The sequence below is a fragment of the Streptomyces sp. IBSNAI002 genome (genome assembly GCF_052244475.1).
Lineage (GTDB): Bacteria > Actinomycetota > Actinomycetes > Streptomycetales > Streptomycetaceae > Streptomyces.
Genome location: NZ_JBQPXG010000005.1, coordinates 1 through 56,346 on the forward strand (window position 1 = coordinate 1; position 56,346 = coordinate 56,346).

Sequence of the window (56,346 nt, forward strand, 5' to 3'; positions counted from 1 at the left end):
CGTCTGCTCCGTCCACGGCGGATTCGACGACGCGGACCAGGAGCCGGACGGCCCCGCCGACGAAGCGCTCCGCGAGACCGCCGGGAGTGCGCGATGACCTTCCTCAAGGACAGCTGCAACCCCGGCCGGACCGACTGGGAACCGCCGCCTTCCTCGTGGTGGCCGGTGTGGCAGCCCCAGCTGTTGCCTCCCCCGGCGGCGTGGGTCCAGCGGCTGTGACGCCTGCCCATGGCGGTGGCGACGGGAAAGCCCTCCACGTCCGCTGCGATCCCGATCGCCTCGTCGAAGCGATCGACCAGGCCAACACGAGGGCTGTCACCCGCATCGTTCTTGCGAAGGGCTGTACCTACTCCATCGGCTCCGAACGCCAAGGCAACGCCTTGCCTGCAATGCTGCAGCGGATCACCATCGACGGGAACGGCGCCACCATCAAACGGGCGAGCACGGCCGGAAACTTCCGGATCATGGAGGTTGAGACCGGCGGAGCCCTCACTCTGCACCACCTGACTCTTACAGGCGGCCACGCCGCGCCCGGCTCAGGAGGCGGTGCAGTCCTGGTTCAGAAGGGTGGAAACCTGACTCTGGACAAGGTCACCCTCAAGGGCAACTCCGGCGGCGATGGATCGTCAGCGAACGGCGGCGCGATTGCGAACTCGGGAGTGACGCACATTGCACGCAGCCTGCTCGCGGACAACACTGCCTACGACGGCGGCGCCGTCTACAGCGATGCCTCCGGCGCGCTGACCGTAGTCGAATCCCGTCTCCTCCGGAACGTCGCCACCAACACGGGCGGCGCGTTGCACCTGCAGGGCCGATCCGTGGTCGAGGGCAGCGCCCTCAACAACAATCGGGCCAATGGCACCTCCGGTGGCGCGATCTACAACTTCGGCGGTGCGAACCTCGACGTGATCGGTTCCGTCGTAGATGGCAACCAAGCTGCAGACGACGGCGGCGGCATCATGAACAAGGGCGCCAGCATCCTGACGCTACGCCGCACCACTGTCAGCAACAACACCGCCCACGTGTTCGGCGGCGGGCTTTACATCGAGGGGAACGCGCTGCTGGAGGACTCGAAGGTGCAGAACAACACCGCCACGATCGCGGACGGTGGCGGCATTTACATCAACGTCGCCCAGGAGGTGGCTCTGCGTCGCTCACACGTCGACGGCAACCAAGCTCTGGCCGCGTCCCGCCGGGCCGGGGGCATTTTCATTGCGGATGGCTCCGTGGCGCTGACCGACACTGAGGTCAGGCGAAACACCTCACAGGCCGAGCCTGGCGGAATTTACAACCAAGGTCAGGTACGTACCTTCGGTGACCTCGTCGTCTCCGCGAACGCTCCCGCCAACTGCCGGGGAAGTCAGAACCCGGTCCCCGGCTGCGTGGACTGACGCCTCACGGCACCAGAATCTGCAGGCCGGGGACTGTCGATCGTTCGGGGGCACTGTCACGTCGTCGGTGGCGGTGGCGGTGGCGGTGGCGGTGGCGGTGGCGGTGGCGGTGGCGGTGGGATGATCTTCGGGTTGTCGGTCTGGGAGGGGTCTGATCGTGTCGTCGAGCACGCCGTCGTATGCGAATCACCGTTACCCGGCCGAGGTCATCTCTCACTGTGTGTGGCTGTACTTCCGCTTCCCGCTCTTTTTCCGTGAGGTCGAAATGCCAGACCATTGGTCTCGTCGACGGAGTACGTTCGGGCGTCCGGGGTGCGGCCCTGGCCACCAGGGCCGCGACGGGGGCCGCACCCCGACAGAGCGGACCGCGCGGCGGCCTGAGTCAAGTCCCTCGTGCGGGTGGACCCGGGGCCGGCGGCGAACCAGCCCGGTCCCAGCACCGTCGCAGAGCTCGTGAAATCGATCGGCGAGCAGCACATCGCGGAGCCCGGCCTGGTGGTCCTGGACATCACCGGCGGGGATGAAGACACCGTCCGGGCCGTCATGGCCGCGCTGGAAGAGCGCTGGGCCACATCAGGCGTCGGCTCGGTGCGCCGGGATTCCGGCGAGCCCGCTGTCCGGGCCCGGGTCTACGCCAACGTCCTACGCCCGGGACGGGAAGCCCCATAGCCACAGGCCCTGGGCAAGCCCTCTTCGAGGAGGGCTTGCCCAGGGTCGCCTTGGGCTTGCCCAGGTGCTCAGGCTTGCCCGGCCGCCGGCACCCACAGGGGGTGCGCACGGCCGGTGCCGTGGCAGTGGGAGCACCGGCCGCCGCCGGGCGTGCTGTGCGCGTCGATGGTGGTGACGGCGTCGCGCAGGAGGTGGGTGAGGCCGTCCACGTGGTCGGTATGGAGGGCGCGCTGGTGGCGCTTGCCGAGCAGGATCTCCAGCGCGGTGCCCGGCGCGGCGGCGCCCAGTTCGTAGGTGATGCCGCGGGTGACCGTGGTGATCAGATCGTGGACGTGGCCCATCGTCTCCCCGCCGGACAGCTCCACTCGCGCGGTGAAGGCGATGTCGCCGGGCCGGGTGAGGGAGAGCAGCGCGCCAGGGCGCTCGAAGGGGGCGAGGCGCCCGACGGGTTCGCAGTGGTCTGGCGCAGAGCGGCGAGGGCGTGCCACATGTCCCCCGCATCGCTGGGCGCGGGCTCAGGGTTGTTCTACTGGTTTCGCCGCATGGGTCAGGTGTACGACCGGCGAGGTGGCGTCGGCCGGCTCCGTGCATCAGCGTTCCGGAGGGTGACGCCACGAATTCGGAAGCCGTCCCACCACGTGATCCGGCCGCTGGGCAAGGCCCCAGTGCCGAGGGCTTGCCCAGCAGAACCCGTGACCGATCGGCCAGCCTCTTCTAAGTAGTACAGCAGTGCGCCGGTCCACTGAGGGGAGTGTTCCTGACGCCCCACGCTCCGCCGTACAGGTGGATCTGGAAGTGGCCGTATTGACCTCTCTGGTGGGATCGAAGCCCGGCGAACGCAGCCGGGCACATCCCCTCAGGAGGGCAGTTCGTGTCTCACGGCCAGCACCACCAAGCCCGGCTGATCTGTGCGCCGGCAGCAGCCACCCTCGGCACCGAAAGTCATCTCTCCGGGGACCGGCATCTGTCATCGCGTGGGCCCGGACAGGTCTTCATGATGGGCGACAACCCCAGGCTGCCCGTGATGCCTGCAGAGCCGACTCTGGCCGACTTCTTCCAACTCAGGCTCATGCTCGATCCATTCACTACCCGGCACATGCTGCAAAGCGCCCGCCGCGCCCGCCTGCAGGGCATGGACGACAAGGTCGTGCTGGCCTGCCTGCTCCACGACATCTCCGTAGCCGGCCTGCTGCGCAGCCAGCACGGACACTGGGGCGCGCAACTCGTTGAGCCGTACGTGGATCCGGAGGTGGCCTGGGCGATCCGCCAGCACGAGATCCTGCGCTACTTCCCCGACGAAAGCGTCGGCTACGGCTATCCCGAGGCGTACGACGACTTCTTCGGCATCGAGTACCAGCCCCCCGCCCATACCCAGGCCGCCTTCCTCGCCGCCCGCAAGCACCGCTGGTACATGTCCGCGCGGATCGTCACCATCAACGACGTCTACACCTTCGACCCCGCCGAGGACGTCGACTTCCAAGAGTTCGAAGACATCGTCGGCCGCCACTTCCGCCAGCCCGCTGACGGCCTCGGGTTCGACGACTCCCCCGTCGCACACATGTGGCGCACCATGATCTGGCCCAACAACTTCCTTTAACCCGGCCGCATCCCACAGGTGTACCCGAGCCCGCCAGCATCGCGGTGGCGGGGTCTGTACGGTCAGCGCAGGCGCAGGCGCAGGCTGTTGGCGTACGCCTGACCGAACTTGAGACACCACCGCCGGATCGTCTCGTGGGAGACGGTCACGCCCCGCTCGAGCATCATCTCCTCGACCTCACGGAAGGAGAGCGGGAAGCGGAAGTACAGCCACACACCGTGGGAAATAATCTCTACGGGATAGCGGTGGTTCTTGTACGACGGCGACGCAGACGACACGGACCCCACCCCTCCCAGGGCTGATTCATGTCGTGTTGATCATGCTGCGGTGCAGGTCAGGGGTACTCCGAAGAGGGTCGATGGGGTGGGTGAAGGGTGTGTAGGAGACCTCTCGGAGTCGGGCGGCGATGTTGTGGTGGCCGGCATCGCGGAGGGTGTTGATCGCGAGGTTCCGGAGTGTGGCCATGTTCTCGGGTCCGTGGCCGGTGCGGATCTTGGAGGCGTCCTCAGCGAAGGTGGTGTCCCGGACGTGGTGGATGGCCTCGATTCCCCATAGCGTTCTGGCGATTCGGCCGATGAGCTGGGGTGATGCCTCGAGCGATGTCATGTCGGTGATGGCGTGGACCGTTTGGCGGGTGACACGGCCGGTCTTCAGGTCGGTGCGGTGCCGCAGGATCTTCACCGCCTGGACGACGTGGGGGAAGTCCAGGCCGAGGCCGGTGACGGTGAGGGTGCGTATCGAGCGGGCCTCGCGTCGGCCGTGCCCGCGCTCGCGGTCGTAGCGGCGAGCGGTCACTTCCTTCCACGGCAGGGCCTTGATGGCCGCGTGGAGGTTCGGCTGGTTGCCCTTGACGACCATCAGATAGTGCGCCTTCTTCACCTCGACCAGCTATTTCGCGTGTTCGCGCTGGGTGTGGAGGGCGCTGGCCGTGACCACCGTGGCGGTCAGGTCGAACGGGGCGAGCAGGGCGGTGAAGCCGGTGATCTCGTTGGTTTTGTCCGGCACTCTCAGCTGGCTGACGGTGCGGCCGGCGGCCGTGACCGCGGACAGCAGGGGGCGGCCGCGGCGGTATCGGTGCGTGAACCGCGGGCACTCTTGCCATCGACCGAGACGGACTCCGTGCCGGTAGGGCTGTGTCCGAGGAGGTCGGCAAGGCCGCCGGGACACACCAGAACCAGCACCCGGCGCACAGTCGAAGGGGAGACCGGACGGCGCACGCCGAGGGGGCTGCGCGGACGAAACCCCAGGCGGGCGAGGGTGTCCTGGGGAGCGCGACGGGCCCACTGCCCGATCGCGGCGTAGGAGCGGGCGCCGGCCAGGACCGCGCACGCGGCGGTCATTAACACCGATACGAGGGTATGGCGGCGGCCGCGCCGATCACGCGGATCGGGCAGGGCACTCAGCCGAACGTTCATGTCGGGAAGTTCACGCTGCCGACGCGAGGGCGACTTGATCAGACAGACGCCGGCAGACTGGCGGCACATCGAGGCTCCGATGATCAGGCGACGTGAAGGTCACCTTGATCATCGGAGCCTCGGGGCACGCCCCAATGCCGTACTGAAGGTTCGTCACACCCCTGTGACCAGCACGTTCTCCAGGCCATCAGGACTATGAATCAGCCCTGGGGCCTCACCGGCCCTGCCCGGCGCTGTCCACGACATCCGCGCAGCCTGCGACCACGACATCATCGACGCCCTCGCACAGGCCGGCATGCGGTGCTGGGCCGACAAGGGCTACCGAGGAGCCGGCGACCCGGTCCGCATCCCGTGCCGGGGACGATGGGAGACCCTCTCCGCAGGCCAGCATGCGGTGAACCGGTCCCACGCGAAGATCCGGGCCCTCGTCGAGCCGGCCGTCGCCACCCTCAAAGCCTGGCGGCTCCTCCGCAAACTGCGATGCTCGACCACCCGCATCACCAGCATCGTCCAGGCCGCTCTCACCCTCCATCTGGCCAACTCAGAACGATGATGGAAAAGGCTCCCTGGCTCAAATCAAGCGGTGGGATGTAATTCCAGTGGTTCCGCAAAGGTTCGGATTGGAGAGTTCGGCGGCGGTGAGCTTCCGTTCGGTCCAGATGATGCTCGCCTGAGTTTCGAGCGCGCGCTTAGCCGTGTAGGGGATGTGCAGTATCATCCCATGTATGTCCACGGTAGCCGTTCCATGGACCGTCTCGATCTTCGGGCCGTAGTACATCATGCCCAGGGATTTCGGGGACACCTGCTGCGCTGTATTGACTCTGAATGTTGTGGAGTTTGTCCAGGCCAGCCCCCAGCTCTGCATGTAAGACGCCTCAAAAGTCCCCTTGAACACCAGGAAGTTGACATCTGAGCCGAATGTGAAGGTCAGCTCACCCCCAGTCGATACGGTGGATTCTTCGGTCTTTTCCCACTCGACGGACATTTGCTGAGGTATGTCGGTGCAGTTTGCGTTGCTCACTGCGATGCTTCTGTTCGGTGTGTCCACTGTCGAACTCTCGACATTGTTGGTGCATCGCGTCGCCGTCTTGTTGTCACAGGCCAGCAGGGCCTCCTTATCCGTTGGGCGGTACTTCCACCTTACCGAGCTGATGGAATCACGGAACGGGTTCCCGCCGATGAAGCCGTCCAATTCCTTCGCGCTCATTTTGTTCGTCCACGGCAGCAAGCCACCCTTGGAAGAGGGAAATTTCGGCTCTGTGTAGTGTTGTGCTACGCACTGTCCGAACGTGACAAAGGAGTTTATCCTGTTGTCCCAGTTGCTGTCGGCACCTCTCGAGACAGACCTCAAATCGGCGAGCTCGAATCCCTGGGAAATGCTGCAGGGTCCTGTGGAGGAGGCGAAGCTGACCGAACCGCCGTCGTAGTTGACTCCGTCGTAGGCGGTCTCAATGATGATCTTTGTCGGAGCGGTGGCCTGGAGGCCTGAGCCAGCAGTCGAGTGCGGTCTGTTGTCGGCGTTCCCGCTCTCCGGCGTCGCCGCCACAGCAGATTTGCTCAGGCTCTCCATTTTCGCGCGGAACGAGTCGCTGGACAGAGCGGTGCGGGCATCGGCGGGCGCATCACTGACGGCTCCGCCCGTCACCGTGGCTACCAGCTCACGGTACGTCCCAAAGCAGCTGGCCTTTCCCGTGTCTATATCCACCACGCAGTTGCGCTTGGTGCCCATCTGCTGGGATGCCTCCGCTGGCAACGTCAGACATGCCGTGCCAGCCAAGGCCACTGCCGCCACAAACCAGGTCCTGGCTGCTAACCGAACTTGCGGTTCCAAGTCGTTCTCCTCGCTGGGACGTTCTTCGGAATGCACATCCCAGTTGCGTCGCTGCGCTCCTTGTGCCTGAGCCAGCGACATCTTCCGGGTTGATGAGGCAACCCTCTCACCCCCTGGCCCAGAAAGAAGTTGACAGGGTGTGAGGCAATCCCCATTAAATCGCGTCATGATGTCTCCCCTGGTTGTGGGAGCCAGAAGTACTAGCCTCAATCTCTGGTGACGGTCCGTCGGCTTCTTCGGCGGGCCGTTTCGGTTGTTCAAGTCGGTGGCGGGCACGTTGATGGCCCGGCTGTCGCGTCGGGTGGGCGCCGGGTGCCACGGCTCCGGTTGGGGTGATGCGGCTCGCAGGGACAGAACGGGCACTGAGCCTTTGCCATCATCGTTCTGGGTACTGTCATGTGATCGAGGGCGTGATCGTTTGATGGCGCGTCAGGGCGTGGTGACGTGCCAGCGGTCTGCTGTTCAGGCCGTCATGGGCAGGTCTGCGCACCGGTGATCTGGTTCCAGATGGTGAAGCGGACCCTCATTTCGAAGCGGTACCGGCCGGCCGTCATCAGGTGCCGGTGGGGCCGGAAGTGCGGTGAGATCCCGGTGAACGCCGACAGGAACCGCTGGGCTCCGCCGACGCTGCGGAAGCCTTTCATCGCGCGTTCGCGCTGCCTGGTGGGCTGGTGGGAGTTCTCCGCCCGGTTGTTCAATCCCTTGTGGGAGCGGTGCTCGACCGAAGGCATCACCTCACGGTGTGCAGCCCCGTAGGACCGGAGCTTGTCCGTGACGACCACCCGGAGCACCTGACAGGTCGCGGTCAGGAGCCGGCGGAAGAAGCGCCTGGCTGCAGCCTTGTCGAGCCGGTTCTGGACCAGGATGTCGAGGACGTTGCCGTCGGCGTCGACGGCACGCCACAAGTACTTCTGCACCCCGCGGATCTTGATGAAGACCTCGTCCAGGTGCCATTTGTCGCCTGGCTGCGGGAGCCGTCGGCGCAGGCTGTTTGCATAGGCCTGACCGAACTTCAGACACCACCGACGGATCGTCTTGTGGGAGACGATCACGCCCCGCTCGAGCACGTTGAGCCCGGGGCGGCACTTACGAGGGATCGGGTTCTCAATCAGCCACTCAGCCCCACCACCTCGTACACCCCGGCCCCGGCCGCGCTGCCCGACCTCCTCGTCTCGGTGCCGCAGTACCGGGAAATGTGGGCGGCCGTGTGGGCCCACCACGCGTCCGGGGACCTGCCCGCCGCGGTCGCCGCCGCCTACAAGCTGGAGACTTCCCTCGTGGGCTGGTTCGGGGCGGGAGACGCCTCGCTCACCGTGCTCACAGCCCGCGCCTGGCTCACCCTCTGCCAGCGCACCGACTGGCAGGGGACCACGGAGCTCCTCATCACGACCGCGCTGCGCTGCCAGGCTGCCCGGCACCGCCCCGAGGCCGACACCGTACGTGCGGCCCGCAACGCACATGCCTGCTGGCGCCTGCTCCGGGGAGAGGACCTGGAGGCAGCCGCCGGTCTGACTCCCTGGCGGCCATGCTCGCGATCCTCGGTGAGGACGAGCGCCGCGATGACGTCCTGGAGCGGACCGAAGCCGTGCACGCGACCGGCTGAGCGAGGTGCTGCCGGACATGTGGAGGAGGGGTACCCTGTCGAGCCGCACCCTCCGACTGGAACTGCCAGAAACAGCTCCGCCCGCGCGGGCAGAGGGGCGACTCCAGGGCCTGGAATTGCCGCTCCCCGTATCTTGGTTCTCGCTAACGTGGCGTGATGACAACGCCCCCTTCAATGGGTCTCCTGAGGCTCGCTTTCGACGGCTTCCATCAAGCCCGAGCCCGGCTGGGCGAGTACCTGTCCGCCCACGACACCGGCGCGCATGCGGTCGCAATCCCCGCCGCTGAGACCATCTACTGGGCGTGCGTTCTCGACGAGCAGCTGACCTCCAACGGCGGCTACAAGACCGTACGCGGGAGGGCCATAGGGGACGTGATGCGCGGGGCGCGGTGGGTACGCAACCGCGCGACCCACGCGCTGCCCCTCACGGTCGAGCGAACCGGCGGCCTCAGCCTCCCGCTTCAGGTGCCAATCACCATCGAGCCCGTAGTCGTGCGCTGGCTTCGAGCCGACCGGCTGCCTCCCGAGCCTCCGGAATATGTCGACGCCGCCGGGCGGACGGCCTACGACAAGACCTTCGCCGACCGGCCCGTGAACGACCCCGTCGAAGACCTCGCGCAGTGGTTCGCGAACGAGCACGGCCGGCGCGGCTCACGCCTGCGCGGAATGTAGTGGCGGGCCTTGCCCAACCGATTGTGTTGGGCTCCCTGCCCCCGCGACGGCTCCCCCGTTTCTGTTGGCCGGAGTCCGGCAATCGGAGCCGAAGATCCAGGGCAGCGGCATAGCATCCGGTGCGCGGGACGACGTCCTGGAATCCGCCATGCCGCTGCTCCCGCACCGAGGGGGAAGCTGTGCAGTTCATCGTTCAGCCCCACGGCCAACCCGTGTACACAGGTCGCCACTTGCTCCGTGAAGGTCACCTTCGGGCACGTCGTGTTCTCGCAGTACAGACGGCGTACGGACAGGTCGATGAGCAGAGGCCGGCCCGCGAGCGTGACGTCGAAGCTCGACACCGAGATGCGGGACAAGCCATCCATGGGCCGAGCCTATGCGCGACGAGCGTGGCCGAGCGGGGTGGGGCTCCGAAGAACGGCGGGTCAGCCCGTACTCACCACCACAGGACGATGTACCCGGCGCCGCCTCTGCTGCCGGCGTCGCCTCCCTGGTCTCCGCCGCTCCCGCCGTCGCCGCCGGTGGCCCGGCCCGGTGGTAGGGCGATGATGCCTTGCGGGGCGGGTGCGCCGCCTTGTCCGCCGGGGCCTCCCGAAATCTCGGTGCCCGACTGGCCGTCTCCGCCGGTGGGGCCGGTGCGGGTCACCCCGTCGCCTTGGCACATCGCCCCACCGCCGGTGCCCCCGTCACCCGCGGTGGGGGGAGTTCCTGGTGCGCCCGGCTGCCCGCCCTCAGCGTCCACGAGGGCGGTGGCATCGGGCGCAGTCAGCGTGGTGTCCCCGCCCTCGTCACCGCCATCGCCCGACTCTCCGGCAGCGCCGGCTCCGCCGCCGCTGCCGCCGCCCCCCACGCCGACCGTGTAGATGCTGCCCGGGCTGACCGGCACGACGCACCAGGCCAGACCGCCGGCGCCGCCTCCGCCCGCGCCGGCCCCGGGCCTGATGTCGCCCATGGTGACAGCGCCCGCCCCGCCGCCGCCCCCGCCACCGGCCCCCCATGCCTGGACATGGACGGAGGTGACGCCCGCGGGCGGGACGAACGTACCGTCAGCGAGGAACGCACGCAGTCCGTGGGGCCCGGCGGGCCCCGGCGGGCCGGCGGGCCCCATCGGACCGATGGGCCCGGGAGGCCCGGGAGGCCCGGGAGGCCCGGCTGGGCCGGTCGGCCCCTTCTTGCACGGTTGGTGGGCAGACGTCCCGGCCGGTCCGAAGGCACCTTCCCGGTCAGGCCGGTTCTTGCCCTTCTCACATGTGTCACCGACAGACGCACCCACCGCGGTCACGCCCGCCGGGGCCGCCACGACGCGCGCCGTGGCAAGCGCCGGGTCGGCCAGCCATGAAAGGACGAGCACCGTGGACGCCATCGCGCCTCCGGCAACCCACCTCCCCCGCCTAGACGGCGGGCCCTGCACGGGGCCGCACCCGGACTCGACACTCATCTGGGGACTTCCTTCTCTGGGGTTCTACGGCACTCCAGTCAGAGCGAGCTTGACCCAGGACGGGGGGCACGCGACGGCACCGCCCCTGGACGCGCTCGTGATATCAACGCATTGGCGCATCGGACGAGCCGGCGGCCGTTGGCGTTGCCGGCCGGTACGAACCCACCCGCCCTCACTTTCGACCGCGGGCGATTCTTGCCCGGCCAGACCGCTGGTCAGCAGCTTGAACCGCGGATACGCGGCCCTCTCAATCGAGGTCGCCCGAGTACGTCTTCGATTCGCGCGGCGGTCGTTGTCGGTCAGGCGGGAGGTGACGCGCTCGACCTGGCCGCGCGGCGCGCCGTTGCTGGTGATGGTCCGGGTGAGCGGGGACCGGTCTTGAGCCGGCTTTGACGGGGGCGTCGAGGGCGTCGAGGGCGTCGAGGGCGTCGATCGCCCGGTACTGCCGGCTGTTCAGGTCCGTGGTGGTGATGGGTGATTTCGGCGAATGCGAGGGGCTATTCCTCCTCGTCGGCGTTGAAGTGTTGGACGCGCAGGATCAGCACGACGTCGTCGCGGTAGTCCTCCTGGTACCAGACGATGACGGGCCCCTCGGCGTGGGTCTTCACGCCGGACGCGGATTCGCGGATGTCGTAGGGGTGGCCGATGCGCCGTACCCCGACCGCGTCCGCGATCCGCTGGGCGACCGTCTCGGCCTCGGACCGCTGCGGCCCGCTCAGTGCGCCGGCGACGTGCTCGGCGTCCGGGAGGTACTCCCAAGTCCAGTCGCTCACGCGGCGGCGGCTTCCGCCTCGGCAAGGATGCGGCCGAGTTCGGCGGAAGCCGCCCGGCGTTCCGCACGGTCCTCGGAGTCGGCGGTGATGCGCTCGCACTCCCGGAAGCGGGTGGCGAGCTCGGGCCACCGCTCGACGGCCACCCACACCCACCAGTGCTCGGTGAAGGCGCGGGCGGGCATGAGGCTGTACTCGTCGCGGGTCTGGGCGGTGGCCGAGGTCCAGTGCTCGTCGAAGCGGGCGAGCGCCGTCTGGTCGAGCCGTGCGACGGCGGCGCGGAGCGCTGCGGGCGTCTTGGCCGGCATGTCGATCAGAGGGCCGGTGGGGTTGTGGGGTGCGGTGCTCATGCGGCCGCGCTCCCCTCGGCGGGCTGCTCGGTGAGGGTGGCGCGGTAGGCGGCGGCCAGGTTGGAGATGTGCTGCGGGGTGACGTCCAGGACGCGGGCGACGGCGGAGTTCCCGCCGCGTCCGTGGGTGACGGCGATGCGCCCCGCGGCTTCCGCGAGGGCTTCCCGGGCTTCGGTGATGGCGGTCTGCAGGCGGGCCAGCTCGCACTGTTCGGCGGCGGTGAGCTCGGCCTGCCGGGCTCGGGTGCGGGGTGTGTCGCTCATGGGGGGAGTGTGCACCCTAAAACGACTTAATTGCAATCTCTATTGCAATTAGGGGATCAGTTGCAAGATCATTTCTTGCAATACGTTCGACGTTCCGGGTGCGGGTCGCCGAGTTCACCTCGTCGGCTACCGTCGCGCAACTCGGCGGGCTCGCTCCTTGCCGGTGCGTCGCCGTCCTTGGGGTCTGCGATTGAATAGGAGCAAGATCCCCCCATCGTTCCCTCACATCGCTGGCACCGGTGGTTCCCGCCCTGCCCGGGGCCCGCCACCGCTCCGGCCCGTCCGGCTCCTCCGCCCGCGCGGCCATCACCGCCTTCCTCTCCTCCCTCCCCGGCGAGTCCACCCGCTCCCCGCGCCGCACCTACCTCCAGGAGTACACCGCCCACCTCGCCACCACCCACGACTGCCGCGAAGCAGACCTCACCCTCGCCGACCTCCTCGACCCCGCCCCCGCCTGCGCCTGGCTCGACGCCGCCGCCCGCGGCGAAACCCGCAGGCGCAACAGCCTGCGCGGACCCGCCGCCCCCGCCTCCGCCAACTCCATGGCCGCCCGCACCAGCACCCTCAACACCTTCTCCGCACACACCGGCCACCCCCTCACCCTCACCGTCCCCAAACCCGAATTCGCCCCCCCTCAGCCCCACCGAAGCCCACGCACCCTCGAAGCCGCCCACCGCCGCCTGGTCACCCTCGCCCTCGGCACCCCCCTCCTCCTCGAACAGTTCTGCCCCGCAGACACCAACGACGCCTGAACACACACGAGGGCGAGGGAGCCCAGCCCCCTCCTCGAGAACGACCGGGTCCTCGATCCGATCCTCGTCGCGGCGAAGCTACGGCGAGCGGCCGACTGCCGGCCCTGCAAACGCAGACGGCGCCTACTCGCTCTTGACGCCGGCCAGGACGTCGAGCCGGCTTGCGCGGCGGGCGGGCGTCGCTGCGGCGCCGAGGCCGACCAGGGCGGCCGCGGCGAGGAACAGTGCCAGCTTTCCCCACGGGATGACGAGTTCCATGGCGGCGGCCTGGGTGATCGCCCAGCCGAGGAACACTCCCATGCCGACGCCGAGTACCGATCCGAGGACGGATATGACCAGGGCTTCGATCCGGATGGTCTGTCCGACTCCGGTGCGGTCCATGCCGAGGGCACGGAGCAGGCCGATCTCGCGGCGGCGTTCGAAGACGGAGATGGTCAGGGTGTTGACCACTCCGACGACCGCGATGACGAGGGTCATCACGAACATCCCGGTCAGGATTTCGATGATCGGACCGGAGGTGCCGCCGTTGCCCTTGCCGTCGATGTCGTGCTGGAGCGAGGTGGCGAAGACGGCCATGCCGCTGACCATCGTGACGCCGATGCTGACCGCGGAAGCGGTAGCGCCGGTACGCCGCGGGTTCTGTACCGCGTTGCCGCAGGCCAACGGTCCGGTCACCGGGAGGAAGCGTTGCAGCGGCTTGCGGGCGAGGCCGATGACCGGGCGGGAGAGGAGGGGAGTCAGGACGATCATGCCGAGCAGCGTGAGGACGGCTCCGCCGGTGATCACCCGGCCCCCTGCCGCATTGCCGATGCCTGCCCCGACGGTGACGATGCCCGCTCCGACGGCGGCGAGCACTGCGCCGAGGATGTTGCGGATGGCGAGGCTCTTGGGTGTCGGCGGGGTGTGGATGCTGCTCATGGCGGCGACGGGGGCGATTTTGGCGGCGCGACGGGCCGGCAGCCACGCGGCCAGGACGGTGACGAGGATGCCGGTGCCAAGGGACAGCAGCACGGTGCCGGGTGTGACGATCAGAGGTCCGGCCGGCATGTCGGCGCCTGCGGCGCTGATGCCCGCCCTGATGAGCACGGACAGGCCGATGCCCAGGGGCACACCGCACAGGGAGGCTGCCGTGCCGACGAGGAGGGCTTCGGTCAGGACCGAGCCCTTGACCTGGCGGCGGGTGGCGCCGACGGCGCGGAACAGGGCGAGTTCGCGGGTGCGCTGACCGACCAGCATGGTGAAGGTGTTGGCGATGATGAACGTACTGACGAACAGGGCCAACCCCGCGCAGGCCAGCAGGATGTTCGTCAGCGGTTTGATGTTCTCCTCCGCCTGCGCCGTCTTCCCGGCCACTACGGAGGAACCGGTCTGCACCGTGGCGGCGCCGTCCTGGGCGATGAGCGGTTGGACCTGGGCCAGGAGCTGCTGGTCGGAGATGTCGGGCGTTGCCGTGAGGTCGATCTGGGAGTAGCGGCCCGGGCTCAGAAGGAGGCGCTGTGCGGCGTCGGTGCTGAAGAGCAGTGCCGGTCCCGTGGTGCGGCCGGCGGCGAGTGCGTAGAGGCCGACCAGTTTCTGGGGTCCGGCCTGGGCGGCGCCGACCGTGACCGGCACGGTGTCGCCGAGGCGGTACCCGGCCGCTGTGGCGGCCGTGCGGGTCATGGCCGTCTCACCTGACCGGGCGGGAGGGCGTCCCTCCACCATGCGATAGGCGGGGTCGCTGCCGTCCTTCCCCGGACTGTAGTTGCCGGCTGCCGAGTACAGATGCCGGCCGTTCTTGCCGTCAACGGCGACGTGACCGGATACGGAAGCCCGGGCAGAGGCGACTCCCGGCAGGGTTTCGGTACGGCGCAGGAGTGCCCGGCCGAGACCGGCATCGGCGCCGGCCGGCCGGTTGGTGCTGATCACCACCGAGGCGTCGCCGGCACTCTTGTCCACCGCGGCGCGTTCGGCGTTCACGGCGGTGTCGCCGAAGACGAGCACGCCCGAGACGAACGCGACGCCGAGGAGAACGGACAGGGCTGTCAACGTCAGGCGGGCTCGCTGGGCGAGCACGGTGCGCAGGGCGGTGCGGAACATGCGGAAGTCCTTGATGTCGGTGCGTGCGGCCTGGGTGGTCAGGCGGGCTGGTCGGTGCCGAAGCGCTTCATGCGCGCCAGGACGGCATCGGCGGTGGGCTGGTGGAGTTCGTCGACGATGCGGCCGTCGGCGAGGAAGACCACCCGGCCCGCGTAGGACGCGGCGACGGGGTCATGCGTGACCATGACGACCGTCTGGCCCAGTTCCCGTACCGAGGCGGCGAGGAAGGAGAGGACTTCACTGCCGGAGCGGGAGTCGAGGTTGCCGGTGGGCTCGTCCGCGAAGACGATTTCCGGTCGCGAGGCCAGAGCGCGAGCGCACGCCACGCGCTGCTGCTGTCCGCCGGAGAGCTGGGAGGGGCGGTGCTGGAGCCGGTCGGCCAGGCCCACGCTCGCCACCACCGTGTCCAGCCAGTCCTGATCGGCTGTGCGGCCGGCGAGCTGCAGCGGCAGGAGGATGTTCTCCAGAGCCGTCAGGGTCGGCAGCAGGTTGAACGCCTGGAAGATGAAACCCAGCTTCTCCCGACGGATCCGCGTCAGATGCCGGTCATCGAGACCGCCCAGCTCCGTCTCACCGATCCGCACCGAACCGGACGAGAAGTCGTCCAGCCCCGCCATGCAGTGCATGAGCGTGGACTTCCCGGAACCGGAAGGCCCCATGATCGCGGTGAACTCACCCCGCCCGAACTGCACGCTCACGTCATCCAATGCCGCGACCCGGGTCTCCCCCTCGCCATAGACCTTGCACAGCCCGACCGCAGCAGCCACCGAGCGGCTCCCTGCACCCCGGGTCGATGGGGTGGCGGCAGGGGAAGAGGCGGCGTGGCGCATGAAGGTCTCCGGACGGTGCTGGACGGCAGAAAGGTGGTGTCCAAGGCTCCACGCGCCCGACGGACACGGCATCCCCTGATCGGCCCACGCGGCAGTGGGTTCCCCTCGTGCCATCGCTGGTCCGTCGCGGAGAATGCCGGATTTGCTGCGGCAGCGCTCCTACCGTGATCCTCGCGACCTGCGGCGGGCTCTCCGGCCGCCCCTCGCGACGCGGACCTGACGATCGACCCCATACCGGGTGTGCCTTCGCTCAAGCAGCGCACCGGTCGCGAGCGCACCGTCTCAGCGACCGCGCTGGAGGCGGAGCTGGATCAGCGGCTGCCAGCCCGGGGCATCGTTGAGCACCTGGCGCGGGCGGCGCACTGGACCGGCTGGTGGCATCGCCTCGGACCCCTGTCCGGGTCGGACCCGAAACCGAAGGAACCGCTGGCCAGGTACGTGGTCACCGCGTTCACCTATGGCTCCGGCGTCGGCGCTACCCAGGCTGCCCGGCATATGAGCACGGTCTCCGCACACGAGCCGGCCGCGATCGCCAAACGCCACTGCAAGCCCAAGAACCTGGCCCGGGCGGGCGCCGACATCGTCGACGCACACCTCGACCTGGACCTGGTGCGGTCCTGGGGCGACGGGTCGGTGGCAGCGGTGGACGGCACAATGATGGATTCCGCCGTCGACAACCGCCTGGCCGAGACCTCGATCCGGTACGGAGGTTATGGAGGGATCGCCCACCATCTGGTCGCCGACACCTAGGTCGCGCTCTTCTCCAGGTTCGTTCCCTGCGGCGTCTGGGAGGCCGTCTACCTCATCGACTCACTCTTGCAGAACCAGTCGACGGCCCAGCCGGAGCAGGTCCACGCCGATACGCAAAGCCAGTCCTTCCCCGTCTTCGGACTCGCGCACCTGCTGGGAATCGATCTTCTGCCGAGGATCCGCAGCTTCCAGGACCTCACCTTCCACCGCCCCGACGGGGCTGTGCGCTACCGGCACATCGACCAACTGTTCTCCAGCGACCCCCGCACCGCGATCGACTGGGAGATGATCCGCCGTCACTGGCCCGACCTCATGCAGGTCGCCCTCTCGGTGAAGCAGGGCACCGTGTCGTCGGTGGCGCTGCTGCGACGGTTGAATAGCCGGTCGAGGAAGAACCAGGTCTACCAGGCGTTCCGTGAGGTCGGCCGCGCCGTACGCACGGTGGTGCTGCTGCGCTACCTGTCCGACCCGGCACTGCGGGAGCAGATCCAGAAGGCGACGAACAAGGCCGAGGCCTACAACGGATTCACCAAATGGCTCCACTTCGGCAACGCCGGCCGGCTGGCCAGCCGCGACCCCGAACTCCAGGACAAGGCCGTCAAGTTCCTCGCCCTCCCCGCCTCCAGCGTCATCCTCTCCACCAGCATCGACATGACCCGGACCCTGCGGCAGATGACTCACGAGGGCTGGACCCTGCACCCCAGCGTTCTGGCAGTACTCAGCCCCTACCGACGCGAGAACGTACTCCGATTCCGCGACTACACCACCAACCAGCTCCACATACCCCCGCCCGCCTACAACCCGACGCTCACGACGAGGCGGACCGACGAACAGATCGACTGACACCTATTTTGGCCGGTATGACCCAAAACTCTCCGCGTCGGGTGCCGCAGAACTCGGCCAGGTCGGGCGTCATCCTGATCACGATGTGCATCGGGCTGTTCCTGGTGCAACTGGACGTGACCGTCGTGAACGTGGCGCTGCCCACGATCGGTGCAGATCTGGGCACCTCGGTCAGCGGCCTGCAGTGGGTCGTGGACGGCTACGCCGTGCCGTTCGCCTCGCTGCTGCTGGCCGGAGGCACTCTCGGAGACCGTTACGGGCATCGCCGGCTGGTCCTGTGGGGCCTGGCCGTCTTCGCCGCCGGATCTGCGGCCTGCGGGTTCGCTCCCACTGCCGGGGTCCTCATCGCAGCCCGTGCCGTGCAGGGCGTGGGCGCGGCGGCCCTGCTGCCGGCGACGCTCGCGGTGATTACGCACGCGTACCCGGAGAAGAAGGAGCGGGCGAAGGCCATCGGGATCTGGGCTGCGGTCGCGGGTCTTTCCCTGCCACTGGGTCCGCTGCTGGGCGGCCTGCTGGTGGCCGGACCCGGCTGGAGATGGGTCTTCCTGATCAACCTCCCCATCATCGCCGCGGCTCTCTACCCCGTCCTCAGGGCGGTCCCGCCCAGCCGCGAAGCCACGGCAAGACGCCTGGACATCCTGGGCACCGTCCTGGGCGCACTGGTCCTCACCGGCTGCACTCTCACCCTGATCGAGGGGGGCCGCTCGGGCTGGCTGACGTCAGCCACCGCCGTGGCCTTCGTCGCGACCCTGGCTCTGGCCTGCGCGTTCCTCTACACCGAGCGCCGCCACCCCGAACCCGCCGTTCCCTTGTCGTTCTTCAAGGACCGCAGCTTCTCCACGGCGAACGGCGCCGCGGTCGTGATGAACCTAGTCGGGATCGGCACCATCTTCATCGCCACGCTCTACCTCCAGGACGTACTACACCTGGCACCACTGCCCGCAGGCGCCGGACTCCTGCCGATGTTCGTCCCGCTGATCGGCCTCGCCCCGCTCACCGGACGCATCACCGCCCGCTACGGCCCCCGCCTGCCCGCCACCACCGGACTCCTCCTCGGAGCCACCGGCATGGCACTCCTCGCAACGGTCGAAGCCGACACCCCGTACACCCGGCTCCTGCCCACCCTCATCCTCCTCGGCACCGCCCTGGGCCTGCTCACCACCCCGCTCGTCGCCACCGCCGTCTCCACCGCCCCTAACGACCGGGCAGGGCTGGCCAGCGCCATCAACAACACCGCCCGCCAGACCGGAGGCGCCCTCGGCATCGCCCTCTTCGGCTCCCTCACCGGCCCACCCACCAACCCCGCCACCTTCATCACCGGCCTCCACCACACCGCAGCAACCGCCGCAGCCCTCTACCTCCTCACAGCCGCCGCCACCCTCCGATGGCTACCCGCCCACCCCACAGCAAGCCCTGACGCTGAGTGAGGCACGGGCTGCCTTCTTCTACCACCCCGGCCAGCCCCCTTCGATCCACCAGTCCACCTGTCGCGGCAAAACGCTGAGCCGGCTCCTGATGCTGGTACGTATGCCTCATGATCCGTCCGGGGTTCGTATGGCGTGTCCTGGTCACTGAGCGCACGACCGCGCTGGTGCCGGTGTGGGCGGCGCTGACCGCTGCGCTGACCGTCGTCGCGCCTATGACGATCGGCGCCCTGACCGGGCATGCGGCCCCAGGCGTCCAGGTCTCGCTCGGGGCCTACTTCCTCGCCATCACCAGCATCGACATCTACGGGGCTCGGCGCCTGCCCCGGGCCGCGGTGCTGGCAGTCGCGCTCGTCCTCGACACTGCCGGCTATCTCGCCGGTGCCTGCGCGGCCGGTCACCCGTGGGTGATCGGCGGACTCACTGCGGTATCGGTCTTCGGGTTCCTGTGTCTGGACGGCATCCCGCTGATCAGGCATCTGGGGCTCATGCCGGCCTGGTGCCTGATCCTGGGGGCCGGCCGGCCCGCCACCGCCGACCCGGGCACACAGACCCTGCTCTTCCTGCTGGGCGGGGCCCTGTTCTGCACCATGCACCTCGCTCTGGTCGCTGCGCCCTCCACCGCACGCATCCTGCGCGTCCTCGCCCGCCCCTATGCACTCCTCGCCACCCATATGAGCGCGGTCGACGACCCCGAGCCGCGACGGCGAGCCCGGCTGATGGCCTCGGCCCGCAGGGCCAGCCGCCGGGCGAGCGACCAGGCCAACGGTCTCGGGCCGGATCCCGCGTACACGGCCGTACAAGCCATGGCCGGGCAGGCCGCACACATCACCCACCTGTTGATGGCCCTGCACGACGACAGCGGCCGGCGTAGGCCCGGAGCCGAAGGCCTTCTGGACGCCCCGGGCGCACCCGGCAGGCCATGGCGGACCATCTGGACCGCATCGCCTCCCGAATCCGCACCGGCGCCCGGTCACCAGACATCGGACCGGCGGTTTCCGAGCACCGCCACGGGCAGCCGGCCGCCAACAGCCCGGGTCCCGTCGGGTGGCTCGCGGCCATGGACACCGCCATCGACACCGCGGGGCACCGCAGCCTGGACCCGCTCCTGCCCTCCCAAGGATCGGCACCTCGGCACCTGCCGCTGTGGCCCCGCCCGGTGCCCCGACACCTGGGAGTGAGCCAGCCGTTCCTCCAGGACGCCGCCCGCAGCACCCTGATGATCGCGGGAACCTCCGTCGCGGCGTTCGCTATCAGTCCACAGCACGCCGCGTGGCTGGTCTACACCCTCGCCGCGGTCCTTCAACCGCTGGCCGGTAGCACCACCGAACGGGCCGTCCAGCGTGTCGTCGGCAGCATCATCGGCGCGACCGCGGCAGCGCTCGCCGTCGGACTGGGCCAACTGCCTGTCGCCGCCCTCATCGCCGTCACCGTCACCGCAGGACTCGCCCTGCGTCCCCTCAACCACACCTACTGGGCCCTGCTGGGCACACCCACCGCTCTGCTGCTGAGCGGCTTCGTGCAACCAGGAGACGAGAACACGGTCCTCACCAGGGTGATCATGACCTTCATCGGCACGGGCATCGCCCTGGCCGGCTCCTACTTCCTGTGGCCCGCCTCCAACGCCGCCTCCGGAAACGTTCAGGTCCGCACCCTCACCCACGCCCTGAACTCCTACCGCCACGCCGTTCTGGCAGGCGCACACGACCAGGCCATGCGCTTGAGCGTCGACGTCGACGCGCAACTGCGCACGCTGAACACCAGCGTCTACCGGGCCGACTCCGGACGACGCGCCGACCGCACCTGGGCCACCCAAGCAGAACAAGTACGCCAACACGCCGCAGCACTATGTCCCTCCCCTCGTAGCGTGGAGTCCGTGATTGCAGGGGAAGTTGGGATTCATGGGGTCCAAGCAACGCACATACACGCCTGAGTTTCGTGAGGGCGCTGTACGCATCGTGATCGAGACGGGCCGACCGATCCCGGAGGTCGCCGAGGAGCTCGGCGTGCACTCCGGCACGCTGCACAGCTGGGTGTCGCGGTGGCGGCGCAACGGGTCGGCGTCGTCCGACCGGTCGACTGAGCCCGCGCCGGGCGGGCGGATGCGCGAGGCCGAGCGCGCCGAGCTGGAGCGGCTACGGCGGGAGATGTCGGAGAAGAACAAGCGGATACGCGAGCTGGAGATGGAGCGTGATGTCCTCAAGCGATGCATGGTCCTCTGGGTGAAGTGACCGAGACGGACCCGGCCGCCCTGGCCGCGTTCATCGGTAACCAGAGGACCGAGCACCGCATCCCGCACCGGCTGGCCTGCCAGGTCCTGGGGGTGTCGGAGTCCTGGTTCTACAAGTGGCGCGACAAGCCCACCACCGCGCGTGAGGTCCGGCGCGGGCAGCTGACCGACAAGATCCGGCAGATCTTCGAGGACTCCGGCGGCACCTACGGCTCCCCGAAGGTCTGGTGCCTCCTGGTCCGCGCAGGCTGGCGGGTCTCGGTGAACACCGTCGCCCGTCTGATGGCCGAGCTCGGGCTGGCCGGACGGAAGGTCCGCCGACGGCGCGGGCTGACCCGGCCCGGCAAGCGTCCGGCGGCCCCCGACTTCGTGCGGCGGGACTTCACCACGGACGCTCCGGACCAGGTCTGGTGCGGCGACATGACCGAGATCACCACCGGTGAGGGCAAGCTCTACCTGGCCACCGTCATCGACCTGTTCTCGCGCCGGCTGCTCGGCTACGCGATGGGCGCACGCCATGACGCCGAGCTGGTCGTGGCGTCCTTGAACATGGCCGCGGCCACCCGCGGCGGTGACGTGAAGGGCGTGATCTTCCACAGCGACCGCGGCAGCGAGTACGGCTCCCGGCGCTTTCGCCGGGCCTGCCGCCGACTGGGCGTGACCCAGTCCATGGGCCGCGTCGGGTCGTGTTTCGACAACGCCGTCAGCGAGGCGTTCAACAGTGTGCTCAAGGTCGAGTACGCCTACCGCCACACGTTCGCCACCCGCACCGAGGCCCGGCTGAGGATTGCGACCTGGATCACCGGCTTCTACAACACGCACCGGCTACACAGCGTGTGCGGCTACCAGAGTCCGATCGACTACGAGCACGACCACCGGGCCAACTCCGCCTTGGAGCTGGCCGCTTAGAAGATCTCCACAGTCCGAGGGGATTGACACTACGCCGCTCGCTCGCAGCCGTCGACGCCCTCGCCACAGCCCAGCATCCCGGTGAAGACCCCGCCTCGGCTCCAGCACTCCTGAGCCTGATCCAGTCCGGCGAACGGTTCGAGGACAGCCTCAAAGCACTCGACTCCCGGACCTGACACACGGGACCCAGACTGTCCTGGGCTCAACAACTGCCACGATTGCGATCACACACCGTGCCCCTCCGAAGGCCACATTGAGCGCCGCGGAAGGCAGCATCTACGGCCGGTTCGGCTTCGGCCCTGCGACCTACCAAGCCCGCTGGGAACGCGACATCACCCAGGCTCGGCGACCGTACCGCCACGAGCAGCAGGGACGGATCGAACTGGTCGACGCCCGGACGGCGAACACAGTGTGGCCACGCCTCCACGAACAGGTCCGGCAGAGCCGGGTAGGCGAGGTCAGCGCCTACCACGGGCTATGGGACGAGAGGGCCGCCCGCACGGGCACCGCTTGGGCCGCTCGCCGCCGCTGGTCTCATCGACGAGCACACCAGCGGCACGCTGGAGCGGGCCACGGCCATGCTCACCAAGCCACAGGCACCCCACAACGCCATCGGCTTCTGACAGCGGCTGGCATCTGCCCGCCAGAGCCCCTCCCGACTACGACAGGAGGGTGAGGATCACTGCGGCGCAGGCGCGACGGCAGTCGCCTCGGGTTGATCACGTTCCTACTTGCATCGGTGGGCTCGTCTGTGCCCACAGCACAGACCTCTGGGCGAGCGCGTCCCACGTCCGCGAACCCGCACGATGGATCGAGGAAGGCATGAGGAAGCCGGGCTCGTCTTCAAAGGCCATGGCGAGGGCGTTTCATGTGCAGGGCCGCTGGCCGGATGTGACGGACGTCGTCCGCGGCGTCCTTGGCGTCCTGGTGGCCGTGGCGGTGGCCTTGGCCTTCGGTGCGCCGTGGGCGGCTGTCTCGGCTGGTGGGGCCGCGGCGGTCGCGGGGGCCATCGGGCTGATGCGCGGTCCTCGCGGCCGGATCCCGCTGATCCTCGCCATCTCTTTCACCATGGGCGCGGCCACGCTCGTCGGCTCGCTCGCTGCCCGGCACACGGTGGTGTTCGTGTGCCTGGTGGTGCTGTGGAGTTTCGGTGCCGGAATGATGTGGGCGGTCGGCCCCAGAGCCGGACTGATCGCTGCCGCCGGATCCGTACTTCTCGTAGGAGCAGCGGCAGTTCCGCTGAGCATTGCCACGACGCTCGGCGCGGCGGCGCTCGCGGTGGCCGGAGGACTGGTGCAGGCTCTCCTTGTCGCCGTATGGCCGGGCAGACGCTGGCGTGTGCAGCGCGAAGCGATGGCCGGTGCCTACCGGGCCGTCGCGGCACATGCCCACGCCCTGGCGGACAACCCCCACGCCGTATTCGATCCCGCCCCACTGATCATGATGCGGGAGGCCTTCATCCTCACCGACCGCCAGGCTGCCCGCCGCCCACCGGCCTTCAGGAGTCTCTACGGTCTTCCGGAACGCATCCGGCCCTCACTGACCGCGCTCGCTCACGCCGCCGACAGCGGCACACCGGCCGAAAGCGCGGCAGCCCGCGCCTGGCTGCACACCACCGGCGATGTCCTTGGCCACATTGCCTCCCGCCGTCCGGACGAACTCAAGTACGCCAGGCACCTGCTGCAGAACCTGGTCGCTTCAACGGACCTGGCAAGCAGCTTCGGCGGGGCCACACAGCCTCTGGCACTTCAGCTGGCGCGGGCTCTCGACCTCGCCTCCTCCGACTCCATGCTGAAAGGCGAGAAGGCCCAGCGCCTGGAGCGACCAGGCCTGGCTGCCCGGCTGCACTCGGTCGCCGACGCTGTCACAGGGCAGCTGTCGCCGTCTTCTCCCGTCTTGCGTCACGCTCTCAGGCTTGCCTGCGCGACCGGTACCGCCGCCGCGCTGGCCCTTGCCACAGGTATGCAGCACGGCTACTGGATCGCGCTGACGACCCTGATGGTCATGCGCCCGCAGACCGCGCACACCGTCGAGCGCTGCCTCGCGCGCGTGACCGGCAACGCCGCAGGTGTCCTTCTCCCCGCAGCCGTGACGCTCATCTGGCACCCGGGGACGGTCGTGAACGCGGTCCTGGCCATGCTGTTCATCGGATGTGCCTACCTGGTCGCAGAGACTGGGTACGTCGCCCTGAGCGCAAGCCTCGCGGCAGCGATCATCTTCCTTACCTCCGCCACCGGAGCCTCCGAGAGCGACGCTGTCGCCACACGCCTCGCGGCCACCGCCATCGGCGGTCTCCTGGCCGTCGCCGCCCACTTCCTGCTCCCGGACACGGCCAACGCGCAACTGAGGCAACGGGCCGACGAAGCGATCACCGCACACCGCATGTACCTCGCAGCGGCCCTGACCCTCTTCACAAACCCCGGCCAGGAGAGCACGGCGGCCGTGCGGAGTGCAGGGCGCCGGGCACTGCGCGCGCGCTCGGAGCTGGCATCCTTCGCCCACCGCAAGGACCTGGGAGCCACAGCCCAGTCGCGGGCGGCCGAAGTACGCGAAACTCTGGACCCCCTGCACACGGCATGCGCCGTCCTCGAAACCCACCAGCCCAGCGGGACAGCCACGCCGCCGCTCCCCGAGGCACAGGAACTCGCCACCGCACTGCTGGAGCGACTGCAACCACGCGGCGTCCTCGCGCCCGGGACGGACCCTGGTGAGAGCCGGGCCGGCTGGGAAGAGTCGGCCGCCCGCCTCACCGCGCACCCCGACCGGAGCCGCTACCAGGCCCTGCTCTCTCAGGCCGCCGCCGCCGCTGTCGCGATGGACCGGCTCCAGGCCATCGAAGAACGCTGGTGATTCTTCGGGCCATATGGGAGCAACCGTTCGAGTGGCTTCGGGCTGGCGGTACGGACGCCGGGCGCGGCGGGGCCTTGGTCAGCGGCCGGGAATGCTGCCGCCGCCGTCGACACAGAGGGTCTGTCCGGTGATGAAGCCGGCGTCGTCGCTGAGGAGGAAGCAGACGGCGGCTGCGATCTCGTCGGGGCGGCCCAGGCGTCCCATGGGGATGGTGCGCAGGACCGCTGCTTCGGCGGCGCTTCCGGCGGGACGGGTGCAGTGGAAAAGTTCGGTGTCGATGGGGCCGGGGGCGACGGCGTTGACGGTGATGGGGTGGTCGGCGAGCTCGAGGGCCCAGGTGGAGGTCAGTCCGGTCAGGGCGCTCTTGGCGGCGGAGTAGCTGCTGCGGCCGCGGGTGCCGAAGACGGCGCGGCTGGTGATGTTCACGATCCGTCCCCACCCCCGCTCGCGCATACCGTCGACGCACGCCTGGACGGTCTGCACCGCGGCCCGGACATTGAGGTCGAGCACGGTTTGGAGGTTGGCCAGGTCGATTTGGCCGAGGGGCTCGGGCAGGGCGATGCCCGCGTTGTTGACCACGGCATCCACGTGGTGGTCGCACGTCAGGGCCTGGAGCGCGTCGGCGGTCTGCCGGACGTCAGAGAGGTCGCAGGGGACGAACGTGCCCGGGAAGCCGGCATCCGGCGCGGAACGGGCGATCCCCAGGACCTGGACTCCCTCGTGGCAGAGCCTTCGGGTGATAGCAAGGCCGATGCCCCGGGTCGCGCCGGTGACCAGGACTGTTCGCGTGGGCGCCATGGAGCTCCTCAACCGGCGAGTAAGTCGGGTATATCCCGAAGGGCATTCGGCCAGCATTCCGGCCGAATACCCCACCTCCTGCCATTACGCCAGAAGCAGCCATGTCGCAGAGCATCGCAGCAGGTGGCGCACGATCTCGCCGGAAATCAGCGGTGGCCCATCCCACCAAACGTCTGGTCCAAAGTCCCCAACCCACCCGAAAGACTCACCGCCCGCACGGCGGGCAGGACGGATCAGCGCCGACTGTCGCCCGGGGCCAGCAGGCTGGTGAGTTCGGCGATCGCCTCGGGTGACGGCTTGAAGTAGCGGCGGACGTTCTCCGGCTTCCTGTGCCGGGACTTGGCCATCAGCATCAGTAGCGACGCGCCCTGCTCGCCGAGGTGGGTCAGGGACGAGTGGCGGTATTCATGCAGGTCCCAGCCCGTCCCGGGCCCTCGCGCGGCTGTGTGTTCGTCGAGCAGGGCGCGCGCCTGGCCGTACGACAGCCGGGCGAAGCCGGTGTCCGGACACATGTCGCGTGTGCCGACGACTTTGCCGGGGCCGGGCTTGCGGTGGGTGACGAACACTGGCCCCCGAGTGCGGCCCTTCAGAAGGCGTGGCAGGAGCCGGGCGGTGCCTGCGTCCCAGTAGACGGTCTCCAGAACATAGTCCTCGCGGGCCTGGCCGCGGCGGCGAGCCTTGGTCCGGGCACCTTTCGCCTTGACCGGGCATCGGCGCCCGGCGAGGTCCAGGTCCTCAATGTTCACGCCCAGCACCTCGTCCGCCCGCCCGGACGTCTCGTAAAGCATCCGCCACAGGGTCTTCTCCCGCAGGTGGACCTCACGCCGTGCGATCAGCCGGTCAACTGCCATCTTCGAACGGGCCGGGGTCTGGGAATCCGGCACCGCCAGCCGCCTCGCCCACGCCGGAACCGCAGGACCTTCGTAGCCGCGCTCACGGCACCAGCCGAGCCAGGACAGCACCCCGGCCCGGCGCGAGTTCCACGTGTTAACCGCCGCGTTCCCCCACAACAGTTCGAGGGCCTCGCCGACCTCGTCGTCCGCGACCAATGCCAACGGCCGCCCCTCGCCGATCCGCTCGGCGGTCTTGCCGACCCCGATCCCGTAGTTGCGCACCGTGTTCGGGTTGCCGAGCGAATCGAGGAACACATCTGCCGCCACCCGGACGGTCAACGCCTTCCCTGCTGGCAGCTGCACGACGGCGGACACCGCTTCCCCCTTGCCACAGATAACAGGGCCGCTTCACGTAGCTGCCGGAGAACGTCACCGCAGGTGACGTATCAAGCTACCGCAGATATTGGGGTGTTATCTGTGGAACGACTTCACGACCCTGCCAGCACCGACGCGCAGTCAGGTGCCCACCAGCGGCGATCCGGGCTTAGCGCACGATCTGGCATAGATGTTCCTCAACCCCCTTTCCCAGTGCAGGCCGTAACAGCCATCGGGAGGCGATCCATGACCACCGCACCAGGCCGCCGGACCGGCGCCGGAGCCAGCGCCCGTGAAATCGACGAAGCCGTCCGGGTTGCCGAACGCATCGCGCAGCACCGCCGCGCGAAGGCCGCACTGCCCGTCACCGCAGTCGTCGCCGCCGTGGCTGGGCTTATCGCAGCCACGGCCACCGGGTGGCCGTTGGGACTCCTCCTTGCCCTGGGCATCGTGGCTGTCGGCATTCGCCGGACCTACCACAGCACACCCACCAGCTGGGCCAAGGGCGCAGCCGGCGAAGAGGCCACGGCCCGCTTACTCAAGCCCCTCGTTCGCCGCGGATACGCCGTACTGCACGACCGGGCCATTCCCGGGAGCAGGGCCAACCTTGACCACCTGGTTGCCGGACCCGCCGGCGTCGCGTACGTCGACTCCAAGGCGTGGCGCTCGAAGAAGTCGAAGCTCACCCTCACGGGAGGCACCCTCCGGTACGGCCGCTACGACCAGACCAAGGCGCTGGACACCGTCATTTGGGAGGCAGAGCAGGCCGCCCGGGTCCTGGGCTGCGCCGTCCGTCCGATCATCGCCGTCCATGGCGCCACCGTGCCCGGACCTCGCGGACGAATCGAGGTGCGGGGCGTCACCGTCGTCTCCGCCAAGAAGCTGTCTGGCCTGCTGCAGAACCTCCCGCCCCAACCGGGCTGGACCGCCGACCGCATCACCGCCGTCGAGCAGCTGGCAGAGCAGCGCCTCCCCCCGTACGCCACCTGACCGCACCACGACCAGGAGGAAGGGCCCGGCGCCGCCGGGCCCTTCCTCCATATCCAGGTCAGCCGTCGAGGTCCAGGGCGAGCAGCACCCGCAGGTTCTCCCCCGCCGCCCACCGCAGCAGCTGGCCGCCGTCGACCAGCCGCACGCCGTTGCGCGCCGCCCACACCACCCGGTACCGGGCGAACCGCCCGGAGGAAACGACCAGCAGCAACGGCGCCAGCCCCTCAGGTTCGTCCCGCCCGTCGTCGTCCGGGGCCGCGCTCACCGGGCGCAGCGTGGCCGCCAACCGCGGGCCGTCCTCACCGGCCGCCTCGACCCCGCGCTCGAAGGCACACCCCATGCGCCGGCCGTCCGCCCCGGTGCCGACCAGGTGCACGACGCCAGCGCCGTTAACCACGACGCCCTTTGCCGTCCAACCGTCCCGCACCAGCAGCCGCCCCACGATCCGGCGGAAGCCCCGGTCGTCGGCCGCCTCAATGTCCGCGCGGGTGAACCGCACCGCACTGCGCCGGTTCCGGGCTGCTACCTCCCGTCGGCGCAGCACCACCGCTCGCACCCCATAGGCCAGGGCCCCCGCAGTGAGGAGTCCGGCCCACCACCCCAGCCGGACCCACAGCCACACAACAGCGAACAGCGGCAACCCGACGGCGAGCAGCAGCCCCACGTACGCGGGGGCGACCTCCCACCAACGCGGCCCATACTCACCGCGCAGGATCACCTGCAGTTCCTCACGCTGACGCCATGTGCGTCGAGTCCCCTCCGGAGACCGGCGCAGCGACCACACGCTGCTCACCCCCACCACCCCCCAAGCCTGTTGACCCCATGTCATATCTGCCCGCCCGGGTGCCCGTACAGTTGCGCCGCCGCGGACCACTACCAAGTCTTGATAACAAGCCCTTCGGGGTGCGAGCACGAAGAGGACCTCCCCTCGTATACCGAGACCGACGCGAACGGCGCCGTGGCGATCCACTACGGCACGGGCGAGGTGGACCTTGAGGCGACCGCCGAGCACGCCGCCCAGGACGAGGCCGACAAGGACGTCGCCGGGGAAGAGCCGGCGGGCCCGCCGGTTTCCCCGGTGCATATCTACGAGGTCCGGGTGAAGGACCTCGCGCATGCCCTCACCGGAGGGTGGACGTGGATCTACGGCGACCCCGACGGGTGGCGCCACTTCACCAGCGCCGACCCGGACCACGACACCACCGTCACGATCACGTACAGCGATGGGGAAGTGGGGAAGGAGGAGCCGTGGCCGCAGACCCGTCTCGCCTACGACGACCCCCGGAAGTTCCCCGCCGTGACCGACACGGCCCCGGCGGGGAACCAGTGAGTGCCCCGGGTGGGGAAGCTCTCGCCCTGTTCGGCGGGGAACTTCCCCACCCCTCCGGCGGGGACGGCGGGGCGCTTCCCCACTGTGCGGAAGTCCCCGGCGCCGGGGAAGGCGACCGTTCCCCGGCTGGGGAAGTGGTGCCGTGGGGAACCGTGCTGGCCGATGGGGAAACCGTGGCGCGCTACTGGGGACACGTCCTGCGGCGCGGCCCGGACGACTGCTGGTGGTGGTGGACCGGCGGACTCAGCAGCACAGCCCACGCGACCTTCCGGGCAGGATCCCACACCACCCAGACGAGCCGGGTCGTCCCCGCCCACCTGTTCGGGTTCCGCCTCGCCCACGGGGTCGACTCCCTCGCTGGCGGGCTGGTCGTCCGGCACCGCTGCGACGAACCACCGTGTCAGAACCCGGCCCACTGGATCGCCGGGACGAGGGGCGACAACAACCGAGACGCGGCCAGTCGCCGCAGGTTGACGGGCCACGCGCTGACCGACGTGCGCGGCGCAGCGGGACGGGCGCGGGCGGTCCAGGCCGCCATCGCCGCCGCCGACCCGGAGCACCTGGACGCGGCCATCGCCGCCGCGCTGGCCGCAGGCAACCCGGCCGGGACGTACCAGAGCCCGCTCCGCTCTTCTGACCGACGCTCAGCACCCGGATCCGGGACCAATTGGTCCCGGATCCGACGCGGGTGGGGAACCCGGGAAGGGGTGGGGAACGGCGCCGTGGGGACGCTCGCGTGCGACTCGCGGCAGCGCTTCCCCGCCCGACTTTCCCCACCGGCGAGAGCAGTCGGCCACCGCGCGGCGGGTGGGGAAGAAGGCCCGGGGTGGGGAAGTTCCCCACCGGCGCACGGGTGGGGAAGAACGGTGATGGGGAACTTCCCCAGCGGCTCGACTTCCCCAGGTGCAGCCGAGTTCCCCGCTTCCCCGCGTCGGCCACGAGTTCCCCACGGCCTGGGGAAGAACGCGCGGGCCGACTTCCCCAGGCCGCCGTCGGGGCGCGGCGCCGTTCCCCGCGCGGCGGGGTGGGTGGGGGGCCCGGGTCCGGTGAGGCGCTGTGCCCGCTGCCGGAGCGGCGCGGGGAAGCCGGCCGACGCTCGCGCGCCGGCCGGGCCCGGGTGGGGAAACCGCGTCCGGTCCGCCGTCCCCGCGTCCGGTCCGCCGTCCCGCCCTTGGTAACAGTCGACCCCCACCGGGTAGCCCGGCGGGGGTCGAAGTCGTCGATGCCGACCGTAGCGCAGGGCGGTGCCCGGTGGCCACCGTGAGAGCACGTTTTGGCGACGGGAGACCGTGCCCACTCCCCCACGGCGAAGCCCGCCGAGGGGCTGGCGCAGGAGTCCGCCGGTAGGAAGATTTCGCCACAAATCCCGCGCAGTCTAGAGCGCGATCATGCAGGCCCGGAGGGCCTCAGCAGGACCAGGACCGCCCCGATCTCACCGTTTCGACCATCTTTTTGACCCTCTGCAGCACTAGGACATCGGACCCCATCTCTTCCCTTGAGCATCTTGACCACCTACTAGCCGTAATTCCCCTGCTAACTACAACAACCCCCACACCTATGCATCACGATCCGATGGCTGTTCTTGATCTTGAGAATCCCCTACTCTCAGTACCGATGTTGTCGATCAGTGCAGGCTCAGATCCCGGCTACCTGACCAAGACGGTCGGTGCCGGTACCGAGCATTACTACCTGCGCTCGATCGATCTGCAGGGCGAGCCGCCCGGTTACTGGACCGGCGACGGCATCGCGGACCTGGGCCTGTCCGGCGAGGTCTCCAACGAGGTCTTCGAGGACCTCTACACGAGCTTCGTGGACCCCCGGAAGCGCGACGAGATGTACGCCCGGTTGGAGGCGATCCCGCACCCGGAGGGCAGCGAGGAGTACGCCGCTGCGGAGAAGAAGATCCGCAAGGACTGCCGTCTGGGCGAGGCGCCGCGCAACTACGAGAAGGCGTACGAGAAGCGGCTGGCCACGAACCTGGAGAAGGCCGAGGCGCGGGCGCCCATGGGCGTGCTGAGCCCCGAGCAGGTCAAGGCGATCGAGATCTCCACCCGCAAGGAGTCGCCCTCCGCGAAGCTCTACTACGACCTCACGTTCAGCGCGCCGAAGTCCTGGTCCGTCTACCACGCTTCGCTCCAGGTGAAGGCAGCCGAGGCCCGCGAGGCTGGCGACCTGGACGCTGCCGAGCGGTTCAGCAAGCAGGCGGACCAGGTCTGGGACTGCTGGAAGCAGGGCGTGCAGGCCGGGCTGGAGCACATGCAGGACGAGGCCGGGTACACCCGCAAGGGCCACCACGGGGCGTCGGTCGACGGCCGGACCTCCGGGGAGTACGTCAAGGCCGACAAGTTCATCGTCGCCGCGTTCGCCCAGCACACGTCCAGGCAGGACGACCCGCAGCTCCACGTGCACGCCGCAGTCCTGAACAAGGTTCGCTGCGTGGACGTGGACCCGGTGACCGGCCGCGAGCGCGAGGTCTGGCGAGCCCTGGACGGAACGGGCCTGTTCCGCCACAAGCAGGCCGCGGGCCACATCGCCGAGCGGGTCGCCGAGCAGGAGCTGGAGCGCGTGATGGGCGTCCGCGTCCAGATGCGCCCGGACGGTAAGGCGCGCGAGATCGTCGGCATCGACCAGGACCTGCGCGATAACTTCAGCAGCCGCCGCACCGCCATCACGGCCGAGGTCGCCGAGGTGGCCAAGGCGTTCGAGGAGAAGTACGGCGCCGCCCCCTCCGCCTACACGCTGGCCCGCATCAGCGAGGACGTCAGCCTCCAGCAGCGCAAGAGCAAGAAGCACGACGCGGTCGGCCGCGAGACCCTGCTCCAGCGCTGGGAGGACTCCAGCAAGACCCGGCTGCGCGAGTCGCTGGCCGACGTCCCCGAGCGCGTCGCCGACCAGTCCGCCCTGCACGACCTGCACCGCCCGGCCACGGAGTTCGACCCCGAGGTCATCCAGCGCCGCGCCATCGCCGCCGTCCAGGAGGCCAAGCCGACCTGGACGCGCCCCGACCTGTTGGTCGAACTCAACCGCCAGCTCCCCGACACCCTGGGCGGGCTGGACCGCCACCAGGTTCGCGACCTGCTCAACCAGCTGGCCGACGACGCCCTCTCCCCCACCGCCGACAACGGCGTGATCCGCACCGCGGCGCCTGCCCTGGTCGAGATCCCCGCCGAGCTGCAGCGCACCGACGGCACCTTCAAGTACACGCCGAACCCCGAGACCTTCGACCGGTACGCCACCGAAGACGCCCTTCGGACCGAGCAGCGACTGGCGAACTTCGCAGGTGAGCGCGGTGCCCCCACGATCCCCAGCGAGCTGGTCGAGGAGGTCATCGAGCGCCGCGGCCTCAAGGGCCGGCAGGCCGAGTTCGTTCGCGCCGCCGCCACATCCGGCCGCAAGGCCGACATCCTGGTCGGCCCCGCCGGCGCGGGCAAGAGCTACACCCTCGCGGCCCTCACCGAGGTCTGGGAGGCCAACGGCGGGCAGGTCATCGGTCTGGCCAGCGGCCAGCGCGCCGCCGAGGTCCTGCGCGACGAGGGCGTCGAGAACGTCGCCAACATCGAGATGATGCTGCTGGCCAACCGGTCGATCGCCGAGGGCCGCCCGATCGCCGACGCCGAGCGCTACCGGATCCCCCGCGGCGCCCTGGTCATCATCGACGAGGCGGGCATGACCGCCAACGCCGACATGGACGCGGTCCGCGCCCTGATCGAGGCCAGCGGCGCCAAGGCCGTCCCCGCAGGTGACCAGCACCAGCTCACGGCCGTAGGCGCCGGCGGCATCTTCGCCCAGTGGGTCGAGGACGCCCCCGGCGTCCACGTCCTCGACGAGGTCCGCCGATTCCGCGACACCGACCCCGTCACCGGCGAGAAGACGATCCGCCAGTGGGAGGCCGACGCCTCCCTCAAGCTGCGCGAGGGCAACAGCGACGCGCTGGCCGCCTACGAGCTGCACGGCCGGTTCCGCGGCGGGTCCGCCGAGGACATGACCAACCGCGCATACCAGGCATGGCTGACCGACTACCTCGACGGCCGCAACCCTCTGCTCATTGCCCAGGACAACGAGCAGGTCGCCGAACTGTCCGCCCGGGTCCGGGCCGACCTGGTCCGCGCCGGCCGAGTCTCCGAGGACGGCGTCGTACTGCGCACCGGCCGCGAGGACCACGGCATCGAGACCAAGGCCGGTGTCGGCGACCTCATCCAGCTGCGCCGCAACAACCGGAAGATCACGGCGGAGAACGGCAGCTTCGCGGTCAACCGCACCGTCGCCGAGGTCACCGGCATCAGCGACAACGGGGCCCTGATGGTGCGGCTGGAGGACGGCTCCCGGATGCACCTCCCCGCCGCCTACGTCTCCGCCCACGTCGAGCTGGCCTACGCCGCGACCGTGCACGGCGCCCAGGGCCGCACCGTCGGCGTATGCCACTCCCTGGTCGACGCCTCCACCAACCGCGAGGCGCTGTACGTCATGCTCACCCGCGGCGAAGGCGGGAACTACGGCTACGTCATCACCCACCGGCCCGAGCAGAACCTCAAGGACGAGGACATCCCGCACCACCTCGCCGCGCTCGACGCCACCCTGCAGCGCAGCGGGCTGGAGCAGACCGCCACGAAGACGATCGAGGCCGAGCTGGAGCGCCGCGAGAGCCTCGCCGTTCTGGAGCCGGTGTGGTCCGGGGTCAAGGAGCAGGCCGACGAGGTCCGCTACGGCCGGCTGCTGCTGCAGACCCTGGGCGAGGATGACTACGAGCGCGCCACGTCCAGCGAGGCGTACGGCTCCCTGATGCGGCTGGCCCGCTACGTCGAGGAGCAGGGCGTGGACGCCGAAGACCTGCTCGTGCGCACCGCACAGTCCCGCGAGCTGGAGACCGCTGAGGACGTCAGCAAGGTGCTGCACGACCGCCTGCAGAAGGCGTACAACCTGGTTGAGCGCGACCAGGTCCGGTCGGAGCGCGCCGAGCAGCGGGCCGCTCTCGCCGAGCAGGAGCGCAAGGTCGAGGCCGCCGTCGAGGCCGGACACGGCACCGCCGACCCAGACGAGCTTGCCCGCCTTGCCGAGGCCGAGGCGCCCGTCGACCCCCACGCCGAGCTGATGAGGCAGGCCCTCGCCACCCAGACGGGTGTGGAGACGCTCCAGGCCGGGACGGACCAGGAGACCGTCGAGCGCCAGGAGGCTGAACTGGCCGCCGCGCTCCAGGCCGCCGAGCAGATGGCGGACGCCGACGTGGACCAGCTGGTCGACGAGGCCGAGCCCGCGCCGTTGCACTTCGAGGACCTGATGAGGCAGAACGACGCCTACCAGCAGTACGCGGAGGTGCTGCACGCCGGACAGGACAACGAGGTCGCCCAGCGGCAGGCCGCCGAGCGCGCCGAGCAGTGGGAGGCCATGGACTCCTACACCGCGCGCACCCCGCACTTCGACGGTGACCTGGGCCGGATGATGCAGGAATGGGCCGTCGAGATGGACGAGCGCACCGAGCGTCTGGGCCAGCGCGTCGCCGAGCAGCAGCCCGCATGGGCGATCGACCGACTGGGCCCCGTCCCGGAGGACCCGATTGCGCGGGCCGAGTGGGAACAGCGCGCAGGCCGTGTCGAGCGGTACCGCGAGGCCCACGGCTACGACCACGAGCGCAACGCCATCGGCCAGGCCCCGCCGAAGGGTTCGCTGGACGCCCTTGCCGACTGGGAGCGGGCCCGCCGTGCCCTGGGCGTGGACGAGCAGCAGGCCGACATCGCCCGCGCGTCCGACGAGACCCTGCGGCAGATGGTCGAGCGCGGCGAGCGCGAGGAAGACTGGGCGCCGCCGTACGTCGCCGACGACATGCAGAAGGCGTTCACCGCCCAGCGCGACTTCGCCGACCAGGCCACGCAAATGGAGCTGCGCGCCCAGGAGATGGCGGAGCAGGAGGCCGCCGAACACGCGGAGCGCGTCACCGAGGCGCTGCACGGGGTCCAGACCGCCGTCGGCTACAGCGAGCACCAGGAGGCCCTCGCCCAGGCGATGGCGCTGCAGCAGGTGCCCACGCTCCAGGCGGAGATCGACCCGAGCGAGCTGGTCCGCGAGACCCTCGACCGGGCGCAGACCAGCCGCGACATCGCCGAGCTGATGGGCGACCGCGCGGAGCGGTTCCAGGAGGTCCAGCAGACGCGCGAGCAGTGGGTCGACGAGACCCAGACGGTCCGCGACGAAGCCGACCTCGCCCGTGTCGAGCTTGAGGACCGGGCCCCGGCCCCCGAGGCCGGGACGCCGGAGACTACGGACGCCGCCGCGCCGGTTGCTCCATCGCCCGAGCAGTCGGTCGAGGAGCAGCTGATGGAGGCGATGGAGCAGGCCCGCATCGCGCAGCAGATCCTCGAGCAGCGCGCCCAGGAGCGGCAGCGTGAGCAGGAGGCCGCGACCACCCGTGAGGCCGAGCAGCAGCCGCAGGCCGAGGAAGTCGACCGCGAGCGCCGCGACAGCGGCCTCGACTTCGAGGCAGAGTACGAGCGGCTGGGCCAGGGGATCGGCCGCCACGACCACGACGCCGGTCCGGCCGCTCCGGTACCGGTTGCCCACGGGCCGGAGCCCGTCGCGGTCGCGGCTCCGGCACCGCCCGCGCCGCAGATTGACCTCGACGTCGACATGTAGGCGGAAGGCCAGCCGAGCAACCGTTGACCCTTCTGTTGCGTACCCTCTGTCTGCATCGCCCGCTACCGTGCCCCTATGGCTGACTACCCGACGATGTGGAACGGGCCGGGCGCCACGCCGCCGGCCGGAGGAACCGCGGGGCAACAGGCTGCGCTGCCGCCACCGGGCGTGCCGCCCGCTGAGGCACTGGTCGGCCGTCGCCCGCTGGCCGAGGTCACCGCGCTGCTCGACAACATCGAGCACGCCGCGGGGACGGGCTACCGGTTGGAAGAGTTCCACGAGGGGGTACGGGCGACCTACCTGTGGGCCATCGGTCGGGGCCCGGGTCCGGTCACTGGCCGCACCGCCAGCATTCCCGACGCCCGGCAGTTGCGGGCCGAGGACGATGCCGCCGAGGGTGCGATGCGGGGCCCCCGCCGCCGTTACGCCAACGGTGTGCAGCACGCGGCGATGTGGTTGCGTGGCGCCACGCAGGATCAGCCCTGGGCCGTGTGGAAGATCTGATCTGGCCGCGCTCACGGACGAGAGCCCGCCCCCGACCGGGGGCGGGTTTTCGCGTATCAAGCGGGCGGTATGGAGGCGGAAGCAGGGGGTCCGTGATGTGTTGATCTCGGTTGTGCCCATAGGCTCCATACATGCTCATCGCGAACATGTCGCCCCGCACCATGGCCAAGACCACAGACACCGGGTGGCTGTCGCACGCCCTGGTGGAGGATGAGGAAGGCTACGAGGTCGTTGGGTACGACGCTGACCACAGCAAGCAATTCTGGGCCTGGAGCCAGCAGGGGAAAGGCAACTTCTCCTTCCCCGTGAACGCCCAGGCCGACGCCAAGTTCCACACGAAGGTGGTGCCCCCGACGGGGAAGACCATCGCGATGGTGGACTGCGGACACAGTGAGAACCACCCCTTCGTCGCGGACTCGGTGCTCCGCATCGCTGACCTGGTGATCTTGCACATGTCACCGACCGCCGGAGACTGGGAGCGGATCGTCGAGCCCGAGACCGCGAAGCCGTTCAAGGACATCCTGGCGAGCAGTGCCCCGTTGAGGGCCACCGGCAGGAAGCCCGAGACATGGGTGCTGCTCAATCGCACCGTGGCGAACGCGTCGTCGACCGGCTACTACCGTGAGGAGATGATCAAGGAGGGGTATCAGGTGTTCTCCACCGTCATTCCGCGCAGCGAGCGTTTCGCCGACTCCATCGGAGCTCCGGTAGAGGGAGCTGCCAAAACGGCGTTCGGAGCGCTCGTGACGGAGATGAAGAACCGAGGGCTGCTGCCCGTCGGCGATCAGGAGGTCAGCCGGTGAGCCCCACGCGGCAGGAGATTCGAGCACAGCGTGCCGCCTCGGCCGAAGCACGACGGCAGTCAGAGGAGTCGAAGGCGGGGAGGGCCGCACCTGCGCTGGCATCAGTACCGGCCCCGGCCGGGGAGAGCTACCCGGGGACGTCGGCCACCGCGTTGGAGCCGTACCGACCCCAGGCATTCACCCCGGATCTGATCCCCGAACCCGTTGAGGTCGAGGTCGACGTCGCGGGCGATCTGACGCCCCAGGAGATCGACGACTTGGGGCACTGTGAAGCCGCGTTCGCCAACGGCAACCGGGCCGAGTGGATGAAGTGGAAGGCCGCGCACGCAGTCCGCTCCCGGCGTCTGCACCGCCACGGTGGGCGTACGTGGCCGGAGTACTGCCAGGACCGGTTCGGCGAGTCGGAGTCGGAGGTCAACCGGCGTATTCAGCAATGGCCCCTGCTCAAGGCCATCACCGAGCAGCAGGACCGGCCCCGCGCGATCCCTGACTCCCATGTGCAGCAGCTGCTGCCGATGGTGGTGCAGCACGGCCAGGACGTGGCCGCCCGCGCGTACGTCGCACTGCGGGTGTGGGCCGCTGAGCATCGCCACCGCGTAACGGCTCATGTGGTCGACGGCCTGGTCGAGCTGGCCCGGTCCGCCGAGCCGCCGGCACTGACCTCGAACACCTTCCAGCGGGCGATCGAGGCAGAGCCGAAGCCCAAGACGAGACGATCCCGGAAGAAGGAAGCGGCCCCGGGCGCAGCGGAGACCGTCCCGGCAGATGGCGACAACGAAGTGCAGCAGCGAGGCGAACCCCAGCCCGGAGGCCACCCAGATTTGGGTGACTCCACGAGCGGAGCCGCGCCAGACAGGACGGCCGCTGGCGGCGACGAGGCGGTGGTCGATGCGGAGATCGTGGACGATACGCTCCCGCACCGGGCCGTGGAGATCCGCGACTTGCTGCAAGGGTTGCTCGCCGGGATCGAGTCCGGCGAGCTGCACGAGGCACCAGCCGAGGCGCTGAAGGACATCAGCACCGTCGCCCTGTCCATCGCGTACGCGGTCGATGAGGTCCTCAAGGACCGGTAGCGGTCGAGCTCCAAGCAACGTGTAGGGGGAGTCACCCAAATTTGGGTGACTCCCCCTACACGTTGCTTGGAGCTGCTCAGTCAGCTTCCTTGTCCGGCTCCCGGCGCTTGGAGATGTTGCGCTCCACGTACTCAAAGAAGCCCGGGTCCACGAAGTCCTTGGCGGTGAAGGCTGGCGGCGCCGGGTGCGGGTCTTCCACCGTCGGCTGCTTGGGCATCGGGACCGGGTGCTTGGGCCGCTTGAGGTCGTCTCGGGGAAGGCCGCAGTCCTGCAATTCTGCCCTGATCAGGGTCTCGGTCTGCGGCCACCACCGGAACTCCCACTCCAGCGACCGGGTCGGCGGGACCTTCGTGGACTCGTACGACCAGTGATGTGCCCCGCGCAGTGCGGTCAGCGCGACGCGCACGCGGGTGTGGCGGTACCAGCAGGGCTTCCACACGTCCTGGGCGTAGATGGGCCACAGGATGTTCTGGCACCACTCCGTCAGCCAGTCCCACAACTCCCGAGCCTGGTCCTGGTCGATGTCGTCAGTCCAGGACGGGGACACGCCGGGCCAGTCCGGCTCGGGCTCCGGTTCCGGCTCGGCGTGGAGCGCTGCGAACGCCTCGGTGATCGCAGCGAGCTGCTCCTTGTGTTCGCCTACCTTGTAGGCCAGCTGCTCCAGCCGCTCCTTGAGCTTCTGGTTCTCCAGGTCCGTGATGCGCTTGCGTGCATCGGACACGTTGCCTGTCAGCGTTAGCAACATGTCGCCGACGCTGACCTTCATGTCGTCGGCCACTTAGAACCCCGTCTCGTCGTCGTCGCCCCAGCCCTCGTCCGCTACCGGGGCGTCGTCGGTGCCGGTGTTGCGTAGCGGGATGGCCGCGGCCGCGGCCTGTCCTGCGGGTTGGTGCGCGGCTGGCATGGGCTGCGGCGGGACCTGCTCCAGGTAGTTGGTCGGTGCGTAGTCGGGCTTCTTCGGCATCGCCTGGGGTACGGGCTGCTGCGGGACAAGCTCGCCGCGCACGACCTGGTGGTCGCGCTGGCTCGGCAGCGGCGTGGTGGTCCAGCCGCTGGCCGCTGGCGCGGCGGTCCACGGGTTCGTGTCCGTGCTGGGGGCCCACGGGCCCTGATGCTGGGGGCCCCACAGGCCTGCAGGTGTCTCCACCGGGGCCGCCGGGGAAGGTGCCGCCACCGGCGTCAGCTTGGCGAGCTTGCGCTTGCGGTTCTTGAGTTCTGCCTTTGCCGCCTTCGCGTCGTCCTTCTCCGCGTTCTTGATGTCATTGCGGTCCCATACGGCAGTGAAGCGGACAACCGCCGGGCCGCCCAGGTGCTTGCGTAGGACGAGGATCTCGCCGGGCTCCAGGTTCATGATGTCGGCGGGCGTCATGGTGTCGACCTCGACGTGGGTCCACGACGTGGACTCCTTCATCGTGCCGTCCGCGCCAGGGCTCTTCGAGTGCGACTCCTTCTTCTCCTTGTGCTTGCCGCACAGCTTGGAGAGGCCGTCCAGGTGCTCCTCGTTGGAGAGGCCGCCCATGATCAACTTCACGCAGTTGTCCCAGATCGTCTGGTAGCCGTGCTTTCCCCACCGCTCGTAGATCTGCGCGGGGCTCTGGAAGACGGCGTGGATGTTGATGCCCAGGCCGCGGCTGTCGGCCGTCCAGCGCTCCAGGGGCACGCTGCAGATCAGGGCCGCTTCGTCGAGGACCATGGTCCACGGCGGGTCGAGGCGGCCGCCCTTGTTCATCGGGGCCATCGCCCGCGCCGTCTCGTAGATCTCGCCAGTGAAGCATGTGAACAGTGGACCGATGGACCCCATGCCGTCCTCGCGGCCGAGCAGGTAGAGGGTGTCCTGCGACAGCAGGTACGTCTTGATGTCGAACTGGGGCTTCGCCGGGTCGTGGGCCGCCTCCACGATCCGCTGGACGCGGGGCGAGTCCAGGAACATGAACGTCTTGCTCAGTGTGCCGAAGACGTTTTCGCTGGTCGTGGGCTTTCCCTCGACCTTCTGGACCTGTTCCAGGTCCTCCTTCCAGCCGCGGGGGGCGACTGGGCGGTTGGGGTTGAAGGGGTCGGGGTGCTCGAACTTCTCGAAGATCTCGATCGCTTCGGTGTTGCGGACGTTCTTCGACCAGCGGGCCACGTCCAGCAGGCTTAAGCCGCCGGCGTCGGCCGCCCACAGGAACGCTTTGAGGACGCTGTAGGACGCCGTCTGCCAGAACGTGCGGTTCTCGACGCCCTTCGTGGCGTCGCTGCCGTCGAGGAGGTACTGCGCTCGGCGCATGGAGCGCTCGACGCCCAGCTCGATGTCCGAGCAGCCGATTACCGGGTCCCAGGCGATGTCCGAGCCGCGCCCGGCGATGTCCTGCGGGTTCCAGATCAGGATGCGGCCGATCCGGGCCCGCATCCTCTCGGTGTGCTCGACGATGTCGAACTTGGTCGACGTCGCCAGGACCGCGCCCTCGGCGTCGATGATCCAGTTGGCGATCTTGGCCGTCTTGCCCGCGCCCATCGGCGCGAGCATCAGGGAGCTTTCCTCGACGGACATGTAGAGGTGCAGTTTCGTCTTGCGGTCCTGCCCGAGGTAGACACCGACCGCGTTGGTCGGGATCTTCCGGGCCGGGACGTCCGCGAGGCTGGGACGCAGCGTCTTGCGCTTCGCGACCAGCTGACGGTGCCCGAGGTGCTTGCGGAGCTTGGCCTTGCTGGCGAAGCCGTCCGACTCGCGGGCGAAGTCGAAGTCGCCGCGCAGCTTCATGTATCCGGCCCCGACCAGGCCCACGCCCAGGCCCACCGTCAGCAGCGGCTGGGCGGCGAACAGGCCCGCAGCGCCATCGGCCAGGCCGCCGAAGATGGTGCCCAGGACGTCACCCGGGTCCGTGGCTTCGCCCGTCGTGGTCTCAGCCGCGAAGAAGGTCACGGGCGCGGCCAGCGCGGTGTAGCGCACCGTCGGGCGTCCGAGCAGGGGGGTGGAGAACAGCACGCTCTTGAGGGCGTCCGCCTCGACCGGCCCCCACTGCTCGGGCTGGTCGGCGTTCTCCCCGGCCGCCGGCCCGGCCGTGGCCGTGGTCGCGAAGTTGGCGGGAAGGGTGGTCGAGTCGGTCGTGGTGCTGGCCTTACTGTTGTCGTCGTTCACGAAGGTTCCCTTCGTAGCGGGCTCCGGTGCGTAGCCGCCAAGCTCAAAGCGCACCGGGGCCACTCCCGTTGGTATACGTCCCTGCACTGACATGCGTTGCATGGTTTTCGCCGATCGTCACGGACCTGCTGCGCCCGATGGCGCGGCCTCCCGCCAGGCGGTCTGACATGGGCAGACTGCCCGTCACACCGGACACGGCCGGATTCGCCTGCCCGCTGTACGGGAGCGATGCGGTGCCCTTGTCGCCAGGGGTAGTGGTCGTCATGTCGATCACTCTGGGAGTGCGGCCCTGTGGACAGAGTCCGGCGATCCCGGCGGTCACTGGTCCCCCTGGGAACTGTCTTCGTCGCGGGGCGCCGGGATGTTGCTCCCCAGGCCCTGCTCGTACTGCGCGATCAGCTCCTCCGTGATGTGGGTCCGCTTCACGGTGTCGAACTTGAGGTCGTGCCCGTTTGCTTCGGCCGCTTCCACGATCGCCCGCGCCAGCGGCCGGCCGCGCTCCGCACGGAGGTGGTCAGGGAGGGTCCGATACATCGCTTCGACGATGGTCCGGGTTTTGGCACCCCGTCCGGCACGGACCGGCTGCTGCTCTTCCTCGCCGAGGTCCTCGACCTTGGCCTGGACGCGAGCCGGTCCTGCGGAACGGGCCGGGGCAGCGGGCTCCGGATGCTGCTGGGGGATCTCCGGGAGCAGGGTCTCCTCGTAGACGACCGGCTCCGGCTCGAGGTACGCCACCGGCTCAGGCTCGACGAAGGGCGCCGGTTCGGGAGCCGCCGCCGTCTGCTCGTACGGGGCGATGACCGGGTCGCCGTAGACGTGCTCAGGCCCGTACGGCTGGGCAAGGGCCGTCTGCTCGTACGGTGCGGGCATCCATCCCCCGCTGTGCTGCACGTCGACCGGGCGGTCCGCCGGGACCTGCGTGGTGGGGCCGACGACGTCCGTGGGGACGGCGTACTGCTCGCCGGGGAACTGCTGGCGCTGCTCGGCGAACTGGCGGACGTCTTGGTAATCCTGCTCGGAGGGCAGTTCCTGATCCTGCAGGACCTCCGGCTCCGGGGCCGTCTCGATCGCGGCAGGTTCAGCGGTGGCCGACTCCAGAGCCTGGGGCTGGGGCTGCGGTTCGGCCTCCGCTGCTTCCAGGTCCGCACCCTGCTCCGCAGCCGGCGGCAGCTCTTTCATCTGCTGGGGCTGGAAGAGAGCAGGCACCTCGCGGCCCGTCGCGACGAGGACGGCCGGGACCGTCTCCGACAGGGGCTTGCCGAAGCGGGCCAGGCGCAGCGGCATCAGCAGTTCGACCGGCGCGACCTTCTTCCACTTCTTGCCGAACTCCGACTCCAGCCACGTGCGGTACACGTACCGGTCCTGCTCCAGCTTGATGGTCTGCTCGTACGACCGCAGCTCCCACAGCTTCATGCGCCGCCACAGCAGGAACGTCGGGCCGGGCGAGAGCAGCCAGCGGCTGACGCGTACGCCTTCCATGTGCCGGTCTGCGGTGACGTCCGCGATCCGCCCGACGGCATGCCGGGCCGCTTCGACGGTGACGACGAACAGCATGGGGATCACGGCGTGCATGCCGACGCCCAGCGGGTCCGGCCAGGCCGCCGCGCCGTTGAACGCGATCGTGGCCACCGTCAGCAGCCACGCGGTCTGGCGCAGCATCGGGAACGGGATGCGGATCCACGTCAGCAGCAGGTCCAGCGCGAGCAGGACGCAGATGCCCGCGTCGATGCCGATCGGGAACACCAGCGCGAAGTCGCCGAAGCCCTTCTTCACCGCGAGGGCGCGAACGGCCGTGTACGAACCGGCGAAGCCGATGCCCGCGATCACGACGGCGCCGGCCACCACCACACCGATCAGGATCCGGTGCGTCCGCGTCAGCGCGGGGATGGCCCTGGTGCTCGCCGTCTGGGGCTTGTCCGTTGTCTCGGCTGTCATTCGTCCCCCCCCTCTTCTCTGTCAGGCCGTTCCTGCAGGCTCTTGATGTACTTGAGGGCGTTGATCCGGAGTTCCTCCTCCGTGTCCCCCGTGAGCAGTTCCGGGTGGGCGAGCAGCAGGTCGATGCCCACGCGGATCAGCGTGTTCTCCGTGATGCGTTCGATCTTTTGAGACCGCGCGTCCATCAACTCCCTGGCAAGGGACGTCAGGCCGCTGTACTGGTCATCTCGCATCGGCACGTACTTCGGCCGCCCATCGCTGGACGCCGAACCACGCTTCGCCGGCGGGACGTTGTCCGCCATAGGTCCCCCTCGGGGTCTTGGAATTGCTGACCCCAAGAGGTTATGGGTCCGGGCCTGTGGAAACTCGCCGGTCGGAACCCTTGCGCGGACCGTGGGGCTGCTCCCCATCGCCACCTCCCTGTCTCGACTACAGGAAGAATCTAACCCCAAAGCGCTTGAAGTTCAAGACTCTGGGGTTTATGTTGGTTGAGTAAGAACGAGAGGGGCCCCAGGACTTGCAGGTCCCGGAACCCCTCTCCACCGGGGCTTGCAGGCCCCGGCGCAATGCCCGGACAGGCGCGCGAACGCCCTCCGGACCAGGACACCCCTAATGGGAAGGGATCTCCGTGAACAAGTCTCTCAGCATCCTCCCCGGCATCACCCTCCAGGTCGACGACCTCCCGGCCCTGCGTCTCTCCCCCGAGGGCGAGCGCGCCCTGCCGGTCGTCGCCGGACCGCGTCGCCTGGCCGTCACCGGCCGCATCGGCGCCCAGTGCCGCGACTGCCGCGACTTCGAGCGCGTCGTCACCCGGAACGGCATCGCCGTCTGCGACAACGACGCGCACACCGAGGCCAAGCCGCCTGTGCTCCCGATGCGCCCGACCCCGCACGAGCGGGACGGTCGCACCGAGCCGCAGCAGCAGCCCGTCCGCCCGCGCTCCCTGCTCGTCGGCTGACGTGCACGTGATCCCGGACCCTGCGGCGAATGCCTCGCTGCAGAGGGCCGAAGAGGCCATGCGGGAGGCCGAGGCCGCCCGCGCCGAGATCGCCCGGCTGACCGCCGAACGCGCCCAGGCCACTTCGTCCCAGACGACCGCCGGTCACTGATCCACCCCCTGTTCGTCCCGGGCGGTCGAGGCACGCCCCCGCCCGGGCGGACAGCACCCCCTTCTTCTCCTTGCGGAGGCTGCTGTGCACTCGAAGCTCACCACGACGCTGGCGACGTTCCTGTTCGTCGCCCAGGCCCCCACCGACCAGTTCGCCACCAACCCGGCCCGCACCCGCGAGCTGATCCACCAGACCGCCGACCGGCTGGGCCCGGACGCGGCGGCCCTCGCGGTCGCCGAGGCCGCCTACTGGTACGGGCAGAGCCCCGAGACCGCCGCCTGCTACATGCGCACCTGCCTGGAGGCCGTCCGGCGAGCCGAGTTCGAGGCCGCGATCCCCAGCCAGCGCGTGGCGGCGGCCCGATGACCTGGACCCGCGAGCGGCGCACCGCGGCCGGCGCCGTCTTCGCCGCCGTAGTCGTCGCCTTCCTTCTCCTGCACACCGGGGCCGGACTCGGCTCGATGGGCGGGGCCGGGATCCTCACGTACGCCGGCATCGTCATCGCGGTCGCCGCCCGCATGAAGCTGGATCTGTTCACGATCCTCCGCGCCACGGGCAAGGGATCGATCGTCGTCTCCGTCGTCACCGTGCTCGTGTTCATCGGCTTCTGGCGCGCCATCAAGGGGGCGTGATGGAGCCCGAAGGTCGGTACCTGGATCGGATCCCGGCTGCGGGCCGTCCTGCACCGGGCGGAGGCGGCATAACCGGCACGCCGTTCGATCCGGAGATGAACGGCGGGCTGCAGCTGGGCCTCGACCTGGACCTGTTCGGGGACCAGCAGCACGCCGCCGGACCGGAAGAGCCAGCGGCCCCCGCCGACAGCGGTCTGATCGAGGACGAGCCGGAAGCAGTCCGGTGAACCGGCGGACCCGGCGAGCCGAGGAAGCGCTGCTCGGGGCGATGCTCTTTCGCCCCGAGGCGCTGCCCGCGATGCGATGGGTTCCCGCCGGCGCGTTCTCCAGTCCCGACCTGGGAGCCCTCTGGGCGGCGATGCAGAGCATCGACTTCCGCCGGGTGCCCACCAACGAGGTGCCGTTCGCCGTCACCGCAGCCGTGGCCCAGATCGAGGACCCGGGGTTACGCCGGTGCCTGACCCCGTCACGGATCGGGCAGCTGGCCGACGCCTGCCCCGAACCCCGCAATGCCGCCCTGTACGGCGGCATGACGGTGGAGGCCGCGATCCACCGGTCCGTCGAGCACGCGGGCAACGAGCTGCGGCACACCGCGCAGCACGCAGCGGTCGACCAGGCCGGGCAGGCGCTGGACCAGATCGAACGGACCGGGAACCGGCTTGCAGCCCTGGACAGCGCCTGGAAAGCGGCCCCGGAGACGGTACGGAACCTCCTCGACACCCCCGCCGAGGCGCCGATCCAGCTGGCCCCGCGCACCACACGGGCCCGCGTGGACCTGCAGGCCGAAGCGGAAACCGTCGCGTCCCTGCTGTGGCAGCCCGGGCAGTTGCCCGAGGTCACCGGATGGCTCCGGTCCACCGACTTCTCCGACAAGCGACTGGCAGCCGTCTACGAGGCGATGACCACCCTGCACGACCGGCACGCTCCGATCGACACGGTCACCGTCGCGTGGGAGGCAGCCCGACGCCCGGGCGCCCAGCCCAGCAGCCAGGTACTCGACGAACTGGAGCGCGCCGGCATGAGCGGCACCGCCGCCAACACCGGCGAACACGTCCTGGGCACCGCCGTGCTCGACCGGCTCGACGCCACCGGCCACCACATGCGCGACCTCGCCCTGCACCCCCAACTCGCACCGACCGCGCTGGTCGACCACGCCGAGAAGGCGATGCAGCCCGCCATCGCCGACCGCGAGCGGATCCACCAGGCCGAGCGCGAGCCGGAGCTGGCCCGCGATTCGGAGCCCGCCCCAACCGGCCCCACCGACACCCGACCCGCAGCCCCCGAGCACGAGATGGAGATCAACCTGTGAACGAGCCCGTCCCCTTCGACCCAGCCATCCACCTGCTCGCCCGCGAGCACCAGATCAGCGCCCCGTACATCGCCAACGTCGAGCCGCTCCCGCCGGTGCACTCCGCCGCCCGCGTGCTGTGGGAGCACTTCGGCCGCATCGCGCCGGGACTGGTCACCACGGCCGCCACCGGGCTGGCCTGGGCATGGCACGAGCGCCTGCCCGACGGCTCGACCGAGCCCCTCTGGATCACCGGGGCGCTGGCCGTGCTCGCCGCTGCAGCCGGGACCGTGTCGGCCGCCAAGCAGAACGGGGAGAAGGAGATCACCCGGTTCGCGTTCGCGGCGGGCGGCACCCTCGCCCTGCTCGGCATCACCGCCTGGACGCCCGACTGGCCGCTGCGCGCCCTGATGTGGCTGGTGGGCACCGCCGCCATCTACGCCGTTGCCGCACCCCTGTGGCGTGGCGACCGCCGCGTCGAGCGCGAGCAGCGCCACGAGCGGGTGATGGAGGAGACCAAGGCCCGTAACCAGCAAGTTCTCGCCGTCATCGACGGACAGACCCGTGTCGCCGAGGCCCAGTGGATGCACCGCACCGAAGTGGCCCGCGTCGAGGCGATCAGCAAGACGGTCGACGCCCTGGTCGCCGCGAGCGAGGCCCGCGACTCCCGCACCGTGGCCCCGGGCGACGAACTGTCGGTCGCCGCACTGCTCAAGGCCGCCGGCCACGAGGCACCGCGCGAGCTGACGGCGGCCGAACGCGAAGAACAGGCCCGGTGAAACCGACCACGCCCCTCGGGCGGCTGATCCGGCAGTGGCGCGGCCACGTCGTCGAGGTCTCCCCCCCGCGGGCTGGCCATCGACGGCCGCACCGTCGACCCCACCGCACTCACCGAACGCGACGCCGTACGACCCAACGACGACGTACGCACCCACCCCTCCCTGCAGTTCCTTGACAGCGGCTCCCTGGTCTATCGGGGCCACGTCCAAGCCGAGGTGCACCCCGGGGGCGAGGTCACCGTGCACGGCCCGGACGGGCCCGTCTGGCCGCCCGAGCGCGTGCAGAGCGAGCACGCCCGTGGCACCTCGCCGCCCCAGCCCGACGACGACTTCGACATCGACATCGCGCTGTAGCCCGCACCACCAACAAGGAAGGCACCGACCATGACCGACACCGCAGAGCGGACACCCGACGAGAGCGCCCGCCAGACGGAGATCACCGGGTTACTGCCGGTCCTCTCCCAGCTCGACAAGACGGCGGCCGAGCTGGAGCAGCTGGCCGCCGCCGGTAAGGACGTCACCTCCGGGCAGATCGCCGCCTATGAGATGCAGGCCGCGCACGCCCGGCACCTGGTGAACGCCGCTGGAGTCAGCACTCAGGAGATCACCGCAGCAGAGCAGGAGCACCGCAGCGACGGCGACCCCGGATTCACCGGACGCGCCCTCGACCACGCCACCCACACCCAGCACTTCCAGCCGACCCTGTCCACCCCCGCGCCCGACAGGGAGCACGAGCAAGACATCGACCTGTAGCACCCGTCCGCAGACCCGTCCAACCAACCCACTGCCAGCCCCCCGACCATTAGCGTTCGGGGGGCTGGCGTCACGAGGAGGAACCAATGACCGAACATTCCTGGGAGGGCCTGGAGGTCGTCGAGACCAAGAGCGTCGGCCAGGTCACCGAGACCTATGACGTAGGCGAGGCCACCCGCACCCGCCAGGTCCCGCAGGCGACGTACGTCCGCGCGTACCTCGAAGGCACCGACCGGCAGGGCATTTGGATGACGACACGGGACGGCGAGACTCATCAACTGGTCTCCCCGTACGACGAGGACAGGTCCGTGTTGTCGACCTGGGGGGAGCTGACCGGTCCGGGCGCCGCTCCCGAGCTTGGGGTCCAGATGCTGCACGGCGAGGCCAGCGTCGCGTACGACGACCCCCGGCTCGACGAGATCGAGAACCTGCTGATCGAGCACCCGGAGCAGCTCGACATCGCCCTCGAAGACCTGGAATCGGGTCTCCTCGACCAGGACGGCTACGACCAGCGTGTCGCCGAGCTGCAGACGTTCAAGGCCAAGCTGGAGGCGGAACGGGACCAGTACCTCGCGCCCAGTCCTGAGGAGGCCACCCTCGACCAGTACACCCAGGAACTGGCCGAGGACGGGATCACCGGCGACCCTCTCGCCCCCTACGCCCAGGAACTGGCCGAGGAGGGCATCAGCGGCGACACCCTCGCCGCCAACGACTGGCGCAACAGCCCCGACTTCGAGCTGGCCCCGCCCGAACCGGCCGCACCGGAGCCGCCGGCCCCCGAACCCCCGAGCATCGACAACGACCTCGACATCTGAGAGACCCCAGCACCGGGCCCTGGCGGAACCGTCCGCCGGGGCTTTCGTCTTGTGAGTACGGTGCAGATATGCAGATCAACGGGGCGGAGCAGCGAGGACACGTACTACTGATCGCCGGGGACCGAGCGGCCCGTCGCCGCAGCGTCCAGGTAGCGCCCAGCGCCAACCTCGCGGCACTGTCCACCGTGCCCGTGCCGGTGCTGCTCGACAGCGCGGTGCCGGCCGACGTCGTCCACCTCGACGGCGTCAGGGACCAGAACACCCTGCTGCTGCGGCTGCGGAACGCCGCCGCCACCCCGGGCCCGCTCCTGGTCTACCTCTCCGGCCGCCTCACCGTGGACCGCAAAGGACGCCGCCTCCACCTCGCCCAGACCGGCACCACCCCCCTGAACGTCCGCTACACGGCCCTGCCCTGGGAATGGCTCACCAACGAACTGCGCAGCCGGCCCGCAGGCTGGACGACCCTTCTGCTCGACCTCGCCGCCGACAAGGCCGCGTGGCCCGAACTGCAGGAGGAGGGCAACCTCTCCGCGGCCAATGCCGCCGTGTACGGGGTCGTCAGCCCGCCCGGGTACCCCGGATCCGGGGGCGCCAGCCCGTACACCCACCACCTCATCGAGCAGCTGCGCCGTCACCCGGACCGGCCCAACGCGCCCCGCCTGCACGCCCTCACCATTGCCGCGGCGGACCTCCCCCCGGGCGCCCTGGTACTGCCTGCCGCCCCCGCAATCGAGCTCGAGCATCAGCCAGTGATGAGCAACCTGCAGCGCCTGCTCGCCGGGGACACCTCTGTTCTGTCCGACCGTCGGCGACGGGCCGAGCCCCGGGAGATAGCACCGGGGCTGGAGCGCCCGTCGTCGGCCCTCACCCCCGACTACCAGTACCCGTCCCCCTCCCCGGCCCGGCCGCCTGCCCCGCCACCCGCGCAGGCCAGGCCCGTGACCCAGCAGCAGACCGCCTCTCCCCTACCTGCCCGCCCCCAGGTCGACTCGCGAGGCCGGTGGATGCTGCCGCAGTACGAGCAGCAACCGGATCCCGAGGAACAGCCAGTTGCGCCCGCCCCGAGATCCCAGCCGTACGCCGCACCTCAGCCCCAGGCCCCGGTCCAGCCACCGGCACCCGCACCGGTCCAACAGGATCCCCGCCCGCACATTCACGCCCTCGCCCAGGCCGGGCGGTTCCGCGAGGCCGCGCGGCTCGCCCAGGCGTGGGAGCAGCACACACTGCAGACCCAGGGGATCGACTCGCCCCAGGCCACCCAATGGGTCGAGATCCGGGCCGACCTCGCCAAGTCAGAGGGCAACCACCTGCTGGCGACGCAGCTTTGGATCGCCGTCGGCCGGACCCGTCTTGCACACCAGGCGGCCGACGCCCCCGAGGTCCTCGCCACCGCGAGCAGCGCCCACTACTGCTGGACCCAGCTGACCGACCCGGCACAGGCCCGCGCGTGCGGCCCGGAGCTGATCAGCCTGCTGCGGGCGCTCCCCACGCTCGACCGGCGGCATCTGTCGATGGCCCAGCAGCGCCTTGAGTACCTGAACAATGCACCCAGCGGACGCTGACCTGCACTCTTGCCCGCCTCTTATAGAAACGGGCCCCCGAATGAGGGGCCCGTTTCGTCCAACTCGGACGGAGCCAGGCCCGTTCCGTACGATCACCGCATGAGCACCCCGCGCCGTCCCCTTGGCCACGGCCCCCGGCCGCAGCCCGACCACACGGCCCAGACCCCCGAGACCGCCGCAGGCCCCCGCGTCCGAGCCGCCGAGGCCGACGTCGTCGTCCACCCCCTGCACCGGCCCGGAAGCATGGACGATCTGGAACGGCTCCGCGAGCGCGGAGTCCTGGGAACCCCTCCCCGACCTGGGCAGGTTTCATAGAGGGCCCCTGAGTGAGGTCCACGGCCCCGGGGGCAGCGACGCCGGGGCCGCAGCGCGCGGCCAGCGGGAACCCTCAAGATGCCCCGGCCCCGCTGATAACAAGCCCTTCAGCGCGGCTCCCGTTCGGGAGAAAGGCCAGTTCAGGCAGCAACAGCGACAGGAACTAGGCCCCGGTGCGCTGGCGTTCGGCGTCAACCGCGCGCCGCAGCCGCTCCAGCTTGAGGGGCAGCAGCGGGCGCAGCCCCTCGTACCGCAGCCGGCCCACCCGGTAGCTGGTGATCAGCCCGTTCTCCTCCAGCGGCATCCCGGCGGGCCGGATCACCGTGCCCCCGTCCGCGTCGAGGACCCCGTCGTGGTTCATCCAGAGCGACACCCAAAGCCGTGACGTGCCATGGGCCCGCTGGACCAAGTCCGCCCGGAGCGGCAGCCACCGCTCCAAGGCGGCCCGGGTCAGCGGCGAGGTCTCCATCCACTGCCCCCCTTGGTCGACCGGGCCGCCCTGCGGACGCCGCTCGACGTACACCGCGGCGAAGTTTTCGGCCAGGTGTCCAATGCGCTGTGCGATCAGCTCCCCGCTGCGCGCCCCGGTGTCCAGCTCGATGGCGAGCACGGCGGTCAGCCGGGTCTGCGCCGGGGACATCGGCCCGCCGAGGTACTGGTCGAGCTGGCGGTACAGCGCGGCCAGCGTGGCCGCCTCAGGCGCGGGCTGCAGCGCGACCTCGCCGCCGCCCAGGTGCAGCGCGGGCAGACCGAGCGCCTCCCTCAGCAGGTCGAGGCAGGTCCGCCGAACGGCGTTGGTCGGCTCCGAGGTGGGCGGGAAGCCGCCGCCGAGGCGTCGGTGCCGCAGTACGCCGGACTCCGCGAGGCGCACGTACGGGACGAGCGTCTCCTTCTCCAGGAGCCGCTGCAGGCTGCGCCGGGCGCCGACCGGAAACGCGTCGCGGGCCAGGGCCCGGCCCAGCTCCCCGCGGACCATGGAGAACTGGCGTCGGCGGGCCTCGCCGACGCCGAGGTCGTCGATAAGGCCGTCGAGCGCGACGAGGGAGGGGTAGAGCACCACCCGCCGATTGTCGCCTACCCGGCCTGTGCCCCACCGAACATCAAGCACTTAGGCCCCGAGAGAAGGGGATTCTCGATTCGATCAGGCATCGTCCGCGGTCGGCGAAAGTGATGAAGCCGGGTCGGCGTAGGCCGACCCGGCTTCGCCTTGCGTTCTGGGCTACGCGGCCCCGCCTCCCGTCCGCCGGAGGATCAGACGTGTGATCTCCCGGCAGTGGTTGGCCACCGCCCGGCCGTGGTCGCGGATCGTCTCGGCCGGCTCCTGCGAGTCAGGTCCGCACGGGGCGGCCGGATTCGAGGCGAGCGAGACGAAGGCGAGTATTCCGAGGAGTGTGGGGACCGTTTCGCCCATGGACTGGAGGAGCACGGTGATTCCTTCCAAACGTGCGTCCTGGGGCATTGCGCACTCTACGACGGCCCGAGAGGAGTGGGGACTCAGTTCTCAGAACGGGACTTTGGAGAACCGCTGGTGTGCGGCTTGCCGGGTGGTGCCGGTGGCGGTGCCGATCGAGGTCCAGCTGGCGCCGTCGCGGACGGCGGAGGTGACGGCCTGCTGCAGCCGGGCGGTGCCGAGTTTCTCGACCCGGGCGGCGGCCTCGACCGCGGCCAGCGGCCGGGAGTCGGCCAGCGCCGCGAGCTGGACCCGGAGCCGCTCGATGGTGTCGGCGACGTCGTCGGGGATCCGGCCGCCGACCAGTCGGCCGACGTGTTCGGCTTCCCAGGCGGCCCACGGTCCGTCCCCGGCCTCGAAGCCGTCGGTGGCCTCCCAGTCCTGGAAGTCGACCGGGAACATGTCCGTGCTGCGCCATCCGCACGCGCAGCCGGCCTTGACCGCGAAGGCCCGCGGGCGCCCCTCGCGTCCGTCGTACAGCCACCACGCTGAGTTCTCGCCGGTGTACTCCCGGCCGTCGGCAGCCTTGCGCGGTGTGCGGATCGCCGGGGGTTCGGTGCCGTCGGCGAGGACAGCCACGACGTACCCCTCGTGTCCCTCCGGCAGGTCGTCCGAGTGCCAGCCCATGTCAACATCTCCTGACGTAGCCATTGAATCGTCAAGGTTCCTTGCGTCCTATCGTAACGCGTCAGGACTTCCTGACGCAGGCCGTTCCCGGTGATCTGTGGATCGCGGATAAGCTCCCCATGTCCGGAGTCCAGGAACCGGCATAACAGGCATACATTGGGAGAACGTGGTGAACGCGGATCTGTCGGTCAGTTCCAGCAGCACCCCGCCCGCGGTGCCGGCGCCGGTCCGCCCGGAGGAGTTCGACCAGCGGACCCGGGCCGCGCTGGAGGTCCTCGAGCACCGGGCCGTGCGCGTCGTCGCCGACGGCCGCCCGGAGCGGACCCGCACCGGCTACGCCCAGGACTGGGCCAGCTGGACGAAATTCTGCGACCAGAGCGGGGTCCCCCTGCTCGCGGTCACCGCGGGGACCCTGACCGCGTACGTGGAATGGCTCTGGACCCAGCCCGGCTGGAAGGCCGGCACCTTCCTCGCGCCGTCCACCATCGACCGCCGGATCTCCGGCACCGTGGTCTCCGCCCGCGAACAGCACGGCATCAAGACCGAGCAGGGCGTGGCCCGCCTCGCCCGCGACCGGCTAGCCCAGCTCGTCAAGGAGATGGAGAAGACCGGCGAGAAGCGCGGCCGCGGCCAGGCCGCCCCCCTGCTCGTCGACCACCTCACCGCGATCAGCGCCGCCTGCCCCGACAACCTCATGGGGATCCGCGACCGCGCCCTGGTCCTCATGCACTTCGCCGTCGCTGGCCGCGAACACGAACTGGCCGCCACCCGGGTCCGCGACTACACCCCCACCCCCGAAGGAATCCAGGCCGACCTGCGGGTCTCCAAGGTCCGCCCCCGGGTGGTCCCGGTCCCCTACGGCACCCGGCCCTCACTCTGCCCGGTCCGCGCATGGACCGCATGGAAGGACGCCGCCCAGCTCACCGACCCGGACGGCCCCGCCTGGCGCCGCCTGCACTCCCGCTGGCACACCGTCATGAAGGGCGGACTGCAGCCCGAGTCCATCGGCGACGTCATCACCCGCGCCGGCCAGCGCGCCGGAATCGATATCCGCTTCACCGGCCACAGCCCCCGCCGGGGCCTGGCGACGTCCTCACGGATGAAGGGCCACGACCAGATCGTCATCGCCAAGCAGGGCGGATGGGCCCCGCACAGCAAGGTGCTGGCCGGCTACCTCGACGTCGTCGACCAGTGGGAGGACAACGCCCTGCTGGGAGTGCTGTAGCCCTCCCCGGACTCGCACCACCCGAAGGTAATCCCAAGCAGCTGGGCAACGTGCCGAATGGGGGAGTCTGCGTGCTCGACTTTCGGGGGAGGTGGTCCCGCCTCGTGACGCGGGACGATCTTCCCTCGTGCCGAAGCTTCCTGAATGGACATCAGGAATCGCGTGACGGCAGAAGGCTTCTAGGAAAGTTGAGGCATTCATGAAAACGGCAGCATTACTTGCCGGTGCATCCACTGTGGGTGCACTGCTGCTGTGGGCTCCCGTGGCGGACGCGGCGACGGCTCCGCCGCAGGCAAACACTTCCACTGCCAGGGCTGCTTTCGGCACCAGCGGTCTGGGGGCGGTGCAGGGGAAGAAGTACGTTCTGGAACACCTCGTCGAGACCACTGTTCCCGGCAAGGCCGGCAGTATCAGGGTTCTTGCATTGGACGGCCCACCGAACGTCTCCAGCCGTCCTGGGGAGGTCTTCTTCCTTTACGATCCGTCGGAACGGAGCGTCACCGGGTCGTTCTGGCTCAGCGGTGACACGGCCGCGACGGAGGTCGACGACTGGCGGCAGGTCAAGTTCTCCTACCCCTCCCGGTCTCAGCAGCGCATCGAAGTGCGCTACGGCAGCCTCGCCAACCCTCAGACAGCCGACGTCGTGGCGTCGGTCACGCGCTCATACGACCGGAAGTCCGACGAGCCCGTCCTGATAGACGACGCCTTCACCGAGTCGGAACAAGGCTGGAAGCAGTTCATCGCCGACGTACCTGCCGACAGCCCCCTGGAGGACTTCGAACTCCATTACGGCCTCGATCAGATCCCCGCGCCACTGGACGCCATGGGCCGCGCGCTTCACATGACCGGACACAACCGCAGCGACGACCTCGCCATGTTCGCGACCAAGGAAATCGGGCCGCAGCACGGCATCAAGCCGAACACCAACTACCGCATCGACTACGACTTCGACATCGCCACCAACGCCTATAGCGGTGTAGGTATCGGTGGTGACCCCGGCGGCTCGGTGTACGTCAAGGCGGGCGCCGTCTCCACCCAGCCCGCAACCGTGCGTGAGGCGGGTCTGCTACGCGCGAACTTCGACCACGGCAATCAGTCGGAGGACGGCAAGGACGCCGTCGTGCTCGGCAACCTGATCAAGCCGTCGGGCCTTGAGGACGACACCTACGAACTCAAGCACTTCAACAATACCGACAAGCCACTCAGTGCCACCTCCGACTCCCAGGGACGACTCTGGCTGGTCGTGGGCACCGACTCCGGCTACGAAGGCATCACTCACGTCTACTTCCCCCGCATCGGCGCCACCCTCACGCCGCTTTCGTAGCAGGCCTCTCGCCTGTCGTCGTTTTCATGGGCTTGGCGTTTATCCTCGCCCCTCACCCGACCTGCTGATCTGCGGTGTATCCCGCGACGCCGGAGGCGGCCGTTCTCCACGCTTCGAGATGTCGAGTAACGAAGCACCAGAGAACGGCCGCTGCGTATGAGTCTGTCTGCCGAAGCACGGGGTCCACGGGTACCCGGACACCGAGACCCGGCAAACCTTCCCGTTCACAGCACTAGGTGTAACGGCGTTGGCGTCGGCGGTACACGGCCCAGGTGCCGGCGCCGAGAGCGGTCGCGACGAGAGTGCTGCCCACAGCGATCGCGCTCGGGTTCGCATGCCCGATACTGCCGCCGATTCCTCCACGTGCTGGGCCGGCAACCACCTGGAAGGAGGCGAGGAGGTGTTGCGTACCCGTCCCGCACTCGAAAGTGACCTCGTGCCTGCCGAGAGCGGCGTTATGCATGACGATGGCGTGCCCCGAGAAGGAGTTGGCTGTCGTCCCGGGGGCCAGGCTCACCCTGCCGAAGGCGTTGGATACCGCCTGGACGGTGTTGCTGCCGCACCCTTCCATGGTCAGAGTGACGGAGGAGCCCCGAGTAACGGAGGTAGGGGAGACCGAGACGGTGGAAGCTGCCTGGGCGAAGGTGAGCAGCCCGGCAGCGGTGGCTGTGAGCGCCGCGGCCGTGACGACGAGCAGACGACACGGGGTGAGGGACGGCGGCGCCGGTAGCTTGGCTGGCATGGGCTCGGCCTCCTCTGCTCAATGCGGATTCGGCCCGCACCGTGCACCGACGCTACGACTTGGACACCCGGACGGCGACCGGTACAGGGCGAACGAGTGAGGAACCGACGACCTTGTCCCGGCGCTCGTAGCGGCAGCGCGCGGTCTCGGAGCTGCGTGCGCTTGGGAAGTGCCGCGGACGGAGGGCCTCACAGCTGCCCGGTGGTTCTGGACCGAACGCCGCTGCCGTCCTGGTGCACGGCCCGCCGCGAGTACGTCCGTGCCAGCCCTCACCAGCCTCAGGGCCGTAGGGTCGGTCTTCGCCGGCGGCTGAGGTGACCGGGGATCTGTAGTTGCAGCGCGCCGCGCAGCGCCCGCGCGCTGCAGCGCGCCAGGATGTCCCCACAGCGGAGGGCAGACCCGGAGCCTCACATGGCGGGAGCGGTACTTTGATCGAGGTGGAGATCCAGCACTGTGGCAGCTCGATGCTGCTCAGCATCATCGGGCAGCTCGACGACAGTGCGGGAGAGGTCTTGCAGCGCGCGTTGGGGCACGTGACGATCCAGGAACGCGACCTCCTGGTGGACTTGCACGCCGTCACCACCATGGATGCCGAGGGCCTGCTCCACCTCCTGGACCTTCACCGGCACGCCGAGCAGATGCGCTTGCGCGTCCGCGTCGCAGGCTGGCAGACCCAGCC

The 56,346-nt window shown here is 69.6% G+C and carries 55 protein-coding genes and 5 pseudogenes (1 of these 60 only partly in view); 37 read left to right on the forward strand and 23 right to left on the reverse strand.

The window, feature by feature from the left end:
* Nucleotides 1-93: 93 nt before the first annotated feature.
* From ACTVZO_RS41770 to ACTVZO_RS41785, 4 genes and pseudogenes are all read left to right on the forward strand, one after another.
* Nucleotides 94-219, forward strand: a complete 126-nt coding sequence (locus ACTVZO_RS41770) for a hypothetical protein (protein ID WP_443303834.1) — start codon at nt 94-96, stop codon at nt 217-219.
* The gene (locus tag ACTVZO_RS41775) at nt 216-1,391 is read left to right on the forward strand and encodes a right-handed parallel beta-helix repeat-containing protein (protein WP_443303835.1); all 1,176 of its coding nucleotides are present in this window, start codon (nt 216-218) and stop codon (nt 1,389-1,391) included. The genes ACTVZO_RS41770 and ACTVZO_RS41775 overlap by 4 nt, the downstream gene beginning before the upstream one ends.
* A gap of 157 nt (nt 1,392-1,548) precedes the next feature.
* Nucleotides 1,549-1,656 (forward strand): annotated as a pseudogene (locus tag ACTVZO_RS41780) (IS6 family transposase); the annotation flags it as partial.
* Between the two features lie 188 nt (nt 1,657-1,844).
* Entirely contained in the window at nt 1,845-2,060 is a 216-nt protein-coding gene (locus ACTVZO_RS41785; RefSeq protein ID WP_443303836.1) for a DUF6207 family protein, read from the forward strand.
* Nucleotides 2,061-2,128: 68 nt separating this feature from the next.
* Here ACTVZO_RS41785 and ACTVZO_RS41790 read toward each other — a convergent pair whose 3' ends face one another.
* Entirely contained in the window at nt 2,129-2,548 is a 420-nt protein-coding gene (locus ACTVZO_RS41790) for a hypothetical protein (protein WP_443303837.1), read from the reverse strand.
* A gap of 608 nt (nt 2,549-3,156) precedes the next feature.
* Between ACTVZO_RS41790 and ACTVZO_RS41795 the strand changes: the two genes are divergently transcribed.
* On the forward strand, nt 3,157-3,657 hold the full coding sequence (locus ACTVZO_RS41795; RefSeq protein ID WP_443303838.1) for a hypothetical protein: 501 nt from the start codon (nt 3,157-3,159) through the stop codon (nt 3,655-3,657).
* Between the two features lie 80 nt (nt 3,658-3,737).
* Here the strand turns inward: ACTVZO_RS41795 and ACTVZO_RS41800 are convergent.
* From ACTVZO_RS41800 to ACTVZO_RS41810, 3 genes and pseudogenes are all read right to left on the reverse strand, one after another.
* Nucleotides 3,738-3,935, reverse strand: a pseudogene (locus ACTVZO_RS41800) (IS6 family transposase); the annotation flags it as partial.
* Nucleotides 3,936-3,960: 25 nt separating this feature from the next.
* Nucleotides 3,961-4,536 carry an ISAs1 family transposase gene (locus ACTVZO_RS41805; RefSeq protein WP_443303839.1) on the reverse strand — a complete coding sequence of 192 codons (576 nt, stop codon included), beginning with the start codon at nt 4,534-4,536 and terminating at the stop codon, nt 3,961-3,963.
* 128 nt (nt 4,537-4,664) lie between these two features.
* Nucleotides 4,665-5,141, reverse strand: coding sequence for a transposase family protein (locus ACTVZO_RS41810; RefSeq protein ID WP_443303840.1), 477 nt, complete (start codon nt 5,139-5,141; stop codon nt 4,665-4,667).
* Between the two features lie 142 nt (nt 5,142-5,283).
* Here ACTVZO_RS41810 and ACTVZO_RS41815 point away from each other — a divergent pair.
* Nucleotides 5,284-5,625: pseudogene (locus tag ACTVZO_RS41815) on the forward strand (transposase family protein); the annotation flags it as partial.
* An 18-nt stretch (nt 5,626-5,643) separates the two neighbouring features.
* Here the strand turns inward: ACTVZO_RS41815 and ACTVZO_RS41820 are convergent.
* Together ACTVZO_RS41820 and ACTVZO_RS41825 are read right to left on the reverse strand one after the other, a co-directional pair.
* Entirely contained in the window at nt 5,644-6,801 is a 1,158-nt protein-coding gene (locus tag ACTVZO_RS41820; protein ID WP_443303841.1) for a hypothetical protein, read from the reverse strand.
* A 572-nt stretch (nt 6,802-7,373) separates the two neighbouring features.
* Nucleotides 7,374-7,970, reverse strand: a pseudogene (locus tag ACTVZO_RS41825) (IS6 family transposase); the annotation flags it as partial.
* 710 nt (nt 7,971-8,680) lie between these two features.
* Between ACTVZO_RS41825 and ACTVZO_RS41830 the strand changes: the two are divergent.
* The gene (locus ACTVZO_RS41830; RefSeq protein ID WP_443303842.1) at nt 8,681-9,178 is read left to right on the forward strand and encodes a hypothetical protein; all 498 of its coding nucleotides are present in this window, start codon (nt 8,681-8,683) and stop codon (nt 9,176-9,178) included.
* Between the two features lie 436 nt (nt 9,179-9,614).
* Here ACTVZO_RS41830 and ACTVZO_RS41835 read toward each other — a convergent pair whose 3' ends face one another.
* From ACTVZO_RS41835 to ACTVZO_RS41850, 4 genes are all read right to left on the reverse strand, one after another.
* Complete coding sequence (locus ACTVZO_RS41835) at nt 9,615-10,286, reverse strand: glycine-rich domain-containing protein (RefSeq protein ID WP_443303843.1); 672 nt, start codon at nt 10,284-10,286, stop codon at nt 9,615-9,617.
* Between the two features lie 827 nt (nt 10,287-11,113).
* Nucleotides 11,114-11,389: a hypothetical protein gene (locus tag ACTVZO_RS41840; RefSeq protein ID WP_443303844.1), complete on the reverse strand. Its 276-nt coding sequence runs from the start codon at nt 11,387-11,389 to the stop codon at nt 11,114-11,116.
* On the reverse strand, nt 11,386-11,736 hold the full coding sequence (locus tag ACTVZO_RS41845) for a DUF6247 family protein (protein ID WP_443303845.1): 351 nt from the start codon (nt 11,734-11,736) through the stop codon (nt 11,386-11,388). Before ACTVZO_RS41845 ends, ACTVZO_RS41840 begins: the two co-directional genes overlap by 4 nt.
* Nucleotides 11,733-11,999: a hypothetical protein gene (locus ACTVZO_RS41850; protein WP_443303846.1), complete on the reverse strand. Its 267-nt coding sequence runs from the start codon at nt 11,997-11,999 to the stop codon at nt 11,733-11,735. Before ACTVZO_RS41850 ends, ACTVZO_RS41845 begins: the two co-directional genes overlap by 4 nt.
* Nucleotides 12,000-12,238: 239 nt before the next feature.
* Here ACTVZO_RS41850 and ACTVZO_RS41855 point away from each other — a divergent pair, with 239 nt between their 5' ends.
* Nucleotides 12,239-12,751, forward strand: a complete 513-nt coding sequence (locus tag ACTVZO_RS41855) for a hypothetical protein (RefSeq protein ID WP_443303847.1) — start codon at nt 12,239-12,241, stop codon at nt 12,749-12,751.
* A 123-nt stretch (nt 12,752-12,874) separates the two neighbouring features.
* On the opposite strand, the gene ACTVZO_RS41860 is transcribed toward ACTVZO_RS41855, so the two are convergent.
* Nucleotides 12,875-14,827, reverse strand: a complete 1,953-nt coding sequence (locus ACTVZO_RS41860; protein WP_443303848.1) for an FtsX-like permease family protein — start codon at nt 14,825-14,827, stop codon at nt 12,875-12,877.
* Nucleotides 14,828-14,865: 38 nt separating this feature from the next.
* Nucleotides 14,866-15,657: an ABC transporter ATP-binding protein gene (locus ACTVZO_RS41865; protein WP_443303849.1), complete on the reverse strand. Its 792-nt coding sequence runs from the start codon at nt 15,655-15,657 to the stop codon at nt 14,866-14,868.
* 240 nt (nt 15,658-15,897) lie between these two features.
* Between ACTVZO_RS41865 and ACTVZO_RS41870 the strand changes: the two are divergent.
* From ACTVZO_RS41870 to ACTVZO_RS41905, 8 genes and pseudogenes are all read left to right on the forward strand, one after another.
* A pseudogene (locus ACTVZO_RS41870) lies at nt 15,898-17,250 on the forward strand (transposase).
* A gap of 17 nt (nt 17,251-17,267) precedes the next feature.
* Nucleotides 17,268-18,677, forward strand: coding sequence for an MFS transporter (locus ACTVZO_RS41875; RefSeq protein ID WP_443303850.1), 1,410 nt, complete (start codon nt 17,268-17,270; stop codon nt 18,675-18,677).
* A 107-nt stretch (nt 18,678-18,784) separates the two neighbouring features.
* A complete protein-coding gene (locus ACTVZO_RS41880) occupies nt 18,785-19,855 on the forward strand; it encodes a hypothetical protein (protein ID WP_443303851.1) in 1,071 nt (356 codons plus the stop codon).
* The gene (locus ACTVZO_RS41885; RefSeq protein WP_443303852.1) at nt 19,852-20,607 is read left to right on the forward strand and encodes an FUSC family protein; all 756 of its coding nucleotides are present in this window, start codon (nt 19,852-19,854) and stop codon (nt 20,605-20,607) included. The genes ACTVZO_RS41880 and ACTVZO_RS41885 overlap by 4 nt, the downstream gene beginning before the upstream one ends.
* Before the next feature lie 25 nt (nt 20,608-20,632).
* Nucleotides 20,633-20,905, forward strand: a complete 273-nt coding sequence (locus ACTVZO_RS41890; protein WP_443303853.1) for a transposase — start codon at nt 20,633-20,635, stop codon at nt 20,903-20,905.
* On the forward strand, nt 20,902-21,813 hold the full coding sequence (locus ACTVZO_RS41895) for an IS3 family transposase (protein WP_443300102.1): 912 nt from the start codon (nt 20,902-20,904) through the stop codon (nt 21,811-21,813). Before ACTVZO_RS41890 ends, ACTVZO_RS41895 begins: the two co-directional genes overlap by 4 nt.
* Before the next feature lie 23 nt (nt 21,814-21,836).
* Entirely contained in the window at nt 21,837-21,989 is a 153-nt protein-coding gene (locus ACTVZO_RS41900; protein WP_443303854.1) for a hypothetical protein, read from the forward strand.
* Between the two features lie 715 nt (nt 21,990-22,704).
* A complete protein-coding gene (locus tag ACTVZO_RS41905; RefSeq protein ID WP_443303856.1) occupies nt 22,705-24,663 on the forward strand; it encodes an FUSC family protein in 1,959 nt (652 codons plus the stop codon).
* 78 nt (nt 24,664-24,741) lie between these two features.
* On the opposite strand, the gene ACTVZO_RS41910 is transcribed toward ACTVZO_RS41905, so the two are convergent.
* Complete coding sequence (locus tag ACTVZO_RS41910) at nt 24,742-25,461, reverse strand: SDR family oxidoreductase (protein ID WP_443303857.1); 720 nt, start codon at nt 25,459-25,461, stop codon at nt 24,742-24,744.
* A gap of 233 nt (nt 25,462-25,694) precedes the next feature.
* Nucleotides 25,695-26,669: a tyrosine-type recombinase/integrase gene (locus ACTVZO_RS41915; RefSeq protein ID WP_443303858.1), complete on the reverse strand. Its 975-nt coding sequence runs from the start codon at nt 26,667-26,669 to the stop codon at nt 25,695-25,697.
* A gap of 246 nt (nt 26,670-26,915) precedes the next feature.
* Here ACTVZO_RS41915 and ACTVZO_RS41920 point away from each other — a divergent pair, with 246 nt between their 5' ends.
* Nucleotides 26,916-27,659, forward strand: a complete 744-nt coding sequence (locus ACTVZO_RS41920) for a nuclease-related domain-containing protein (RefSeq protein WP_443303859.1) — start codon at nt 26,916-26,918, stop codon at nt 27,657-27,659.
* Nucleotides 27,660-27,717: 58 nt separating this feature from the next.
* Here the strand turns inward: ACTVZO_RS41920 and ACTVZO_RS41925 are convergent, their stop codons facing one another.
* On the reverse strand, nt 27,718-28,377 hold the full coding sequence (locus ACTVZO_RS41925) for a hypothetical protein (protein ID WP_443303860.1): 660 nt from the start codon (nt 28,375-28,377) through the stop codon (nt 27,718-27,720).
* Nucleotides 28,378-28,542: 165 nt separating this feature from the next.
* Here ACTVZO_RS41925 and ACTVZO_RS41930 point away from each other — a divergent pair, with 165 nt between their 5' ends.
* The 5 genes from ACTVZO_RS41930 to ACTVZO_RS41950 all read left to right on the forward strand — a co-directional run bounded on the left by ACTVZO_RS41930 (nt 28,543) and on the right by ACTVZO_RS41950 (nt 37,993).
* Nucleotides 28,543-28,989 (forward strand): hypothetical protein, encoded by a 447-nt coding sequence (locus ACTVZO_RS41930; protein WP_443303861.1) that lies wholly within the window; start codon nt 28,543-28,545, stop codon nt 28,987-28,989.
* Between the two features lie 1,614 nt (nt 28,990-30,603).
* Complete coding sequence (mobF, locus tag ACTVZO_RS41935) at nt 30,604-35,613, forward strand: MobF family relaxase (protein WP_443303862.1); 5,010 nt, start codon at nt 30,604-30,606, stop codon at nt 35,611-35,613.
* A gap of 75 nt (nt 35,614-35,688) precedes the next feature.
* Complete coding sequence (locus tag ACTVZO_RS41940) at nt 35,689-36,117, forward strand: hypothetical protein (protein ID WP_443303863.1); 429 nt, start codon at nt 35,689-35,691, stop codon at nt 36,115-36,117.
* 131 nt (nt 36,118-36,248) lie between these two features.
* Nucleotides 36,249-36,920 (forward strand): ParA family protein, encoded by a 672-nt coding sequence (locus tag ACTVZO_RS41945; protein ID WP_443303864.1) that lies wholly within the window; start codon nt 36,249-36,251, stop codon nt 36,918-36,920.
* Nucleotides 36,917-37,993, forward strand: coding sequence for a hypothetical protein (locus tag ACTVZO_RS41950; RefSeq protein ID WP_443303865.1), 1,077 nt, complete (start codon nt 36,917-36,919; stop codon nt 37,991-37,993). Before ACTVZO_RS41945 ends, ACTVZO_RS41950 begins: the two co-directional genes overlap by 4 nt.
* A 76-nt stretch (nt 37,994-38,069) precedes the next feature.
* Here ACTVZO_RS41950 and ACTVZO_RS41955 read toward each other — a convergent pair whose 3' ends face one another.
* The 4 genes from ACTVZO_RS41955 to ACTVZO_RS41970 form a co-directional block, all read right to left on the reverse strand.
* Nucleotides 38,070-38,714: a hypothetical protein gene (locus tag ACTVZO_RS41955; RefSeq protein WP_443303866.1), complete on the reverse strand. Its 645-nt coding sequence runs from the start codon at nt 38,712-38,714 to the stop codon at nt 38,070-38,072.
* 57 nt (nt 38,715-38,771) lie between these two features.
* Nucleotides 38,772-41,111 carry a type IV secretory system conjugative DNA transfer family protein gene (locus tag ACTVZO_RS41960; protein WP_443303867.1) on the reverse strand — a complete coding sequence of 780 codons (2,340 nt, stop codon included), beginning with the start codon at nt 41,109-41,111 and terminating at the stop codon, nt 38,772-38,774.
* A 318-nt stretch (nt 41,112-41,429) separates the two neighbouring features.
* Complete coding sequence (locus ACTVZO_RS41965) at nt 41,430-43,046, reverse strand: DUF2637 domain-containing protein (RefSeq protein WP_443303868.1); 1,617 nt, start codon at nt 43,044-43,046, stop codon at nt 41,430-41,432.
* Nucleotides 43,043-43,348 (reverse strand): chromosome segregation ATPase, encoded by a 306-nt coding sequence (locus tag ACTVZO_RS41970; RefSeq protein ID WP_443303869.1) that lies wholly within the window; start codon nt 43,346-43,348, stop codon nt 43,043-43,045. The genes ACTVZO_RS41965 and ACTVZO_RS41970 overlap by 4 nt, the downstream gene beginning before the upstream one ends.
* Before the next feature lie 326 nt (nt 43,349-43,674).
* Between ACTVZO_RS41970 and ACTVZO_RS41975 the strand changes: the two genes are divergently transcribed.
* The 12 genes from ACTVZO_RS41975 to ACTVZO_RS42030 all read left to right on the forward strand — a co-directional run bounded on the left by ACTVZO_RS41975 (nt 43,675) and on the right by ACTVZO_RS42030 (nt 50,299).
* Complete coding sequence (locus tag ACTVZO_RS41975; RefSeq protein WP_443303870.1) at nt 43,675-44,004, forward strand: hypothetical protein; 330 nt, start codon at nt 43,675-43,677, stop codon at nt 44,002-44,004.
* 7 nt (nt 44,005-44,011) lie between these two features.
* Nucleotides 44,012-44,155 (forward strand): hypothetical protein, encoded by a 144-nt coding sequence (locus ACTVZO_RS41980; protein WP_443303871.1) that lies wholly within the window; start codon nt 44,012-44,014, stop codon nt 44,153-44,155.
* Between the two features lie 84 nt (nt 44,156-44,239).
* Complete coding sequence (locus tag ACTVZO_RS41985) at nt 44,240-44,521, forward strand: hypothetical protein (protein WP_443303872.1); 282 nt, start codon at nt 44,240-44,242, stop codon at nt 44,519-44,521.
* Entirely contained in the window at nt 44,518-44,787 is a 270-nt protein-coding gene (locus tag ACTVZO_RS41990; RefSeq protein ID WP_443303873.1) for a hypothetical protein, read from the forward strand. The genes ACTVZO_RS41985 and ACTVZO_RS41990 overlap by 4 nt, the downstream gene beginning before the upstream one ends.
* 95 nt (nt 44,788-44,882) lie before the next feature.
* Nucleotides 44,883-45,014, forward strand: a complete 132-nt coding sequence (locus ACTVZO_RS41995) for a hypothetical protein (protein WP_443303874.1) — start codon at nt 44,883-44,885, stop codon at nt 45,012-45,014.
* On the forward strand, nt 45,011-46,096 hold the full coding sequence (locus ACTVZO_RS42000; protein ID WP_443303875.1) for a DnaB-like helicase N-terminal domain-containing protein: 1,086 nt from the start codon (nt 45,011-45,013) through the stop codon (nt 46,094-46,096). Before ACTVZO_RS41995 ends, ACTVZO_RS42000 begins: the two co-directional genes overlap by 4 nt.
* Nucleotides 46,093-46,854: a hypothetical protein gene (locus ACTVZO_RS42005; protein ID WP_443303876.1), complete on the forward strand. Its 762-nt coding sequence runs from the start codon at nt 46,093-46,095 to the stop codon at nt 46,852-46,854. Before ACTVZO_RS42000 ends, ACTVZO_RS42005 begins: the two co-directional genes overlap by 4 nt.
* A 216-nt stretch (nt 46,855-47,070) precedes the next feature.
* Complete coding sequence (locus tag ACTVZO_RS42010) at nt 47,071-47,208, forward strand: hypothetical protein (protein ID WP_443303877.1); 138 nt, start codon at nt 47,071-47,073, stop codon at nt 47,206-47,208.
* A 30-nt stretch (nt 47,209-47,238) separates the two neighbouring features.
* Nucleotides 47,239-47,607 (forward strand): hypothetical protein, encoded by a 369-nt coding sequence (locus tag ACTVZO_RS42015; RefSeq protein WP_443303878.1) that lies wholly within the window; start codon nt 47,239-47,241, stop codon nt 47,605-47,607.
* Nucleotides 47,608-47,693: 86 nt separating this feature from the next.
* Complete coding sequence (locus tag ACTVZO_RS42020) at nt 47,694-48,422, forward strand: hypothetical protein (protein ID WP_443303879.1); 729 nt, start codon at nt 47,694-47,696, stop codon at nt 48,420-48,422.
* Nucleotides 48,423-48,490: 68 nt separating this feature from the next.
* The gene (locus ACTVZO_RS42025; RefSeq protein WP_443303880.1) at nt 48,491-49,984 is read left to right on the forward strand and encodes a hypothetical protein; all 1,494 of its coding nucleotides are present in this window, start codon (nt 48,491-48,493) and stop codon (nt 49,982-49,984) included.
* A gap of 99 nt (nt 49,985-50,083) precedes the next feature.
* Nucleotides 50,084-50,299, forward strand: a complete 216-nt coding sequence (locus tag ACTVZO_RS42030) for a hypothetical protein (protein ID WP_443303881.1) — start codon at nt 50,084-50,086, stop codon at nt 50,297-50,299.
* A 163-nt stretch (nt 50,300-50,462) separates the two neighbouring features.
* On the opposite strand, the gene ACTVZO_RS42035 is transcribed toward ACTVZO_RS42030, so the two are convergent.
* The 3 genes from ACTVZO_RS42035 to ACTVZO_RS42045 form a co-directional block, all read right to left on the reverse strand.
* The gene (locus ACTVZO_RS42035) at nt 50,463-51,359 is read right to left on the reverse strand and encodes a hypothetical protein (RefSeq protein ID WP_443303882.1); all 897 of its coding nucleotides are present in this window, start codon (nt 51,357-51,359) and stop codon (nt 50,463-50,465) included.
* 159 nt (nt 51,360-51,518) lie between these two features.
* On the reverse strand, nt 51,519-51,740 hold the full coding sequence (locus ACTVZO_RS42040; protein WP_443303884.1) for a hypothetical protein: 222 nt from the start codon (nt 51,738-51,740) through the stop codon (nt 51,519-51,521).
* 60 nt (nt 51,741-51,800) lie between these two features.
* Nucleotides 51,801-52,376 (reverse strand): hypothetical protein, encoded by a 576-nt coding sequence (locus tag ACTVZO_RS42045; RefSeq protein WP_443303885.1) that lies wholly within the window; start codon nt 52,374-52,376, stop codon nt 51,801-51,803.
* A gap of 166 nt (nt 52,377-52,542) precedes the next feature.
* Between ACTVZO_RS42045 and ACTVZO_RS42050 the strand changes: the two genes are divergently transcribed.
* Nucleotides 52,543-53,601, forward strand: coding sequence for an integrase (locus ACTVZO_RS42050; protein ID WP_443303886.1), 1,059 nt, complete (start codon nt 52,543-52,545; stop codon nt 53,599-53,601).
* Between the two features lie 199 nt (nt 53,602-53,800).
* A complete protein-coding gene (locus tag ACTVZO_RS42055) occupies nt 53,801-54,925 on the forward strand; it encodes a hypothetical protein (protein WP_443303887.1) in 1,125 nt (374 codons plus the stop codon).
* A 232-nt stretch (nt 54,926-55,157) separates the two neighbouring features.
* Here ACTVZO_RS42055 and ACTVZO_RS42060 read toward each other — a convergent pair whose 3' ends face one another.
* On the reverse strand, nt 55,158-55,667 hold the full coding sequence (locus ACTVZO_RS42060; RefSeq protein ID WP_443303888.1) for a hypothetical protein: 510 nt from the start codon (nt 55,665-55,667) through the stop codon (nt 55,158-55,160).
* Nucleotides 55,668-56,104: 437 nt separating this feature from the next.
* On the opposite strand from ACTVZO_RS42060, the gene ACTVZO_RS42065 reads away from it, so the two are divergent.
* Nucleotides 56,105-56,346 carry the 5' portion of an STAS domain-containing protein gene (locus tag ACTVZO_RS42065; protein ID WP_443303889.1) on the forward strand. Its footprint extends 118 nt past the window's final position, so only the first 242 of its 360 coding nucleotides appear in the window; it begins with the start codon at nt 56,105-56,107; its stop codon lies off the right edge, out of view.

Excerpts from the sequence above, each read along its gene's own strand:
- ACTVZO_RS41770 (WP_443303834.1), top strand. The coding sequence starts at position 94 with ATGACCTTCCTCAAGGACAGCTGCAACCCCGGCCGGACCGACTGGGAA.
- ACTVZO_RS41795 (WP_443303838.1), top strand. The coding sequence starts at position 3,157 with ATGCTGCAAAGCGCCCGCCGCGCCCGCCTGCAGGGCATGGACGACAAG.
- ACTVZO_RS41810 (WP_443303840.1), bottom strand. The coding sequence starts at position 5,141 with ATGTGCCGCCAGTCTGCCGGCGTCTGTCTGATCAAGTCGCCCTCGCGT.
- ACTVZO_RS41820 (WP_443303841.1), bottom strand. The coding sequence starts at position 6,801 with ATGGGCACCAAGCGCAACTGCGTGGTGGATATAGACACGGGAAAGGCC.
- ACTVZO_RS41830 (WP_443303842.1), top strand. The coding sequence starts at position 8,681 with ATGGGTCTCCTGAGGCTCGCTTTCGACGGCTTCCATCAAGCCCGAGCC.
- ACTVZO_RS41835 (WP_443303843.1), bottom strand. The coding sequence starts at position 10,286 with ATGGGGCCCGCCGGCCCGCCGGGGCCCGCCGGGCCCCACGGACTGCGT.
- ACTVZO_RS41845 (WP_443303845.1), bottom strand. The coding sequence starts at position 11,736 with ATGAGCACCGCACCCCACAACCCCACCGGCCCTCTGATCGACATGCCG.
- ACTVZO_RS41850 (WP_443303846.1), bottom strand. The coding sequence starts at position 11,999 with ATGAGCGACACACCCCGCACCCGAGCCCGGCAGGCCGAGCTCACCGCC.
- ACTVZO_RS41860 (WP_443303848.1), bottom strand. The coding sequence starts at position 14,827 with ATGTTCCGCACCGCCCTGCGCACCGTGCTCGCCCAGCGAGCCCGCCTG.
- ACTVZO_RS41865 (WP_443303849.1), bottom strand. The coding sequence starts at position 15,657 with ATGCGCCACGCCGCCTCTTCCCCTGCCGCCACCCCATCGACCCGGGGT.
- ACTVZO_RS41875 (WP_443303850.1), top strand. The coding sequence starts at position 17,268 with ATGACCCAAAACTCTCCGCGTCGGGTGCCGCAGAACTCGGCCAGGTCG.
- ACTVZO_RS41880 (WP_443303851.1), top strand. The coding sequence starts at position 18,785 with ATGATCCGTCCGGGGTTCGTATGGCGTGTCCTGGTCACTGAGCGCACG.
- ACTVZO_RS41910 (WP_443303857.1), bottom strand. The coding sequence starts at position 25,461 with ATGGCGCCCACGCGAACAGTCCTGGTCACCGGCGCGACCCGGGGCATC.
- ACTVZO_RS41920 (WP_443303859.1), top strand. The coding sequence starts at position 26,916 with ATGACCACCGCACCAGGCCGCCGGACCGGCGCCGGAGCCAGCGCCCGT.
- mobF (WP_443303862.1), top strand. The coding sequence starts at position 30,604 with ATGTTGTCGATCAGTGCAGGCTCAGATCCCGGCTACCTGACCAAGACG.
- ACTVZO_RS41940 (WP_443303863.1), top strand. The coding sequence starts at position 35,689 with ATGGCTGACTACCCGACGATGTGGAACGGGCCGGGCGCCACGCCGCCG.
- ACTVZO_RS41945 (WP_443303864.1), top strand. The coding sequence starts at position 36,249 with ATGCTCATCGCGAACATGTCGCCCCGCACCATGGCCAAGACCACAGAC.
- ACTVZO_RS41965 (WP_443303868.1), bottom strand. The coding sequence starts at position 43,046 with ATGACAGCCGAGACAACGGACAAGCCCCAGACGGCGAGCACCAGGGCC.
- ACTVZO_RS41970 (WP_443303869.1), bottom strand. The coding sequence starts at position 43,348 with ATGGCGGACAACGTCCCGCCGGCGAAGCGTGGTTCGGCGTCCAGCGAT.
- ACTVZO_RS41990 (WP_443303873.1), top strand. The coding sequence starts at position 44,518 with ATGACCTGGACCCGCGAGCGGCGCACCGCGGCCGGCGCCGTCTTCGCC.
- ACTVZO_RS41995 (WP_443303874.1), top strand. The coding sequence starts at position 44,883 with ATGAACGGCGGGCTGCAGCTGGGCCTCGACCTGGACCTGTTCGGGGAC.
- ACTVZO_RS42015 (WP_443303878.1), top strand. The coding sequence starts at position 47,239 with ATGACCGACACCGCAGAGCGGACACCCGACGAGAGCGCCCGCCAGACG.
- ACTVZO_RS42020 (WP_443303879.1), top strand. The coding sequence starts at position 47,694 with ATGACCGAACATTCCTGGGAGGGCCTGGAGGTCGTCGAGACCAAGAGC.
- ACTVZO_RS42025 (WP_443303880.1), top strand. The coding sequence starts at position 48,491 with ATGCAGATCAACGGGGCGGAGCAGCGAGGACACGTACTACTGATCGCC.
- ACTVZO_RS42030 (WP_443303881.1), top strand. The coding sequence starts at position 50,084 with ATGAGCACCCCGCGCCGTCCCCTTGGCCACGGCCCCCGGCCGCAGCCC.
- ACTVZO_RS42045 (WP_443303885.1), bottom strand. The coding sequence starts at position 52,376 with ATGGGCTGGCACTCGGACGACCTGCCGGAGGGACACGAGGGGTACGTC.
- ACTVZO_RS42055 (WP_443303887.1), top strand. The coding sequence starts at position 53,801 with ATGAAAACGGCAGCATTACTTGCCGGTGCATCCACTGTGGGTGCACTG.
- ACTVZO_RS42060 (WP_443303888.1), bottom strand. The coding sequence starts at position 55,667 with ATGCCAGCCAAGCTACCGGCGCCGCCGTCCCTCACCCCGTGTCGTCTG.